Source organism: Pseudoalteromonas sp. SaAl2 (assembly GCF_052947895.1).
This window is the reverse complement of record NZ_CM129605.1, coordinates 2,594,204-2,651,874: the sequence shown is the minus strand read 5'-3', so window position 1 is coordinate 2,651,874 and position 57,671 is coordinate 2,594,204. Positions and strand designations below refer to the sequence as shown.

Sequence of the window (57,671 nt, the reverse complement as noted above, 5' to 3'; positions counted from 1 at the left end):
CCTAAAATACCTTTAGCAGCAGGTGCTATTGCTGTATCTAGCTCACTTTCTTCACTAAACACATAATGTGCAAATAGCTGTTGCCAATGATCTCGTTGAGATTGTGGTAAATCTTTGATTGCCAGCATGCTATGTAGCATGGCATCAAACGGGTTGGCTAAGTAATCAGGGGCTTGTCGCCACCAGTAATTAACTAATACATTAAATTGGCTTTGTGCGCTTACATGGTGCCACCAAAGCGCAGGAATGAATATCCCGTCACCAGGTTGCAACTTTGCTATTAGCGCGTTATTCAGGGCGTTTTTAAAACGTGGAAAACGCTTAAAGTCAGGCGCAGCAAAATCAACTAAGCTGACGGCTTGCCCGGCAGGAGTAAACTCTAAAGGGCCAATATATAAGTTATCGACTTGAGCTGGGGGAAATAAAATAAACTCTCGGCTTCCCGCGGCTACACAGGCAAGGTTGTCAGCGTTATCGTAATGTGCAGATATACGGCTATGATTACCTACCCATAAGCTTTTTAAACACTTATGTGTGGTGACTTCGAGTGGGTTTTGCGTAGTAAATTCAGGCGCACAATAATCACAGGCTGTTGAGCCCATATAATGGGAGTCTGGCTGCTGCTGGTTTTTCGATTGTTTTAGCGTGTTTAACAGCTGTACTAAATTGCTAGCATATTGAGTAAAGTTCAAGCCCGTCATATCGGTATTATAAAAGTAACGTCCTTGCTCACTTGATGGTGCTGAAAATGCGCGTACAGGTGAACTACTAGCAATACTCTGTAGGTACGCAAGGGCTTGCTCATCACTGTGCTTAGCGCTTTTTACAAGCGGCCAGTGTGCGCATACACCTTTGATTACGATAGGGGTTGTTTGCTCAGCTAAAAAAGCAGGCAAGTCCTTAATATCATCTATGTGACATTGCCTGACTTGCTGCGTAATTAGGTCTGCTGCACTTTGCATTACTGCTTGGCCCATTTCTTATTGAGTAAAGCTGGAATTTGCTCAAGCGAGGCAATTGCCATGTAAATGGCTTGAAGGTAGCCAGTTTGCTGAAGGGTCTGTAACTGCTCACTACTAAGTGAGTTTAATACTTGTTGGTTGAGTGTATAAAAACCACCTACGGTGACTTTTTCACCCTCTTTTTGTTGATACTCAATTGAAAATGCCTCGATTAAATTAAACGCTAAAAGCTGTTCAAAGAAGGCCGGCAGCGCTTGGTTCTCAATATGCAGTGTATTAAGTACTTGGGCAATGTGATTTAAATAGTCACTGTTACCGCCGTGCTCCAAAAATATAGCTTCACCTTGGTGCTGATTAACGCGCGGGCTGTCTAAGTCCAAGTGCACGACTAATGACTGCTCAGGCACTCCTTGGTTGTATTGGGTTTGCTGGCCAATAAGAAATGGTTGGCGTTGCATACTTAATGGTAAATAATTAAGAGTTAAGTTATTTTTCTCATCAAGTAATAGGTTCTCACCATTTTCAAAACCAAATAATGCTAGGGCCTCAAACTGCCCTGTGTGTGGGTGTTTACGAAATACAATCGGTTGCTGTGCTTGAACTTTAGTGAATTCGTTGGGGAAAATGGTGCAGCAACTTATTGAGTCACCCCATTTAGCGCCGCGCTCAGTGATCACCTTTAAATCTTTGTGGCTAATATTATCAAGTAAAACGTGATTGGCCATAGGGCCTCCTACATGTTAAATCGGCTGTAAGCCAAATTTTTGAATATGATTAAGTAATTGGCGATTTGTGGGTAACTTTGCCAATCCTTGCTTAGCCTCTTGCTGGCTGTTGGTAAAATGTTCTATCACAGCCGCAGGCATTTTCATTGCTGGAAACTGCGGTAAATGTTTCATGCCATATAAAACGTATTGATAGCTCGCTGAGGAAAACACCTCTTGTGCACGGTCAAAATCATTTAACCACGGGCTTTGGTATTGCCACAGTGTTAGGTTGTCAATCAGCGCTCTGGGCGTTGCATTGGGAGCTCGGTGAGCTTGCCAATACTCACTAGTGCGCTTTGATAATACATAATGTAGTTTTAAAAACTCAATGATTCGCTGCCAGCGGTAATGTGTTTGTTGATCAAAGCGCTGTGCAAGCTGTGGCATGGCGTTTTTATGTGTTGGAAAATTCGCTAATAAGTTATTTAAACTCAGCTCTACCATTACAAGTGCAGAGGCTTCAAGTGGTTCTATAAAGCCTGCTGACATACCTATAGCAAGACAGTTTTTATGCCAAAAATGCTCACGGTAACCTGGGGTAAACTTGAGTTCACGTATCGTTAATTCACTGGTATCTAAATCACTTTGCGTGGTTTTTAAATAGCTTTTTAGTTTATCTTTTGCGCCTTGGGTTGATTCAAATTTGCTCGAATAAACCATGCCAACACCACGGCGAGTTTGAAGACCTATATCCCAAATCCAACCGGTATCTTGGGCCGTAGCTTTAGTATAAGAGACTATCTCTTGTTGATCGTCTGTATAAGGCACCTGTACCGCAACGGCACGGTCATTAAACAAAATATGATCTTGAGTGAGCAGTGGTATTTGGTAATGTTTATCGATTAAACGACCGTGATGGCCTGAACAATCAATAAATAAGTCGCCAGTTATTAGCCCATGATCACGAGTTTGCACGGCACTAATGTAATTATCATCATCATTAATCACGTCATCAACATGGCTGATAATATGATTAACATTGAGTTTATCAATGCAATGCTGTTGCAATAGTTGTGCAAATTTCCCTGCATCTAAATGATAGCCGTAATTAGCTACGGTTTGATAATCACTGTGTAAATGGCTCTTCGGTGCTTTGTTATGATCGCATAGGTAAGTTTGGCTTGACACTGCATGGCTAAAGCTAACTGCATCATGTTGAGCAAACCAATATGGCGCAATATTCAGGTTTTGGTAGGCAACAGGTAAACTAAATGGGTGGTAGTAATGCTCGTTAGCTTGGCCCTCGTTTTCATCATGGCTCCAGCCATCAAAACGTGAGCCTTGTTTAAACGAGGCATCACATTGGCGAATAAACTGTGTTTCGCTGATACCAATAGTCTTTAAGGTTTGGCGCATGGTTGGCCAAGTTCCTTCACCAACACCGAGCGTTGGCACGTCAGGAGACTCAATGAGGGTGACTTTAGCGTTATGAGTTAAGTGGGGTTGAGCTGCAATTAAGCCTGCGCTTAACCAACCTGCGCTGCCGCCACCTATAATAACAATGTGATTTACTGTGGAAGTCGCCATGAATAATTACCAAGATTAAGTTATGAATATCGTAGCAAAAAAAAGCCGCATAAAGCGGCTTTTTGACAACAAAATGCTAGAAAGAGTAACGGAAACCGATGTTATATCGAGCGCCATACTGATTAGCACGGAGTAACTGCTCAGAGTAACGAACCGTAAGTACGCTGTGTTTCGTCGGTTAAATTTAAACCTTCAAAAAATACCGTAAATTGCTCATTAACTGCGTAGTTTACATTCACATCCCACTGGCCGTAGGCTTCAGTGAAAATAGGGGCAGAATGTTGGTCAAAACCAGTTAAAAACTCATCACGCCAGTTATAAGAAAGACGCGCTGATAAGCCATCTAAGTCATAAATTGCAGAAAAGTTAGCTGAATCACTTAAGCCTGGTAACGCAAATTGGTAACCAATAGTGTCGCGATCGGCTTCAACATCACCAAATACAAATGTTGCATTAGCTGCAATACCAAAACCTGAATCACCAAACATATGTTGTGAAGCAAGCTCCCAACCCCATAAGTTTGCTGTTTCAACATTGGTATCACGTGATACATAAAAAGTCGCTAACGGGTCTGTAGAGTCACCTAAAATAGGTGTGCCAGACTCGTTACCTAGGTTTGCATTTATTTGGTCGTGGATTGCTTGATCCGTAGGTTGGATACCTGCTTCTGCTAAATCTGCACGAGCTTGCTCAGCACGCTCACCAATAAAAGCATCTGTAATATCGGCCATAGTTTCTTCAGTGGTTACATTCACTAAGAAGTTTTCAACCTGTTTACGGTAATAACCAGCAGATAAGTAGCTACCTTCACCGTAATAGTATTCTAGTGATAAGTCGATATTATCAGCTGTATATGGTTTTAAAGCAGGGTTACCTACAGCCACTTTACGTTGGCCCACTTTAGGGTTACCTAAGAACGATGTGGTTGAGCGAAGTGCGCTAACTGGAGGACGCGCTAAACTTCTGCTGTAAGAGAAACGTGCAAGTACATCTTCAACCACTTCAACGTTCATATCAAAGCTTGGTAAAAATTCTTTAGTTGTGCCTTCACCTGTTGAGAAAGAGCGCTCATCAGCATAAATATACGACCATTCGTTACCATTAACCCATTCCATATTGATAGCTGGACGTTCAAGGCTGCTAGATGACACATCTGTTTGCTCATAACGTAAACCTGTGGTGATGTTTACTGGCATACCATTGAATTCAGTTTCAAAGTTAGCTTGCATATAAAATGCTAAGGTCTTTTCACTTACACGGTGATCATCATCAATTGGACCTGATTGTACTTGACCATTCACATCAGCAGGCCACGTACATGCACCTAAGCCAGCATCTGGATGATCGCAGTCAATACTTTCTGCAATGGCAACGATTTGGTCAAAATCAGCATCGTAATAGTAGTTTAATAACTTGTCGCTACCACCCCCTGAAAATCCATCCAGAAGGCCTGAGCTATCTACACGAGAGAATAAGCTGTCGTCATACCAATCAGCAGATTTAGTCCACCAACCTGCTGCCAATTGCCCTGAATAGGAAGTCGTAGTACGAAAATCAATTTTAGTATGAGATACACCAAAGTTAATACTTGCTAAAGCGCCACTGTCTTCATTAAACCAAGTACCTTTTAACTGAAACTGGTCAAGGTCATTAGTATTTTCGTCTTTATTTACACCGGCAAATAAGCTACCCATATCACTTGGTAAAATTTCAGCTTGGCCGTTTGTTAAAGTCATATCAATCAGTGGGATTTCACCTTGGCTAAAGTCTGCCATTTTTTCATCGATATTAACGGTCGGGTTATCACACCAATCACATGAGGTGTTACCAATGATCATAAATGCATCTTGGCCAATACCAACACCTGCACTTGTTGCTGATGAACTATGAGCATCAAACTCAATGTTTAGGGTATCCGTTACTTGCCAATCAATATTAAAACCAAGAGATTTGTTTTCGTTTTCAGTTTGGCCTTGGTTTAAGTTGGTAGAGTAGTCGCCACCCACTTCAGTTACTTGTGTATAGGTGCCGTTTTCATTGATGGTAGCAGCATTTACGTTACCGCCATTGTTAAACCATAAGCCAAAGCTACGACCGTCTTTTTTCAAACTCAAGCTTCGAATAGGTGTAATCAACCGTTGCGGTAATGTTATCTGTTGGCGCATATTGCAGAACTAATTGGCCGTTTGTACGTTTACGGCTATTGTCTGAAAATGCATACCCTGCGTTTTGCGGATACCAAGTTGAACCATCAGCACGTTGATTGTTATCAGTTAGGGCAAGGTTTGGTGAAGTAGATAAATCGACATCAGGGATCCAGTTATCAACCGCCATTGATTGCTCACGATTGTCGCGCTCTTGTACAGAGCCTGAAATTAAGATACCAAATTTATCATCATTAAATGTGTTGCTATAAATACCTGAAAGCTCAGGCGTTACATCACTGCCGGTTTCGTTTGAAGTATCCATTACGGCTTTAGCACCGATTGATGCGTGCATCCCCGGATTTGAAAGAGGCTTAGCTGTTGTGATGTTAACTGTTGCGCCAATACCGCCACTAGATGCATCTGCGCGAGCCGTTTTATAAACTTCGACACCGCTTACACTTTCTGTTGCGATATCACCAAAATCAAACGAACGGCCACCAGTTGTAGGCATTTGACGATCATTGAGTGTGACTAAGTTAAACTCAGGACCAAAGCCACGTACAGTAATTTTACTCCCTTCGCCGTTACTACGGTCGATTGATACACCAGTGATCCGTTGCAGCGACTCAGCAAGGTTAGTATCAGGGAATTTACCAATGTCTTCAGATGTAATTGCGTCAACAACACCTGCCGATTGGCGTTTTATGTCCATAGACTTAACTAGACTACCGCGAATGCCTGAAACTTGAATAACTTCCATATCATTTGCAGTTGCGGGCTCTTCTTCGGCGACAGCGTTATGAGATGCCAATGCACTTAAACCCATAGCCATTGATAGGCTAACGGCAAGCTGATTTTTCTTAAAAAATGTGTGGTTCATGCAAATCTCCAGATTTGTTTTATCTTTTATGATCGTTGTCTTGTAAGCGCTTACATGAATGTTAAAAAAAATCGCCGAACCCGACTTTTGTTAATGTAAGCGCTTACAATAAGTTAGTAGAAAGTAAAACTCACGTCAATTAAAATAAGTTTTTAAATTAGGTATTAAAGGTTATCTATCTGTATTTATGAGAGTTATTTATCTGCATAATTTAATTAAATGCTTTGTATTGTAGTAAATACGTGGCAAAAAAATCGATTTAAAGGCAGAGTCATGTTGTTAACTTCTTCTTATGTAAGTTAATAGTAGCAGTGGTTTGAACATTCAAATCCAAAAATAGAAGATAAAATCTAGCCGGTACTTAAGCACATTTGCTATGCTGGAACTTCAATTGAACCATATGTTTTATAGGGTAATGAATCATGCCAGATGAGCAAACTAAAACAAATACACCTCCTTCAAAAATTGTTTGTGTTGGGCGTAATTATGTTGCACATATTGAAGAGTTAGGTAACCAAGTTGCGCAGCAAATGGTGGTGTTTTTAAAGCCCAGTAGCGCCATTAGTGAGGTGCTTTTAAGTCAGCACTGCGCAGAAAAACTGCATTTTGAGACCGAAATATGTTTTAAAGTGCAGGGGGGGCAACTAGCTGAAGTTGCTGTCGGTTTAGATTTAACAAAACGTGATTTACAAGCGCAACTGAAAAGTAACGGCCTCCCTTGGGAGCGTGCAAAAGCATTTGATGGTGCAGCATTATTTAGTGAATTTGTTGCTATAAAGCAAACTGATATCGCAAAACTACAGGTTTCTTTGCAACTAAATAATAAGTTACAACAGCAAGGTAATGTTGATTTTATGCTTTATAAACCTGATGTGATTTTAGCGCAGATAAGTGAATTTATGACCTTAAATGATGGCGATATTATCATGACAGGTACACCCGCAGGAGTTGGCCAAATACATGCTGGGGATACGTTTAACGCCCAGCTCCACTTGGCTGATCAGCTTCTTGTACAACAGAGCTGGGTTGCGCAATAGGCTGTAATATTAGCTGCTGATAATATTCATCAAAGTCTGTAAATGTGTTTTTAAGCCATTTGCGTTGACTCTCTTGGTATTTTTCTGAAGGTAGGATGCTTTGTTTGAGCTTTTCATTAATAATCTTCAGGGCTTTTTCTGCAAAGTTATTAGGTGCTGTAGCAGAGCAGCCAACAGCACCGAGTACAAATGTGTTTTTAGGTGCTTCAATTGGCAGGGCTACAACATTATTTTGCTTAGTAAAACGGTTGTAATAATCAGCCACAAAAGGGTAGTCAATAGAATAGTCGATATAGCCATGGTTTAATCTAGAGATCACAGCATAACTTTCATTTTCACTTCCCCAGCTTAGAGATGCTTTTTCTTTTGCTCGAGTATTTTTGGCAATGGTATTTATCTCATTTGTAAACTGGCGAGCAGCCGTTTGACCAAAAAATAAATTACTATCCGTAAGTAAGTTAATTAACCTAACTGGGAGGCCGTGTTGTTGACTAATAGTCTTAGCGTTGGCTTCTGTTGTAATAATACTAAACGGAGAATAAACAGTTGTTGGAATTGAATATATTGCTCTAAGTGTACTTTTTTCTCTGTAGATCATGCATGGGTGACATGCTGCGTGACCTTCAGTTAGATATTTTGTGATGCGTTGGTTAGGTAATTGTAAGCGAGTGTGCTTAATCTGTGGTAATTCTTTTATTAATTGCTCGGTTAAATAATCGCATAGTCCTCCATTTGGAGATTGCTCGTGCTTAGCTAAGTGAAAAGGAGCCGTGTCACTATATAGCCAGGTAATTTCATCAACATTCTGTGCTGAGCATGCAAAAGAAGCTAAAGAGATAGTAGAGCTGAGTATTATTTTAATAATATTCGGAAACTTAATCATTCGTCTATCGAAATATCCCTGAGAAGACATAGTTAAAGTATAGAGAACTTTCGTATATTTTCTTGTAAAAATAATGCCCTTCTACGAGGGCATTTATTAAGTTAGGTTTAAAAAGGCACTGGAAACTGCTGATACACCTGAGCTATATCATTCAGTGCTTGCTCGCTTAATTGAATATTAAACGCGTCTATATTTTCTTTTAATTGCGCCATATTGGTGGCGCCAATAATTGTTGATGAAACACCATCCACTTGATTACACCATGCTAAAGCGAGTTGCGCTGGCGTGATCCTCAATTGGTTGGCTATTTCCATATATTGGCTAATAGCTTGCATTGATGCGGGTGTATTACGAAATAAGCCATTACGTTGAGTTAAAGTCCAGCGGCTGCCTTCAGGGCGAGCACCGTTTTGGTATTTACCACTTAACATACCCCCAGCAAGAGGTGACCAAGGCAGGTATGCAATCTCCTCATGAATACATTGTTCTATAAGGTATGGCCAGTCTTTACCATGAATAAGGCTAAATTCGTTTTGAATCGACACCATGCGCGGTAAATTATGTTCTTCACTTAATCGTAAGAATTGGCTAATGCCCCAAGGTGTATCGTCAGATAAGCCACAGTGTTTGATTTTTCCGGCTTTAACACAATCGTTTAAGCCCTCAAGAATATCGAGCATGCTGGCGGTATGTTGCTCTGTATCTGCGTCACTAAAACGCACCGTTCCAGGGAAATGCTTACCAAAATGGGGAGTGGTGCGATTGGGCCAATGTAATTGGTATAAATCGATAACATCAGTTTGTAAACGCTTTAGTGAGCTCTCGACTGCATCAATGACTGCTTGGCGAGTTATATCCTCACCGTTTCTTACCCAAGGAAGGCCGTTGCCAGCAATTTTAGTGGCTAGGACGATGTCATCACGCTGATGTTTATTTCGTGATAGCCAATCACCAATAATAGCTTCTGTTTTGCCGTAGGTATCAGCTGTAGGCGGTACTGCGTACATTTCAGCAGTATCAATAAAGTTAACACCGTTTGCTAAGGCATAGGCAATTTGTTCGTCGGCATCAGCTTGCGTATTTTGCAAGCCCCAAGTCATGCTTCCTAAACAGATGCGAGAAACCTCGACACCACTTTTGCCTAACGGGCTATATAACATGGTTATTCCTTTTAATCTTTTGCATAGGTTTTGAGAGCAGCTAAAAGCGGTTCGTTTAAATTCGCTTTTTTACCTGTTTTGAAATTAAACATCACAACTTGTGATGAACCTATCGTTGTTAATGCATTTTGTTGCTGACTAAAAACATTGTAGTGCATCATAAAGCGGTCAGCTTGAATATCACTAATGGTGACCCCTACCAATACAGTGTCAGGAAAGGTGACAGGGCGTTTATAACGAGCGTTGTTTTCACTGATCACCGGACCGATGCCTGTTGTTTGTAAATCTTCGAGTAAATTTATTTGATTAAAAAAGTCAATGCGAGCTGTTTCAAAGTAACGAAAGTACACCACGTTATTTACGTGTTGCAGGGCGTCCATCTCACCCCAAGCGACGTTTATTTTTGTGTGAATAGGGTGTTGTTCTATAAACGATTGCATAATAAAGCTCGGTTAATATAAAGAGTGCTCAGGTTAGCAATATGCAGCTATGAGCTCAAGAAAATTAGAATAATTACAAAATCATGCTATATTTTTAGGTTCCAGTTTACGTAAATGACAGCTTTGGTTTGGTATTTTAATGATTTAAAGGAGCAAATTATGAATCCGGTTGCAGCAAAAATCACCAAATGGCTAGCCCTACTCGCACTGATATGCTTAGCGATTACTTGCTACGCAATGGGAAATGCCTCGGGAGCAATAGCGTTAGTTATTCTTGGTTTTGTTTTTGAAGGGGCATTTTGGCTATTTGGTCACAAATTAGTTAGCCGTAAAAAATCAGAGCGCTCACAATCACAAACATCCTAGCTTGCTAATCACTCAAACATAATTAATAATAGCTGTTCATATATACAGTTGTTTGGTTTGGGAATGAAAAAGTTTATTCATATCGACATGGATTGCTTTTATGCAGCAGTAGAGATGCGTGATAATCCTGCCCTTGCGAATGTGCCGCTCGCGATTGGTGGCAATAGCCGTAGAGGGGTGTTATCTACCGCTAATTATATTGCTAGACAATACGGTGTGCGCTCTGCAATGTCTAACTACCATGCTAAACAACTGTGTCCAGATTTAGTCATTGTACCTGGGCGGATGCAGGTTTATAAAGATATTTCCCAGCAAATTCGCACTATTTTTAAACGTTATACCGATTTGATAGAACCCCTTTCTTTAGATGAAGCCTACCTTGATGTAACCGATAGTACTATTTGCAAAGGCAGTGCTACATTAATGGCTGAGCAGATCAGAGCTGATATTTATAATGCTACCGGACTAACTGCGTCAGCAGGCGTTGCACCGATCAAATTTATTGCCAAAATTGCCAGTGATGAAAACAAACCCAATGGCCAATTCGTGGTGCTACCTGAGCAGGTCGATGACTTTTTGGCGCAATTGCCGCTAGGGAAAATTCCAGGTGTCGGAAAAGTCACCCTCGAAAAGCTTAATTTGAAAGGCTTATACACCGGGGCCGATGTGTGCACTAAAGGCGTTAATTGGATGCAGCAGCATGTAGGTAATTTTGGTGTGTCGCTTTATCAAAAATGTGCTGGTCTGCATATTGGTCAAGTATCAACAGAGCGAGTACGCAAGTCTCTCAGTGTTGAACATACTTATGAGTATAATAAAACCAGCTTACAAGCATGCTTAGAGCAACTTCCTTTGTTACTCGAAGAGTTAACCCGCCGATTAAAAAAACAACGGTTAGAGCATTGTATTAATAAGCTCAGTGTGAAAGTTAAATTTGCTAATTTTGTGGTGACATCTGCAGATCAGTCCTATCATCAAATTGACACAGCAATTTTTACTGAGCTGTTGAGCAAAGCTTATCAGCGTGGCAACCAACAACCTGTCAGGCTTTTAGGTATAGGCATTGGTGTAAAAAATGAGCCACACCAGCATCTTCAGTTAAGTATATTAGACTAAATATTTAGAGTGATATTTAAACAAATCTTGCTAGTGTAGAAATTAAACCACACACAATTAACTATAAGAGAGAATACTATGCAATCAGTTGTAATTGTACTGCTGGGTATGGTGGGGATGCTTTTTTGGCTGGTTTGTTTATTCTAAATTTATCGCTGAAAAGATTTTCAAAATGGATGACAGCTTTGTCACACCAGCTCATGAACTTGAAGATGGTGTAGACTTTGTTCCCACTAATAAAGTAGTGCTTTGGGGGCATCACTTTACTTCTGTAGCTGGTGCCGCCCCCATTGTTGGCCCGGCAATCGCTGTTTATTGGGGGTGGGTGCCCGCAGTATTATGGGTTGTATTTGGTACTATTTTCTTTGCCGGCGTGCATGATATGGGGGCTTTATGGGCCAGCGCTCGTAACAAAGGTAAATCAATGGGCGCATTGTCTGAAACAGTGATAGGCAAACGTACCCGAGCTTTGTTTATGATCGTTGTTTTCCTCGTATTGTTAATGGTTAATGCTGTATTTGGAGTGGTCATTGCAAAGTCGTTTATTAACAGCCCTAATGCGGTCTTTCCGGCTTGGGCTGCTATTGTTGTTGCTTTGGTGATTGGGCAGTTACTACGTAAAAAAGTGTCGCTTATTCCGCTGTGTTTTATTGGTGTTGGGATTTTATACTACACCATTTATTTAGGTAGCAGTATGCCAATTAGTTTACCCGATGAGCTATTTGGTTTAAGTGCAAATGCTAACTGGATCATTATTTTATTTGTATATGCAGCGATAGCTTCATTGTTGCCTGTTTGGATGCTATTGCAACCCCGTGACTTTATTAACGGCATGCAATTGTTGGTAGGGTTAGTGCTGTTATATGGTGCCGTGTTTGTCTCTATGCCCGACATCACAGCTCCGGCATTTAATACCCAAACTGCCATCGATACACCGAGTATTATTCCATTATTATTTGTGACTATCGCCTGCGGCGCGGTGTCTGGTTTTCATGGTATTGTTTCCTCGGGGACTAGCTCAAAACAGCTTAATAAAGAAACCGATGGTCGATTTGTTGGCTACTTAGGAGCTGTAGGTGAAGGCATGCTTGCACTTATCACTTTAGTTGCCGTCAGTGGTGTAGCATTAGCTATGTCCCCAGAAGAATGGCATGAAATATATAGCCATCTAGGAGCTGGCAGTGTCGCTGCCTTTGTAAGTGGTGGGGCTAACTTAATTGAAAGCGGTTGGGGCATTTCAAATGAAATAGCTTCTACTTTGCTTGCTGTAATGGTGGTGTTATTTGCTGGAACCACCATGGATTCAGGCGTGCGTCTGCAGCGTTATATCATCCAAGAGTGGGGTGATATTTATAACATTAAGGTCATCAAAAATGGCATTGTTGCCACCCTAATTGCAGTGCTAAGTTGCTTATTGTTAGCCTTTGGAGCGGGCGGAGCAAGTGGCAGTGGAGGCATGATTATTTGGCCACTGTTTGGCTCAACGAATCAGATTCTTGCCAGTTTAACCTTACTTGTTATCTCAGTGATGCTGATAAAGGCCAATCGCCCCGCTAAGTACACTTTGATCCCTATGAGCTTTGTGTTGGTTATGGCATTTTTTGCTGGCGTGATTAAGTTAGGTGAGTATTACCAACAAGGGAATTGGTTGCTTGTCATTTTAGATGTCGTGGTACTCGTTATTAGTGTCTTGGTGATGCTTGAAGCTTGGTCAGTAATTGCTAAGCATAAACGTGAAAATAGTACGACAGAGGCGCAATAGTGCGCAATTTAAACTGTAATGCCAAGTTGCCAGCGAGGTTTTAGCTAATCTCACTTTGCTGGCAATAGGTAGTCAAATAAATGATAATAAGGTCCTGAGCTTTTTGACAACAGGACCTTTTTTTATGGCATATCCACAAGCCGTTGCGGCTCCGCAACTAGATAACGCAAAACATGATGCGCTTATTATTATTGCTGATGACTTTTCTGAGTTAGACGACCCTAATTTGAGTAAGGCGATTAAAGCTCAAATGGCTGTTGATGCCCGTATCGGTAAGCAGGTGACATTACTTGTAGTCGACTCTAAACGCGTAATTTTAGCACCTACTGGTCCTTTAAATCGTGATTATGATGATGTACGTCGTTATTTTGATGCTGCCAAGTTGGCGATCAATGAGGCAAAAGCAGCGGGTAGTACACAACCTGCAATTTACTTACCGCAAGCTAGCCAAGATAGTCGCTATCAATACGCTTTAGAAGTGGCTTATTTAGGTGCTTGCCAAGCACTGTGGCAGCCGCTTGAGGCGCGTGAGTTTCATGGTCAAGGCATTGAGCCAATTACTCAAATTAGCTTAATAGGGGCCAACGAGCAAACAGTAAAGGCTGTAGATGCAATGGCCGCAGGTCAGTATGCAGCCCGTGATTTATGCGGCACTGAACCTGAACGCATGGCGCCGCCGCGCTTTGCAGATTACTGCGTTGAGTTATTTAAAGACTCTCGTGTAAATGTTGAAGTGATTGCGGATATTGCAACCATAGATAAAGAGTACCCAATGATGAGCACTGTGGCGCGCGCGTCGTATGCAGTTGAGCGTCATCATCCTCGTGTTGTTAAACTAGAATACGTGCCTGAAGGTGAAGTAAAGCGTACTTTAATGTTTGTTGGTAAAGGCTTGGTGTACGACACCGGCGGCGCTGATTTAAAAGTTGGTGGCTTTATGGCGGGCATGAGCCGTGATAAAGGCGGTGCAGCATCGGTTGCAGGCTTTATGAAATCAGTGGCAGACTTTCAACCCAAAGGCGTTAAAGTTATTGCTTATTTAGCGGTGGTTCGTAACTCAATTGGGTCTGATTGCTTTGTTCCTGATGAAATTATCACCAGTCGTGAAGGCGTGCGTGTTCGCATCGGTAATACTGACGCTGAAGGTCGTCTAGCGATGGGTGATTTACTCAGTGAAATGAAAGACCTTGCTAAAAACGAGGTGAATCCTGAGCTTTTCACTGTGGCAACTTTAACCGGTCACGCAGCGAGAGCTATGGGTCCATACAGTGCTTATGTTGAAAATGGCCCAGCACGTGCGGCAAATGTATCACGTAAACTGGCTGATTGTGGCGATCTATGGGCAGATGGTGCAGAAGTATCGCGTAGTCGTCGTGAAGACTATGACTTTATTAAACCGCGTACATTGGCCGATGATGTGCTTTCAAGTAATAACGCAGCATCAGCTGTTACAGCTCGTGGTCATCAGTTCCCAATGGCATTTTTAGCCGTTGTTGGTGGTCTTGATAAGCATGGCTCTGAATCCGCACAACCTTTACCGTATGTACATATGGATATTGCCGGCAGTGGCGTTGAAGGCGGCGATTGGCAACATGGTAAGCCAACAGCAGCAGGTTTAAGTAGTCTATTTGCTCGTTACTGCTTGTAGCCTAAATGCTAAATAAAAAGCCCTGTTAATTAAATTGACGGGGTTTTTTATGATTTGAGGCGTGATTAATCTAATTTAAAACGATTCACTACGTCGGTTGGTTCTTGGCTGCTGTGTTTTAAGTTATCGCTCGCATTAGCAAGTTGTGCAGTATTTGACAGTGATTGTTCTGTTGATTGCGATAATTCATTAATACGTAAATTTACCTCATCTGCCGCGCTAGACTGTTGTTCTGTGGCACGGGCTATTTGGCCGTTCATATCGGTAATAATAGTTACTAATCGTTCTATTTCAGTTAATGAGCTATTTGCAGCACCTGCTTGTTCAACAGTACTACTAGAAAGTTGCTGACTTGCAGTAACGGCATCAACAGCCGCTTGTGCGCCTTTTTGTAGTTTTGCGATCATCGTTTGAATTTCATCAGTACTTTTACCGGTACGACTTGCAAGGGTGCGAACTTCATCCGCGACAACTGCAAAGCCTCGACCTTGCTCACCCGCTCGTGCAGCTTCAATTGCCGCATTTAAAGCAAGTAGGTTTGTTTGCTCTGCAATTCCGCGGATCACATCAAGTACTGATCCTATGTTGTTACTTTCTTGGGCCAGATCAGCCGTTACTTGGCTTACGGTTTCAATATTTTTAGAGAGTGTTTCAATTGCCTTAATTGTTTGGGCCACAATATTTTTACCCTCAGATGCGTTGCTAGCCGCGTCTACAGCTGCATGCTCAGCGGCCTCAGCGTTACGGCTGACGTCATGTATCTGATGAGTCATTTGCTCCATGGCTGCGGCAACTTGGGTTGAACTATCGTTTTGCAGCTCAATAAACGAATGATTGGTTTTGCTAGCATCATCAACATTATGAGCATACTGGTTTACGTCATGCGCGTTTTGTGCAACGTGCTTAAGTGATTCACGCATTTTTTGGGTATATAAATTAAAATAGCGAGAAAGTCGGGATACTTCATCATTACCATCTTCATCTAAGGCTTGGGTTAAGTCGCCTTCGCCTTGCGAAATGTCTTTCATCATGTTGGCAGCAAGTTGGGTGGGTAATAAAATGCTGCGAGCAATTAAATAACTTAGACCAATTAATATTGCAATGATAATTGCTGAGTTGAGAACAACCAAATTACGAAGGTGAGCAAATGCTTCATCTATGGTGTCTATGTAAACACCTGAACCTATAATCCACTGCCATTGTGAAAATCCTTTTACATAAGCTATTTTATCGACAGGTTCATCTTTACCAGGCTTTGGCCATTTATAAGGGATCATGCCCTCACCTTGCCTTTTGACGATGTTAACCATATCGACAAACAGTAAAGTGCCGTCAGGATCTTTATTATTACTTAACGATTTACCATTGAGTTCAGGCTTAAAAGGGTGCATCACCATTGCAGGTTGGAAATCGTTTATCCAAAAATAGTTATTGTTGTCGTACCGCAGTGCAGCAATAGTGCTAAGTGCTTGTTGCTTCGCTTGCTGCTCGGTTAACTCACCATTTTGCTGTAATTCATAAAAGTGGGTAATAATGCTATGGGCTGATTCAACTAGGTTTTTAGTTTTTGCATGTTGCTCATCTTTTAGCGAACTATATTGCTGAGTGAGTGAAGTGATGCTTAAAAAGAGTAAGCCTATTACAACAACACAAACTAGTAGGGCTAAGCGCTGAAAGATTGTGAAGCGACGAAGGTACGACATCAGGTATTCCTCAATCTGTGTTGACGTTCTGAATATCTATTAAGCGTAGTAAAAAAGGATAATATATTCTAGGAACTTGGTAACATAAATAATGAAAATTAATGATGCGGCAAACTCTTTAAACTAGCCAAAAAAAAGGCTGATTATTTAATCAGCCTTTAATTTAAAAGTTATTTTAATTCAGTGATTTATTTAACATCAAAATGACGGTTAAAGAAGTTAGTTATGGTTTGATGTAAATGAGTCTGTACTTGTTTACCACGTAAACTGTGCTTAGAGCCTGGGTAAGTCATCATTTCGAACTGTTTTTCATTATCTTGCAGCTGCTTAAATAACTTTGTCGCATGAGTAAATAATACGTTGTCATCAGCCATACCATGATAAATCATTAATGGGCCTTTTAAACCGTCGGCATAAGGGAATACTGCACTGTCGGTATAACCTTTAGCGTTAGTATCTGGGTGTGATAAATAGCGTTCAGTATAGTGGGTGTCATATAATGCCCAATCAGTGACAGGTGCACCTGATACACCCGCTTGAAAGTAATCACCGGCTTTAAACATGGTCATTAGTGCCATGTAGCCACCGTAACTGTGACCGTAAATGCCAATACGTTGTGGATCAACATAATCAAGCGTACGTAAAAACTCTACGCCTTTGATTTGGTCAGCCACTTCTACTACACCTAGGTTTTTGTAAATGGCATCTTCAAACTTTTTACCTCGGTTGTAAGAACCGCGGTTATCAAGTTGAAATACCACATAACCTTGTTGTGCCATGTATTGAAAATATAAGTTTTTACTACGCCAGCTGTTAGTAACACGTTGTGCGTGGGGGCCACCGTATACGTTAACAAGAACAGGGTGTTTTTTACCATTATTCACTGTGGCAGGCTTGAATAAACGGTAATGCATTATTTGACCATCATCGGCCGTTAATGTGCCGTACTCAGGTTCAGGAAGATCAGCTAAAAAAGGTGTTAGGGGGTGGTTGTTATCAAGCTTATTTTGCTCAAGCCATGTAATAAACTCACCATTTACTTTACGTAATGCAGCTGAGTTTGGCTGATTAACTGACGAGCTGTTATCAATAAAGGTTTTGCTGTCTTTAGCCATCACCACGTTATGATAAGCACCTTGCTCGGTGATACGTTTTATATCACCTTTTTTGAATAGTGGTGTGCTGTATAAGTGGCTTTCAAGTGGCGTATCTTTACGCCCAGCAAAGTATACAATGCCTTTTTTCTCATCAATACCTTTTAGGCTATCAACAACCCAGTCACCATCTGTTATCTGACGAATTAATTTACCGTTAGTGCGGTATAAGTAAAGGTGTTTGAAACCATTTCGCTCTGACGCCCAAACAAAGTGTTTTTTGTCTTTTAAGAACTGTAAGTCAAAATGTAGGTTAATCCAGCTCTCGCTCGTTTCAGTTAGCGCGATTTTTTGTTCTTTACTTTGGCTGTTATAAAAGCGTAGCTCTAATTTTTGCTGTGAGCGGTTTTGCCATTGATAAGATAAAGTTTTATCATCTTCTAACCATTTAGCTCGGGCAATATAGATGTCTTCATCTTTGCCTAAATCAACCCAATCAGTTTGCTGGTTATCGATTTTTACCACACCGAGTTGAATTTTAACATTATTGGTGCCAGTAAACGGGTAGCGTTGGTTAAATAGCTTTACTTCGTCGGCGTAAATCTCGTTTCGAATAGCTTCTTTTACAGGGCTTTCGTCAATACGGGTGAAGGCAATTTTAGACTCATCGCCTGCCCACCAGTAGCCGGTCATACGGCCCATTTCTTCTTGCGCGACAAATTCAGCCATGCCGTTTTTAATTACGCCACCGCCATCTTTACTCAGTTGAATTTCTTTACCTGACTTAAGGTTAAGCGCATATAAGTTTTGTTCACGAATAAATGAGACAAAATTACCTTTTGGCGAAAAGCGGGCATCGGTTTCAAATGCGTCGGTATTGGTTAATTTACGGCTTTTTGCTGACGCTAAATCGTAATAATACAGGTCACCATTGAGCGGAAAAAGTAAGGCTTTGCCATCTTTTGACCACTTGTATTCTAAAATGCCTTTACCGAAAATACGTTGGCGTTCACGGCGCGCTTTTTCTTCGTCTGAGAGGTTTTCAGGGCCAGAAAATAACTGTGCAGAATCCACTAAGATACGGTTTTTATTATCTTTTAAATTGTATTCCCATAAATCGTAACGGTTATAATCATCGCTTTTACCTTGCAGGTAAGTAACACGGCTACCATCGGGTGAAAACTTAAGTTGTACAGGCGCTTTACCAGCTAAGCTAGGATCGTCAAATATACGTTCTAGTGATAGCTGCTTTGCTTGTACTGTAATAGCGCTAGCCGCTAAGGGTAGGGCCCATGAAAGGTGTTTGATTTTTTTTAACACGTATTTACCTTCGCTCGAATAAAAACTGCCATGATGGTAAAGCCAAGCGTGGGCAACTGCAACTAAATGCTTTAAAGTTGAGGTATAGCAGTTAAATAGAAGAGGATTAAAATGACAGCTGAATTTGTATTAGCCCCAGAGCTTACCCAAGACTGTATAGAGATTACTGATTGGCCACTGTGTAAAGTGCTGCTAATGAATGACAGCCAATATCCGTGGTTTATTTTAGTTCCTCGCCAAGCGGGCTTAAAAGAAAGTATTGATTTAAATGAAGCTGATCAACTTATTTTAATGCAAGAGTCGGCTAAGTTGAGCCGTTTGATACAAGATATTTTCTCCCCAGACAAGCTCAATGTTGCAGCGTTGGGGAATATGGTGCCACAGCTACATATTCATCATATTGCCCGGTATAAAACGGATGCTGCGTGGCCTGCACCTGTATGGGGTAAAAATCCAGCCAAGCCATACTCAAGCGAGCAGTTAGCGCAATTGAAGGCTGTTTTTAATCATTCTTAACGACGTACCTTTGAGAGTTATATGAAACGTATAAAGCAATTTTGCACAAGTTTACTTTTATTATCCTTATCTAATGCCGCTTATGCTGTAGCTAAAGAGCAGGCAAGTGTTGGCTCGTCAGTGCCAGCTAATTTTCAAGCAATTGACAATATTGGTGTCGCTAATTTAACACCCCATGCAGGGCACGTATATTCAGCAGCGCAGCCAAGCATTGAACAGTTTAAGGCATTAGCGCATGAAGGCATTAAGCATGTAATTAACCTGCGTGGGCAAAGTGAACAAGATTGGGATGAAAAAGCACTGGTTAACAGCTTAAATATGAATTATGTCGCGCTACCTATTACAGGTGTCAAAGACATCAATGTGGAGAATGCGCGGTTATTAACGCAGTTTTTGGCGCAGAAAAAAGGGGAGGCTGTGTTAGTTCATTGTGCTAGTAGTAATCGAGTCGGTGCGTTAATGGCTATTGCAGCTTATGAAAGCGGCCAAGATGTAGAGGCTTCCATTCGTGAAGGTAAAAGCTGGGGATTAAAAAGCCTTGAGCCAGTAGTACGTAATGTTATTAGTAAATCAACATTAAAAAAATGAGCGGAGTTGAATTCGCTCATTCTTTATGTATAAAAGAGTTACAGCGCAGGCTGTAACTCTTTTAAATTTATTAAAGCCCTAAAACATTTTTACCTTGCTTAAAGGTAACATCGACTGGAATATTTGCTTGGCTTAGTTTTTCTAAGTCTTTAGCAAGCTCGGCTTTAATATCACCATGAGTAGCAATTAGTTGATCTACTTTTTGGTAATCACCATCCCCTTGTAAGGTCAAAATAAGGTTAGATAGCTTAGCCATTGCCTGACCCATTTTTTCCATGTTTACACGGTAAAGGCCTTGCTCATTTTTTGAGAATGCGCCTTCTTGGGCAAAAAAGTTAAAACGGATCATATTTGCTTTACCATGGGCACTTGATGCGCCAAAGCGAACCGAACGGAAGATTCCGGCCATAAACGTGGTGTAGTAATCTTCAAGTGTGCCTTGTGTAATTTCACCTTTTTTAAGCAATTGCTCAACCATATATAAGCCAAGAATATCGGCTTTACCTTCTTCAAGTGCGCTTGCATGTTCTTGTAAAGACTGGCGAACAGTTCCTTTGTCAGTGATGGTGTTTTTGATGCCTAAACCGTGAGCCACTTCGTGGAACATGGTATTAGCAAAAAAAGCATCGAAAGTGATATGTTTACGTTGCTCAGGCACAATAAGTTGCTCAGCGATTGGTACTAGAATTTTATCAAATTTAGCACGCATGGCATTTTTAAGTTGTAAACGGCGAGTGCCTTTTTCAAGCTGGACTTGTTCGTCATTCGGTAGGTTAATAGCAATGGTTTTGCTGCCTGCGTTAGAGTGGCCTGCGTAGTAAACCACGTCATAGGCGTTTAAGTCGGCGTCAGAGCCAGGTACTTCTTGTTTGTATTTTGCATCAACAGGTAGGCCTTTTTGTAATTCAGGTAAAAAGGCAGCAAATTTAGCTAAGCGCTCACTCCAGGCTAAGTCTTTAACAAGTACATAAGATTCAAATGCCGCACGTGAGCCAAATAATTGATCTTCATATGTCTCTATAGGGCCAATAACCACATCAATCGGGTTATTTTTCATATCCATCCAAGCGAAGTCTGACGCTTGATATTCATCACTTAGTAGTGCATCAGCGCGCATAGATAAGTAATTAGCAAACTCTTTATCGTCGGCTAGTTTACTCGCTTCACGTAGTAGGTTTGCTGCTTTTTCTAGTGCTTGTGCGTATTCTACAGAATATGAAACAGTATAAAGTTTGCCGTTTTCATCACGTTTAACAACAGAATAAAGGCCATTTTTGTCTTCAACATCTGAGCTGTTTAATTCTTCTTTTGTAATATCAGCAGGGTAGAACTGCGCGCCAGGCGCTTTTTCATCATACCCAGATAAAAAAGCTTGGTCGCCATTTAAACGATCCCAAGGTCCATAGTTAATGTCTGCAAACTTTTGCACTTGTGGGTCATTAATTTTTGCTAAAAAGCTGGCTTTGTCTTCACCAAATGCTTGACGCCAAAAAAGCTCATCCATAATTTTTGATGCATCGATTAGCTTTGCAATCATGGCTTTTTGATTTTCGCTTAAGTGAGAAAGATCAGTCGTTAAACTAAAATCAGTGTAAATAGCTAAGCGATCGGTATTGGCATTAATTAGCTGAGGAGAATCGGTTGTGGCAGGAGCTTTTTCTGCAACTGCGGCATCTGTTTTAGGTGTAACGGCTTGTTCTGAACATGCACTAAGAAAAGCTGCACCGCAAAAAACCAGTGCTTGGCTAATTTTGTTAAGAGTCATTTTGTTGCCTGTTTAAAGTGAAGTTATAAATCAGCAGCTAAATAAATAGGCTGCTTGCTCGCTTGTGTTATGCATTAAAGCAAAACTTTCGCGCAAATAGCAAGTTTGCTGCGCTTTAACTAATAAAGATTGGGTAGTATTGTATGATGAAAAAATAAAACACAGATAATTTGTGTAATTTTCTTAACTTTAGCGGTAAGTTAGACAATACTAACAATTAAACTTATAAAAACATCAGTGCTTAGCAAGCATCATGTTGCTGCAGGCTAATTCAAAAGGATGGCACATTTATGTCAACAGAAAACGCGCTATTAACCATTTTGGTTGACCGTATAAATAACGACACTTTAGTGTTACCAACGCTGCCAGAAGTTGCAGTTCGTGTTCGTCAAGCCGCAGACGACCCTGACGTTAATTTAGCGCAAATGGCTGATGTGATCTCTCATGATCCAGCATTAGCAGCGCGCATGATAAAAGTTGCCAATAGTGCGTTTATGGGACGCTCAGTAAAGGTAACAAATTTGAATCAAGCGGTGACACGAATCGGCCTAAGACAAATTAAAAATATTGCCACAGCGATGGCGATGGAACAGCTGTTTGTGTCAAACAACGAACTTATTAAAGGCTATATGGATAAAGCCTGGCAGAAAACACTTAAAGTGGCGTGCCATTCAATTTCATTGATGGAGTTCTTTTTAAAAGAGAACAAGCAGACATCGCTGAATCGCGATACCATTACCCTGGCATCATTAGTTTATAATATTGGTGTGTTACCTATTTTAACTGAGGCTGAGCGCCACCCTGAAGTGTTTGCAAACCCGAGTTTTTTAGCTCATGCGATTCAAAAGCTCAGTGGCAAAGTCGGTGGAGCGATTATGCGTGCATGGGATTTCACTGACGAATTTGTCGAAGTGGCTGAAAGTTGGGCTAACCCTAACTATCGCCCTGAGCATATCTGTTATGTTGATTTCATTCGTATCGGGGCAATTATGGAAGGAATTTTACAAGTGTCAGATAAATCTGCGGCATTACAGATGTATATCGATAAAGGTGTGATTCCATCATTAGAGATATTTGCAACAGATGAATACAACGACATGTTAGATGATGTGAAATCGGTTTTTAGTTAAAGCTTGATCGCAGGTTGAGTAAAAAGCGCCAAAACGTGGCGCTTTTTTGCTTTTTAACGGTTAAGCTAAATCGTCTGCATCACCTAAGCCAGATGTTAGCTCTTCTAACATTTGCTTAATCTCTTCTGAAGCGAGAATAAAGTCAGCGTCGAGCTTAATTATCATGTCTTCTTTTGGAATATCTGCATTTTCCTCTTTAAGCGTATCTGAATAACTTAAGCGCTTTATTGAGCCGTCATTTTGTAGCATAAATTTAAGACGTTCTTGCCAATCTAAAGCAAGTTTAGTGACTCGCTTGCCACTTTCAAGGTGTGATTTAACTTCATCACAAGCTAAATCATGGCCTTTAAGCTTAACTTGAGCACCGCTGTCATCAGCTTCTTCAAGTTCTGCATCTGAGCCAATTGCAAATCCTTCTGGGGTGCTAAAGTTAGTGAGCCAGTCAGTTAAAAACACGTCTAAATCATAGTTGGCAAACGCAGGAACAACCGGCAAAGTACCCAGTGATTTACGTAATAGTGCTAATAGTTCTTCAGCTTTATTGAAACTGCCACTGTTAACAACAACCCAGCCATTTTCTTGGTCGATAAATGCAAATTGTAAGCTCGACTTTTTAAAAGCTTGTGGTAACAAGGTGTGAAGAATGTTCTCTTTTAGCTCGTCTTTTTCTTTTTTCTTAACAGGGCGATTTTCTTCTGCTTCTATTTGCTCTATTTTCTCTGCAACCATTTCGTTTACAACAGCCGCAGGAAGTACTTTTTCTTCGCGCTTTGCACACACTAAAATGCTTTTTTGTGAAAAGTGAGATAATGACTCGCCATGTTTACCAAAAGCTTTGGTCCAGCCAAAGGTGCTTAAGTCTTGGCTACCACAAGGACGAAATACATCTTGTTCTAGCGCGTTATCGAAGTCTTCTTGGGTGTATGAAACATCTTGCTTAAAGCGATAACAAATTAGGTTACTAAACCACATAGGGGAATTGATCCATTTGGTAAATTTGCTCAATCATAGCAATAAAAACCGCATGCTGAAATGGCTGATTTTGTTAACGCGAGAGCCAACCTTTAGTGAATGCTTAGTAATTGAACTAAGCATTCATCTAAGTTAAAACGGTATTAGTTATTAAAGATAGAAAGCGGCTTTGGCATGTCTTTAGGAAAGCTAATATGGTAGTGCAAACCATTGCCTGGCGAGCTTGACGCTTCAATCTCACCGCTTAAGGTTTGTTTTACTAAGTTAAAGGTGATGTGAGTGCCTAAACCACTGCCACCTTGATCGCGTTTAGTAGTAAAAAATGGGTCAAATAACTTTTCGAGTTGTTGCTCGCTAACGCCATTCCCATTATCTTTGAAATCTATAATGACTTGGCTGTCGTCATCTTTAATCAGAATATCAATAACTCCGTTATTTACACCGTCAAAGCCGTGAATGAGTGAATTCATAATCAAATTAGTAAATATTTGGCTGATCGCACCAGCCGGTAGATTTAATGTGAGATCTTCAGGGCAATCTAAATTAATATGATGGCTGGTATTTTTAATTTTTGGATGTAATGAACGAATAACTTCGCCAAGATACTCTTTAAAGTTAATGGTTCTTACAGCTTCGCTGGCTTGGTCCACCGCAATTTGCTTAAAGCTAGCAACCAGCTCTGACGCTCTATCTAAATTACTGGTCAGTAAGCTGGTGCTTTGTTTTGCATCATTGATAAATTCTTCCAATGCTTTGGGTGATAACGTTTTCTCTTTATAGGCCGTTTCAATTTGCATTAAGCGCTCTTGTAAAAATGAGGTAGCTGTTACACCTATGCCTACAGGAGTATTAATATCGTGGGTAATACCCGCAACCAGACCGCCTAAAGCGGCCATTTTCTCAGAGCCGACTAGGCGCTCTTGTGCTAGATTTAGCTCATCTACGTAACGTTGCATTTCTTTTTGTTTGGTAAGCAGCTCTTGCTCGGTATGACGGCGTAAGTCTACTTCTTCAGTCAGTGTAAGTTTTTGTTTTTCAAGCTCATACTTTTGCTGTTGTAAGTCCATCATAGCTTGGCTAAGGTTTGAGGTTTTACGTGCCACCTCTTGTTCTAATTGCAGGTTGTGTTGATCGAGTTTCTCATTGGAGATGATTAACTCTTTCTGCGTATGCTCAAGCTCTTGTCGATATTGCACAACTTTATCAATTAACTTATTAAAAGACTGCTCCATTACTTTTAATTCGTTATGTTCAGTCGTTTCTATATTTATATGTTGGCCTTCTAGATCGTTAAGTTCTAAGTCTTCAATTTGCTCTGTCAGCTGCTCTAGGGGGTCAGTTAATAACTTTCTAAATGCAATTAAAAACAAAATTATTAAAAAGGTAGTTTTGATCATCGCATTACCAATTAAAAAGTAAATTGAGATCATAATGCGGCTAAAAATCACTTCTCGGCTAGAAAAAAGAGTTACGTCACCGACTTGGGTTGCGCGCCCAGAAAACTCAAAAATGAGTGGGAAAGTATAACCAAATAGACCTGATGGTGTGTCTTCAATAATGGCTTCTTCTTGCACCAGCTGTTGGCTGTATAGTTCGCGAATATCTAAAGAACGACCCAGTTGAGAGATTATTTCTCCGCTATCATCACGTACTATAATGCCTTCAATCATCGGAATAGCAAGTAAGCCTTCGGCTGTGGTGATTGTCTGCTTAGTGTTTAATTCCCATATGGCACGGGTTAAGCTTCGACTAAAGGTTTTTTGTAGTGTTGTAAGCTCGTCACGAATATAATCTTTTGTGTTTACGTATTCTGCAATAACTTGGCCACAAGTGACTACAAATGTAAGTAAAAGTAGACTGATAATACGCTGGTCAATAGCTTTTTAGAGAGGCTTTTTTGTAGCATGGATTGTCCATAGCTCCTTGGTGGCAATTACATTAAGTTATGCTTGCTACTAAAGTTAGCTAATAAACGTCTAAAAATAAATAAAAGAATCATTTTTCGTTAACAAACATAGTAAATATTCTTTTTTAGCAAAAACTTAAGCTTATCTAGCTTGATTATTTGTGTTATAAAATCACAGTCGTTTAGTAAATAAAAATGAGTAGAAAACTCGCTCATTAACTTTTTTATTCTTAATCAAGTTGTTAATGGTATGAATTTTTCAATATTAGTATGTGATGACTCAACTGTAGCACGTAAGCAAGTTGTTCGCTGTTTAAATGAATGTATTGAAGCAGATATTATGCAAGCAAAGAACGGCAAAGAAGCTTTAATGTTGCTACAAGAGCATTGTTTTGACTTGGTTTGTCTTGATTTAACTATGCCTGAGGTCGATGGTGTACAGGTGTTAGAAGCAATCAAGATGCAAAAAATAGAGTGCTTTGTATTAGTAATTTCTGCTGATATTCAAACACAAATGAAGCAGCGTGTGGCAAAGTTAGGGGCAATTGACTTCATTAACAAGCCAATAGATAAGTCGAAATTAAACGAAATTCTGCATAAATTTGGCATTCATTAGATTGCTATATAACCAGTTAGCATAATTTATCTTTTAATTTAGGGTTGACATAACAGCCTCTTTTCAGGCAGTCTAAAGGCTATGAAAACAAATAATCAAGTACTGACCATTATTATTACAACCACCATTCTTACTGGATAGTGGCATAGGTCGGTGCAACAAATTTAAAGGCCTGTGTTCACTAAGAACACAGGCCTTTTTTCGTTTTATGGGATGAGGAAACATAAAAATGCGAGTATTAAAATTTGGTGGGTCATCACTTGCCGACTTTGCGTGTTTACAACAGGTAGCTCAGTTAGTTAAAGCACAACTAAAAGATGAAATGTTATTGGTATTGTCAGCGCCAGGCGGTATGACGGACTCTCTTGTTGCGCTGGCGAGCACCGCAGAACAAGGGCTTGATTACAGCGACCAATGGCAAGCTTTAACACAGCGTTGTGAAAGTTTAAAAAGCGCGGTAGAAGCCGATTTTGGCCAAGTCGAAAACTGGCCTGATTTAAGCGAATTAGCGAACAAGCTTGCTGGTGTAAAACTTATAAAATGCTGCCCTGATCAAGTGCGTGCTTATGTTATTAGTTTTGGTGAGCGTGTCAGCGTGTCATTAATGCAGTGTTTGCTAAGTTCACATAATGCACGTTACTTAGAAGCGACGGCATGTATTGCATCTACGGGTGGTCATATTGATGCTGAAGCTGATTTAGCTACTAGCAAAGTACGTTTTCAAGCTGCATTAAAAGAAAGCCCTGCGAGTATTTACATCATGCCAGGTTTTACGGCAAGTAATGATCAAGGTGAGCTTACAACACTTGGCCGTAATGGCTCAGATTATTCAGCAGCGATAGCAGCAGCATGCCTTGAAGCCGATGTGTGCCAAATCTGGACCGATGTTGATGGCGTTTATAATGCTGATCCTCGCTATATTAAAAAAGCCACTAAAGTTGATTATCTTTCTTATAAAGAAGCGATGGAGCTGTCTTATTTTGGTGCTAAAGTACTTCATCCGAAAACAATTTTACCGTGCGCTAAAGCGGGCGTGCCATGTGAAATTAAAAATACTCATAATCCAGATGCACAAGGTTCATTGATTGGTAACGATTATTCGTCAGATGAACCTGTAAAAGCGCTGTCTAGCTTACAAGAACTTGCCATGTTAACGGTTTCGGGCCCAGGCATGAAAGGTAAAGTAGGTATGGCATCAAAGGTATTTAATGCTCTTGCCCATGATAACGTGTCTATTGTATTAATCACGCAATCTTCGTGTGAATTTAGCATCAGTTTCTGCGTCCATGAATCAGATTTAGCCCTTGCACTTGAAGCCTTAAAAACGGCTTTTGAACTAGAGTCGCAAGCGGGCTTAATTGAGCCAGTACAAGTACAGCGTAATTTAGCGATTGTGACACTTGTTGGTGACAACATGCGCGCGCACAAAGGTTTAGCTGCTAAGTTTTTTGCTTCTTTAGCACAAGCACAAGTAAACATTGTTGCCATTGCGCAAGACTCAACGGAAAGTGCTATCTCAGCGGTTATCGACGGTGAATTGTGTAATGATGCCGTAAAAGTGTGCCACGAAAATTTCTTTACTCATATCCCATCAATTGATGTATTTTTACTGGGTTGTGGCTTAGTCGGCCAAGAACTAATTCAACAACTTGAGCGCCAACAAGCATGGCTTGAAAAACGCAACATTAAGCTTAATTTGTATGGCGTTGCTAATTCTCGTCAACTTCATTTAGATAGTGAAGGGGTGCAATTTGCTGATTGGCAGCAAAAGCTCGCGGCATCAGAACAGGCCTTTGATTTAAAGCTGGTTGAGCAATTTGTAAAGCAAAATCATTTAATCAACCCAGTGTTGGTAGACTGTACATCGTCAGATGCATTAGCTGCGCAGTATGTCGACTTTTTAAATGCTGGCTTCCACGTAGTTGCTGCTAATAAAAAAGCAACCACCAGTTCATATACGTATTACCAAGACTTAATCAGCGCAACACAAAAAAATAACCGTAAGTTTTTATATGAAACAAACGTAGGTGCGGGTCTTCCGGTTATTGATAACTTGCAGTCGCTATTTGGTGCGGGTGATGAGCTACTTGAATTTAGCGGTATTTTATCTGGTTCGTTGTCGTATATGTTTGGTGCGTTAGAAGATGGTTTATCACTATCAGCAGCAACAGTAAAAGCTAAAGAAAATGGATTTACTGAGCCAGACCCACGTGATGACTTATCAGGCACTGATGTTGCGCGTAAGCTATTAATCATTGCCCGAGAAGCAGGGTTAAAACTAGAGCTAAGCGATATTGAAGTTGAATCTGTACTACCTGAAGGATTTGCGCAAGGTGATAGTGTTGATGACTTTATGGCTAAACTGCCGAGTTTAGATGCCGCCTTTAATGATCGTATTCAAAGTGCAGCAAGCGAAGGCAAAGTGTTACGTTACGTTGGTACTATTAAACAAGGTCACTGCAAAGTAGGTATTGAGGCTGTTGATTCAAACCACGCACTGAGTGTGATTCGTGACGGTGAAAACGCATTAGCAATTTTGAGTGAATACTATCAACCACGCCCATTTGTAATTCGTGGATATGGGGCGGGCTCTGCCGTAACAGCCGCAGGTGTATTCGCAGATATCTTAAAAACATTATCTCGATAGGAGAGGGTTATGATTGAAGTATACGCGCCAGCTTCTATAGGTAACTTTGCGGTAGGGTTTGATGCCTTAGGTGCTGCGCTTGAGCCGATTGACGGCACTTTATTAGGTGATGTAGTCGCGGTTAGTTCAGCACCGGCTGATGAGTTTATTTGCTCTGGTGACTATGCTCATAAGCTCCCCAGTGATGCCAGTGAAAATTTAGCATATCAATGTTTGGTGCATTTTCGTGAACATGTTGCACCTAATATGCCTACTGTTAAGCTTGAACTTAAAAAGAACTTACCAATAGGCTCTGGGTTAGGATCAAGTGCTTGCTCAGTGGTTGCCACATTTGCAGCGCTTGATAAATTTGCTGATAGCCAGCTTAGTCAAGTTCAGCTAATTGAATTAATGGCTGACTTTGAGGCTATTGTTAGCGGGGGTCGTCACTATGACAACATTACCCCATGTTACTTAGGTGGTTTGCAGCTAACTGGCGATTTGATCCCTGACAAATCATTGGCGTTACCTGTGGACGATAGCTGGTATTACGTGGCGGCTTTTCCAGGTTTTTCACTCAATACGGCTAAGGCACGTTCGGTGTTACCTACGCAGTTAAGCATGCACGCGAGTGTAGAATTTGCCCAGCGCTTATCGGCGTTTAGCACGCTACTACTCACACACCGTTTTGATGATGCTTTATCAATTATGAGTGATGAAATAGCTGAGCCACACCGTGCGCCGCTGATCACTGGGTTTAGCGAAGCGAAAGCTGCGCTACCTGAACTAGGCGCTGAAATTGTGAGTATTTCAGGAGCAGGACCTACGTTATTTACTGTGTGTAAAACGCTTGAAGCGGCAAAGCAGTGCGAGCAATGGTTACAAAGCAATTATATAAATGAACAAGGCTTTTGCCATATCTGCAAGCTGGATAACGTCGGCACGCGTCAGTTATAAGAATTTAAGGAACTAAGAATGCAATTACATAATTTAAAAGATGATTCTCAAAAAGTATCATTTGTTGAAGCGGTTAAAACAGGCCTTGGCCGTAATCAAGGGGTGTTTTTTCCTGAATCACTAGCACCCATGGCAGATATTGATGCCTTACTTGATATGGATTTTGTCAGCCGTAGTTCGGCGATTTTATCGCACCTGATTGGCGATGAACTCCCTGCAGATACCGTTGCGCAAATGGTACAAAATGCCTTTAACTTCCCGGTTAAATTAGTGGAAGTAGAAGAAAATATATATTGCTTAGAGCTGTTTCATGGGCCAACTCTTGCGTTTAAAGACTTTGGTGGGCGTTTTATGGCAGAGTGTTTAGCGCAGTTCAGCCAAGGTGAAAAAACCACTATTTTAACCGCGACCTCAGGTGATACTGGCGCTGCTGTGGCACATGCTTTTTATAATAAGCCCAATATCGACGTCGTCATTTTATACCCTAAAGGCAAAATTTCACTGGCTCAACAAAAGCTATTCACTACCCTTGGCAACAACATTCATTGCTATGCAGTAGAGGGTAGTTTTGATGATTGCCAAAGCATGGTAAAAAATGCCTTTTTAGATGATGAAGTAAAAACCCGTCTAGGTTTGAACTCAGCCAACTCAATTAATATTAGCCGTTTAGTTGCACAAGTATGCTATTACTTTGAGGCCATCGCACAGCTACCAAAAGAAAAACGTGCTACTGCACATATCTCAGTACCAAGTGGTAACTTTGGTAACGTATGTGCTGCGATGATCGGTGCTGTAATTGGCTTACCGGTAGCAAAACTAAGTGCCACAACCAACCAAAATGATACTGTGCCGCGTTTTATTGCCGATAAAAACTGGGCACCTAATGCAACAATCGAGTCACTGTCAAACGCAATGGACGTAAGTAAGCCTAATAACTGGCCTCGCGTGCAAACCATGCTTGATAACAACTGGTTCAGCTATGATAATTTTTATTCAACCAGTGTTGATGAAAACGACACCCAAGCAGTAATGAAAGTAATTCAAAAAACAGGCTATGTTGCTGAGCCACATACAGCTATTGCCTATCAAGGTTTAAAAGCAGATTTAACCCCTGGCAGTGCCGGAATCTTTTTAGCAACCGCACACCCTGCTAAATTTAAAGAAAGTGTTGAAGATATTTTAGCTATTGAACTTGATATGCCAAAACCGCTTGCAGACGCACTTGCTAAGCCATGTTTAGCACAAGATATTGATAACGACTATGATGCACTTAGAGAGATCATCTTAGCTAAGCTAGGTTAATTAAACTTTTTTAAGCTACAGAAAAAACGGCATCGACTGCAAAGTGATGCCGTTTTTTGTGGGCTCAAAATTAACCGCTCGCGTGAGCCTTAACTCAATCGCAGGCTGATAAACTCAGCGAGTTTGGATACCGCATGTTCGGGATGTTCTACACGGTTTATTAAACTAATACCAATGCGGCCAAGCTCGGGTAAATGTTTAGTGTGTAACTGACAATTTAACTCATGTGGCACGGTACTTTTGGCAAGTACGGTAATGCCTAAGCCTTCTTTGAGCGCTGCAGTGAGGCCGGTTAAATCGGCATTGCTATAACTTATACGATATTTTATTCCGGCCATCTGTAGCGCCTCTATAGCACGGCGGCGGTAAATACAACCTTCTGGCGCAGTAACTAAAGTAACCACTTCATTTTGCGCTAATGATAAATCACCCACCCAAACGAGTTGGTCTTGCATAAATACCGGGAACTTCTCAGAGTTTAAATCTTCATTTAATGCCAATACTAAATCAAATTGATCTTCTCGTGACACTGAAAGTAAGTGTTTACTTAAACGTGATTTAACCTCTAGCGATACATCGGGGTATAGCGCTATAAAATCACCAATGATAGAAGGCAATATGCGTGCCGCAAATTCACTGGGAATACCTAACCTTACTTTGCCGGTGACATTCTCTTTGGTAAACAACTGTAAGATACTATCGTTTTGCAACAGCATGTGTTTTGCCATCGGCAATAATAATTCACCATACTGATTAAGTACTTGGCGCTGGCCCTGTTTTTTAAATAGCTTATGGCCGAGCATGTCTTCGAGGCGCTTAATTTGTAAGCTCACAGCAGGTTGAGAAAGGCCTAATAATTCGCCCGCTTTGGCGAATCCACCTACTTCGACCACGGTAATTAAGGTGCGTAATCCATCTGTTGAAATATTCTTCATATAAAAAAATTCAATTTATCAGGTTAAATACATAATTATTATTTATCAATTGATAAGAAATTACAATTTGTTGTTGCACGCCACCCGCAATATACTTTTGTGACTATAGATTGATAGGTGTCAACGATGACTTTTACTCCAATAATGTTTGCTCGTCACAGCCAGCTAGATGCGCCGCAAAGCAATATGCTGCAGGCCGATAATAATAGTGTGGTCATTGATTTTAGCGGCACTGAAGCAATCCCATTTTTAACGGCTATTTTAGGGTTAGATTTAAATAAACTAACCGCCAGTGGCTTAGGCCTAAAAGGCACGTTAGACGGCGACTTAAATAGCACCTATAGTTTTGCTTTGTATTACTTTAGCGAGACCGCATTTAGATTTGTTTTACATAACGATGCCAGCGTCCAACTACAGTCACTTATTTGTGAGCAACAACTACGTTACGATATTGAATTTGTTGTACGCAGCGATTTATCGGTATTAACTTTATGTGGTGAGCAGGCTTTCGATACTTTGATTGATGCTTTTAAGCTTACCCCTGGTTTGCGCTTATCAAACGCAGCGAGCTGCTACGGTGCACAAAGCGGTGAGGTATTTATTACCGCCATTGATAAACAATCTCAGCAGTATTTTCAGCTGGTGGCTAAAACCCCAGCGCTTGCAAAATGCCAAGCAACATTACAGCAACGCGGGTTTGATTTAACTCTGCCTGAGGTTGCTTAAATAGTTTTTAAAACACGGTATTAAAACCGTGTTTGTAGTAACAAATCGCAATTTGGGTGTCAGTGTAGTACAACTTATGTATAATCGCCGCCCATGTTATTCCCCCTCATTAAATTGAGGCCACGCCCAATATTGGGTTAATTATAAAGTGAAGGAATATTATGACTTCTAAAACAGTTTTACATGCAAAGCACCTTGAAGCTAACGCTAAAATGGTTGATTTTCACGGCTGGGAAATGCCAATCAACTATGGTTCGCAAATCGAAGAGCACAACGCAGTGCGCACCGATGCTGGCATGTTTGACGTATCGCACATGACGATTGTGGATGTTAAAGGCGAGCAAGCACAAGCATTCTTACGCAAATTAGTTGCTAACGACGTGGCTAAATTAACTGTTCCAGGCAAAGCCTTATACACAGGTATGCTTAACGAACAGGGCGGCGTAATCGACGACCTTATCATCTACTTCTTCTCTGAAACTGATTATCGTTTGGTGGTTAACTCAGCAACTCGCGAAAAAGATTTAGCGCATATGGCTAAAGTATCTGCCGATTTTGCCGTTGCAGTGACAGAGCGCCCAGAGTTTGCAATGATTGCAGTACAAGGCCCTAACGCTAAAGCAAAAACAGCGACACTTTTAACAGCTGAGCAGCAAGCTGCTGTTGAAGGTATGAAGCCATTCTTTGGTGTGCAAGTTGGTGATTTATTTATTGCGACAACAGGCTATACTGGCGAAGACGGTTACGAAATAGTAGTCCCGAACGATCAAGCCGCTGATCTTTGGCAACAACTGTTAGATGCAGGTGTTAAACCAGCAGGTCTTGGCGCACGTGACACACTACGTTTAGAAGCTGGTATGAACCTTTACGGCCTAGATATGGACGAAAGCGTATCACCACTTGCAGCTAACATGGCGTGGACCATTGCGTGGGAACCTGAAGATCGTGACTTTATCGGTCGTGATGTATTAGTTAAGCAACGCGCAGAAAAAAGCACAGACAAACTAGTTGGCCTAGTGCTTGAAGAAAAAGGCGTATTGCGTAGCGGTTCTAAAGTAATCGTTGAAGGTGGCGAAGGGGTTATTACCTCTGGTACTTTCTCACCTACTCTTGGCTTTAGTGTTGCCCTTGCACGTGTACCACGTTCAACAGGCGAGACAGCCCAAGTAGAAATGCGTAAAAAATTAGTTAACGTAAAAGTAGTTAAACCAAGCTTTGTACGTAACGGTAAGTCTGTACTTTAAAGTATTAATTAAAATTTGGTGTTATCACCCAATATAGAACCAAAGGAACAAACACATGAGCAATATCCCTAGCGAGTTAAAGTATGCCTCTTCACACGAGTGGGTTCGCAACGAAGGTGACGGTACTTTTACTGTAGGTATCTCTGAGCATGCACAAGAACTTCTTGGCGACATGGTATTTGTTGAATTACCAGAAGTTGGCGACGAAGTAGACGCTGGTGAAGATTGTGCTGTTGCAGAGTCAGTTAAAGCAGCATCAGATATCTATGCACCAATCAGCGGTGAAATCGTTGCAATCAATGAAGAGCTTGAAGATGCACCTGAAACTGTAAACAACGACGCTTATGGCGACGGTTGGTTATTCCGCATTAAAGCATCTGATGAGTCTGAGCTTGAAAATCTGCTTGACGCTGAAGGCTATGCAAACACCATCGACGAAGACTAATTATTAGTTTTATTCGATATTAAAAGCCCCACAGACGGGGCTTTTATGATTTTACCGCTTACCTTTCCATACATTGTAAGTTACTAAATCAAAAGCTTTTAAGTTATTGCTGGTCACCCATTAGCGATAACCATTTATTTTTTGGATCATAGGAATCTGGACAAATGTCAAACGCCAAATCTCTTGAACAATTAGAGCAAACGCAAGATTTTATTCGCCGCCATATTGGGCCAAGCCCAGCACAAGTAAGCGATATGCTAAGTGCTCTTGGAGTATCGAGTGTTGAAGAGCTGATCGGTCAAACTGTACCTGCAAGCATCCGCTTAGAGCAAGGCCTAACAGTGGGCGAAAGCCGCACTGAAGTTGAAACACTAAGCTACTTAAAATCAGTAGCAAGCAAAAATAAAGTGTTCAAGTCTTATATTGGTCAAGGCTACCACCCAACTCACGTACCACACGTAATTTTACGTAACGTACTTGAGAACCCAGGCTGGTACACAGCGTACACTCCATACCAACCAGAGATTGCTCAAGGGCGTTTAGAGTCATTATTAAACTTCCAAACTATGACCCTAGACCTTACCGGTCTTGATTTAGCAAGTGCATCATTACTTGATGAAGCAACCGCTGCTGCTGAGGCAATGGGCCTTGCAAAGCGTGTATCTAAAGCTAAAAAAGCGAATATCTTCTTTATTGCTGATGACGTACACACACAAACAATCGACGTAGTGAAAACACGTGCCGATCAGTTTGGTTTTGAAGTGGTCGTTGGTCCTGCGGCAGATGCCGTAAATCACGAAATTTTTGGTGCGTTATTCCAATACCCGTCAACATCGGGTGAAGTGGTAGACATCACAGATTTAATCGCTGGCGTACAAAGCAAAAAAGCAATTGCCTGTGTTGCTGCCGACATCATGAGCTTATTATTATTAAAAGCACCTGGTAAACTAGGCGCAGACGTAGTACTTGGTTCTGCACAACGCTTTGGCGTACCAATGGGTTACGGCGGTCCTCACGCGGCATTCTTTGCCACGCGTGACTCGTATAAGCGCTCATTACCAGGTCGTATTATTGGTGTATCTAAAGACCGTTTAGGTAACGACGCACTACGTATGGCAATGCAAACGCGCGAGCAACACATTCGCCGCGACAAAGCCAACTCAAACATTTGTACAGCGCAAGTATTACTTGCCAACATGGCAGCGTTTTACGCGGTGTACCATGGTCCACAAGGCTTAAAAACAATCGCACAGCGTATTCATCGCTTTGCTGATATTTTAGCCGCTGGCCTACAAGCTAAAGGCGTAAACCTGAAGCACAACACATGGTTTGATACCCTAACGGTTGTTAGCGATAACAAAGACGACGTAGTAGCTCGTGCAGTTGCAAACGGCGTTAACTTTGCAACTAACCATGATGGCGAGTACTCAATTGCAGTATCAGAAACCACAACCCGTGCAGATGTAGCTGAACTATTCGACATCATCCTAGGTGAAGGCCATGGTTTAAGTGTTGATGCAATTGCAGCAGACATTGAAGCAAACGGTAGTGAGTCAATTCCGGCAAGCCTAGTACGTGATGATGAAGTGTTAACGCACCCGAACTTCAACTCGTATCACAGCGAAACTGAGATGCTTCGTTATATCAAGCGCCTTGAAAACAAAGATTTAGCGCTTAACCACTCAATGATCTCGTTAGGTTCATGTACTATGAAACTAAACGCGACTGCTGAGATGATCCCAATCACTTGGCCTGAGTTTGCTAACCTTCACCCATTCTGCCCGTTAGACCAAGCAGAAGGTTACCAAATCATGATCAACGAACTACATGATTGGTTAGTTAATATTACTGGTTACGATGCCGTATCACTACAGCCTAACTCGGGTGCACAAGGTGAATACGCCGGCTTAATCGCAATTCGTAAATACCATGAGTCACGTGGCGATGCACACCGTAATGTATGTTTGATCCCAAGTTCAGCGCACGGTACAAACCCTGCATCTGCACAAATGGCGAGCATGAAAATCGTGGTTGTTGATTGTGACAAAAACGGTAACGTTGATATGGCTGATCTTAAAGCGAAAGCTGAAGAAGTATCAGAAAACCTATCATGTATCATGATCACATACCCGTCTACGCACGGCGTATACGAAGAAACAATCCGTGAAATTTGTGACATCATTCATCAACACGGCGGCCAAGTATATATGGACGGCGCTAATATGAACGCCCAAGTAGGTGTTACCAGCCCAGGTTCTATCGGCTCAGACGTATCGCACTTAAACCTACATAAAACGTTCTGTATTCCACACGGTGGCGGTGGCCCAGGTGTTGGCCCAATCGGTGTTAAATCACACCTTGCGCCATTTATGCCTAACCACAGCGTAATTAACGTACCTGGCACTAACGAAGGCAACGGCGCGGTATCAGCAGCACCATACGGTTCAGCAGCTATTTTACCTATTTCATGGGCTTACATCACCATGATGGGTAGCGAAGGCCTTAAACAAGCCACTGAAATGGCGATTGTGAATGCTAACTACTTAACTCACGAGTTAAGCCAGCACTTCCCAATTTTATACCGTGGTCGTAACAACCGTGTTGCTCACGAATGTATTGTTGACTTACGCCCATTAAAAGAAGCGTCAGGCATCACTGAAATGGACGTGGCTAAGCGCTTACAAGATTACGGCTTCCATTCACCAACTATGTCGTTCCCAGTAGCTGGCACTTTGATGATTGAGCCAACTGAGTCTGAGTCTAAAGTTGAGATCGACCGTTTCATCGAAGCGATGGTATCAATCAAAGGCGAAATCGATAAAGTTATCTCTGGCGAATGGTCTATCGAAAACAACCCGCTAGTGTTTGCACCGCATACACAAGCTGACGTACTAGGTAATGAGTGGGATCGTGCATACGACCGTTTCTACGCAGCATTCCCAGTACCGAGCGTAGCAAAAGACAAGTTCTGGCCTACAGTAACACGTATCGATGACGTATACGGCGACCGTAACTTAGTGTGCTCATGCCCAGCGGTAGAGACATATAGAGATTAATTTTTGAAATTGATCAGAGTTATTATAGTTTGGGAATGATAATTATAGATTGGGAAAGTTATTAAAGATTGGGAATTCTTTTCCCAAACTATAACTCTTGAAAAGGTGAGCCTAAGTGGCTCACCTTTTTTATATGGGGTAACATTTGTTTAATGTAATGTGTTAGTTTAACGTTAAATAATTCGCTCAATTATAAGAGTAATAACCGTTAGTTTTCATACAAGGAATAGTAATGTCTCAAATCAGGCATATTGAAATAAAAAATTTTAGAGTAATTAAACATTTGGCTTGGGCACCAAACCCCGGATTAAATTGTTTGATTGGGGCTGGCGATTCTGGAAAATCGACTATTCTAGAAGCTATAGATTTAGCTTTGGGCGCTAGACGCTCTTACTCATTTTCAGATGCTGATTTTAATGGACTAAATACAGATTATCCTATTGAAATATTTGTCACCCTAGGACAACTAGCTCCTGATTTACTGAATTACGAAAAATATGGGAATTTTCTACGCGCATTCGATTTTCAAAAAAAAAATACTATATGACGAGCCAGCTAACGATCATGAAACTGTTATAACAATCAGGTTGGTGGTTGACAAAGATCTGAATCCTGACTGGCTATTGTATTCTGACAGAGCATTTGCAGAAGATATTGAAAGAAGACTACCTTGGAAGCATAGAGAGTCAGTATCTCCAGCCCGCCTTGGAACAATATCGTCTCATCATTTAGGTTGGAGTAATAGATCTGTGCTGAATAAGCTTTCAGAAGATAGCATTGACGTTTCAGATACCTTGACTCGACTTGGTAGAGTAACTCGTAAATCCTTTCGTGAGCAGGAAATAGAAGGCATTGACGAAATACTTACTAAAGTTAAGACAATTGCAAATAAGTTGGGGTTTCTGTTGAGCAATTAGAAGCTCAACTGGATGTAGGGAGTATTTCTTTCTCAAATGGTGCAATCAGTTTACATGCAGACAACACACCACTGAAACAACTTGGAACAGGTTCTTCTAGATTATTGATTAGTGGTCTTCAGAAAGAGTCTAGTAACTCCAATATATTGATTGTTGACGAAGCAGAATATGGTCTTGAACCATTTAGAATCACAAGGCTATTGAATGAGTTAGGCTCAAAGGAAACTGAGCCTCGGCAGCAAGTTTTCATTACTACTCATTCACCTTATGTTCTAAGGGAGTTACAAGCTCAGCAGTTATTTGTTGTCAGAAAGCTGCAAGCTCCATTACCTCCACCAAATCCACAGTTTTCACATCTCATGCACGGCTTAACTAACAGCTACGAAGACCAGTCAACGCTAAGAGTTTGTGCTGAAGCTTTCTTTAGTAAGACAGTTATTGTATGCGAAGGGAAAACTGAGATCGGGCTGGTAAAAGGCATTGACTTATTTAGCCAATCTTTGGGTAACGATAGTATTCAAGCACAAGGCGTTTTTTGTACTGATGGTGGTGGTGATTCAATGTTTACTAGAGCTTTAGTATTCAAAAAATTAGGGTATCACACCGTAATACTAAAGGACTCGGACAAGGACGCTGAGCATCAGCAACATATTCAAACATGCACAAGTAATGGCATAGGAATTTTTGCTTGGGGTAATAACTTTGCAACTGAAAATGCTTTGTTCTCTTATTGTCCAGCGCAATGTATTCCTCTTTTGTTGAATTATGCTGTTGCGCTGAAAGGTGAGCAATCTATAAATCAACACATTTCTGATATATCTCAAAATAGTTATAACTTGCAGACTGCATTAGTTACTGACCCCCCTGATTTAAGATTAATTTTAGGAAATGCAGCAAAGAAAAAAGGCTGGTTTAAAGATATAGAGCCAGCAGAATATATATCTAGAAATATTATTGGTCCATACTATAACAACTTTTTAGCCCAATTTACCGTACCAATAAACCAGCTCTTTCAAAATGTTCGTAACTCGCAAGGTTAGTATATGATAGAAACTGTACTCAATAGCGGTAATGGAGCTGTAATAGCGCCAGCAGGGTGTGGCAAGACTCATCTTTTAACTGAGATTTTAGGACAACCTCAACCTACACCATATCTGGTTCTTACTCACACCACCGCTGGCGTAGCTGCTTTGAAAAAACGTCTAGCCAAGCTGAAAATCCCTACTAAAAATTGTGTGGTTACTACAATAGATGGTTGGTGTATGAAGTTTGCTAATTCATTCAATAATTCCTGCCCAGTTCAATCTAGTGTCGATGAGCCGGGAAAGTTCTATCCTGAGTTAAGAAAGTCAGTTTTAAGTTATTTAACCGCTGGAGCGATCAATGAAATTCTTAATTTTACATACTCAAGGCTATTAGTTGACGAGTACCAAGATTGTGATTTTGATCAACACAATATTATTTGTACTTTGTCCAACATATTGCCAACAACAATATTTGGCGATCCAATGCAAAGGATATTCAACTTTAGAGGCATGAAACTTCCCGTTTGGGAAACGGAGGTTCTAGTCAGCTTTCCAGTTATCTGTGAGTTAAATACACCTTGGCGGTGGGGAAATTCTGGTACTAACGGCTTGGGAAGTTGGTTATTGGAGAGTCGTGCTCAGTTGGCAAGAGGCAACAAAATAGATCTAACCACCTGTCCAGATTACATATATTGGAAGCCGCTAACAGGTAACGATAGAGAGGATCACCAGCAGCAGGTCGATTCACAGTACGAAATTAGGAAAAACAATAATGACTCTCTTTTGATTATTGGAAATCCATATCGGGCTGAATCTCGCCATAGCTTCGCAAGCTCAGTAAATGGTGTTGATGTTGTTGAAACTGTTGACTTGAAGGATGTAGTCTACTTGGCAAATGTTTTGGATAATTTCAATGGACAAGCTTGTCTAGAGCAGTTTTTGACAGTTATAACAACAATGATGTCTGGTACTGAGAAAGCTAAATTAAAACAAAGAGCAGAATCAATCGCTAAGGGTCGAAATAGGACTCCAGCCACTGCGATCGAATTAGCGTATATCAAAATGCGCGATTCGTTCAGTCCTGAAGCAGCTATTTCATTAGTACTTGCATTAGAGGAATCAGAAAATACCAGAGTCTTTCGAACATCAGCTTTCCGTGCTATCAAAGAAGCATTGCAACTAAAAGCTTCTAACCCGGTTTATACTTTTCTTCAATCAGCTGAAGTAATTCGAGAATCAAGAAGACATAATGGAGAAAACAGGGTTCCTTATAGGGCTATAGGAAGTACGTTGCTACTAAAGGGCTTAGAAGCCGATCATGTTTTAATTCAAAATGCTGATGATATGAATAGTCAAAACTTATATGTGGCTCTGTCTAGAGGTGTAAAATCAATAACTGTATTTTCAACTAGTCCGATAGTGGGCTAATACTATTCTTACTAAAGCTCTATTTTATATCAAAGAGCACCAATTACAATGAAGGTTGCAAGTTTTGGCTTTAGTGTTTTTTTGAAGATAACGAAATCTCTAGAAATAATTAAAATTATAAAAGTTACAGAAACTTATAAAATGGATTGTATGGTTCATTATGTTGTAAAATTGAATCAGAAAAATCTCAAAGTAATAGTAAAAACTCTTTAGGGCTTCTTTATTAATGAGAATCGATGAACTAAAAGTTACTAATTTTAAATTATTTGAGGAAGAAGAGTTCTCTTTTGATAGTAGTTTTAATTTAATAATTGGTGAAAATGGAAGCGGTAAAACCTCTTTACTTCGTGCTGTGGCAACTGCGCTGGGGGTGGGCACATTCTTATATTAAAGATGCAAAAAATAGAAGACCAATAGAAGAATCTGAAATACGTGAAATTCAGATTGATAATAGCTTCGATAAATCCAAAGTAACATCTGTAACGGCAAAAGGTACTGCAACGATTATTGATAGATATAACAATAAAAAAAGTTGTATTGCTAGATGGACTAGGAGCAAATCTGAAGGATATGAGGAAACTCTAACTGAAGGTAGTATTCAATATTCAGGCTACTCTCAATGGTACAATTTAAAATTTAGTACTCTAGGTGCTGATATCCTTAAATTTATTGAGTCTGGCGAGAAATTTGACTTACCTTTATTAGCTTTTTATGAATGCAACAGACTGTGGCTCCCTCACAACGAATTGAATACGGTGTCATCAGCAAAGGCAAAGTACTCTCGTTTTGACCCTTTTGTAGATTGTTTTCATACAGGTGCGGATCACGAAGCAGTTGGAGAATGGATTCTTAAGCATGAATTAGCATCACTTCAACAGAAGAAAGAAACAGCGGTTTTAGCATCAATTAAGGCCGCAGCAAAAGCTTCTATAGAAGGTTGTTCTGGGTTGAACTTTGACTTTGAAAAAAGTCGCATAATGATCGAATTTGAAGATGGTAATATCATCCCCTTTGAACATCTGAGCGATGGGCAAAGAACAATGCTTGGCTTATTTTGTGACTTAGCAAGAAGAGCTGCTATTTTAAATCCGCATTTCTCAGGAGAGGCGAATGAAAAAACTAAAGGCGTAGTTTTGATTGATGAGCTGGATCTGCATTTACATCCTAAATGGCAACGGGGTATTATAGAAAACCTTAGGAAAACGTTCCCAAGAATTCAGTTCATATGTACAACACATTCTCCTTTTTTGATTCAATCACTTCGTGATGGGAAGCTTCTTCAATTAGGGCGAGAATCTGAAAGTCAATTTTATGATGAAAGCCTTGAGGATATTGTCGAAGACATCCAAGGTGTGAAACTTCCTCAAAAAAGTAAACGTTATCAAGAAATGATGCTAGCAGCAGAAAAATATTATTTAGCTCTAAATGATGCCGAGAACCAAGATAATATTAATGAATTAAAGAATAGGTTGGATGAGTTAATGGTTCCGTTTAGCGATGATCCAGCATTTGTTGCTCAGCTAAAGTTTGAGCGAGAGGTGATTTTTAATAAGAAGAAAGGTACTTAAATGAGGCCTGTAAGAAAGGGACGCGATAGAGGTACTTTTAATCCATACAATGGTGCGCAACAGTACCTAATAGAACACTTGGGTGAGTTTTGTTCTTATTGTGAAAGGTTAGTCACTTGTGGAATACACGTTGAACACAAGTTGCCAAAAGATAAGGTTCCCTCACTGACATATGAGTGGAGCAATTTCCTACTAGCTTGCGTTAATTGTAATTCATCAAAAGGAAGTGTTTATATAAATTTATCTGATTACCTTTGGCCCGACTCTGATAATACATTTCGAGCTTTTAACTATGGGAGTGAAGGTAAAGTCACCCCTAATACTGGTTTTACTTGTGCTTTACAAAAAAAATAGAAAACACATGGAAATTACTTGGGTTAAACAAACACCCAGATCCCACAGTAGAAGGATTCGTTAAACCTTCAGATAAGGACAGACGTTGGTTACATAGAAAGCAAGAGTGGGAAGCAGCGAAAATAAATAGAGATAAATTACTTCATAATGACAGTTGTGATATCAGAGATATCTTAGTCGAACGAGCTACGGCAAAAGGAATGTTTTCGATTTGGTTTACCGTATTTAGTGATGATATTGATATGAAAAGACGCCTAATATTAGCTTTTAGAAATACTGATAATACAAGTTTTGATGCGACTTATACCCCTATTGTTAGGCCGAATGGTCAAATATAGTTAATTCACAAACTTTATGTGAGTACGACAATTGTAAGTGAGATCTAAGGGATAAACTATTAATCAAGCTAAATTTTAATTAAAATAGAATTACTTAGACTAAATTAAAGGAAAATTATGGATAATCTTTCTTTAGAGCTTAAGCAAGGGGTTTTAAGGCTCTATTCAAAAGGAAATAGGGTGGAGGACGTTTTTCAGCTTTTTTCAAAACACCGGATGAAGTTAAGTAAAGCTGAGAAAGAAGTGTTTCGAGAGAAGTATGCAAAAAAATCAAGCAAAGAAGATTTAAGTGACTTTATAGGCTCATTAAATTTTGATGACGCGAAAAGCAACTATGAAATAAGTAAGAAAACAAGTAAGAGAAAGTTAGCTAGCAGAAAGCTCGAAAAGAAAAGCTACGGCCCTAAGTTTAATGTAGAGCGGTATCTTCTAGCTAAGGAGAGCTCTGATTCATATCTGAGTAGTTCACTCGAAATAGACCGTGATGCTTCGCTCATAACGTCCCAAACATATTCTTATGAGTTAGATGAGCTTCAGCAAAAAGAGCCTGACTTAAATAGCCCAAGTGATGAGGTACCACTTCATTTATATGTTTATGATCCAGAAGATGTAAATGAACTTAGTCTTGATGAAATCTCAGAGGTTTGGCTGCATAGGTATGAGCTATGTGGAACAAAAGAAGCTGCGGCAGAGGTGCTTGCTCTTAAGGATGTAAATGATGGAAATGTTGATAGCTATCAAGGCTGGGAAAGTTATTTAAATCATGACTATATTACTGAATTTGAAAATAAAGTAAAAAGTGATGCTTTCGTTCGGGCTGATCACTGTGCAAGTCAAGAAGCGATTAAAGTTGATAATCCATTTGATAGAAAAAAACATAGCCGATCACAACTCATTAAGTTGCCTTTAAAGCAGATTATAAAATTATGGGAAGAACGAGATTATTCTTTTAATTCAGTTGCAGCCGCTTGTGAAGCTTTAGCAATTATCCGTTATGCCAATAAAATTGATAACCAAAAGAAGCACTGGAAAGCTTTTCTAGAACACCCTCATATTCTCGGTTTAGATTTTGACGAGATAGATGATGAACTTTATGAACATGAAAGTTTAAACAAACCTGTTCAAAAAGAGCTGTTGGATTTAAATGCGTTATCTGAAGATAACAGAAGTAGAGTTACCAGAATTCAAGTAACTAGGGTTGGTCAACAAGGCTTTAGGGCACTTATTCTGGATAATTTCTATTTGAAATGTGCGATATCAGGTAGTGAAGAGCAAGCCTTGCTTGAAGCAGCACACATAATGCCCTACAAAGGGGCGCAATCTAACGTGTTACAGAATGGTTTATGTCTTAGAGTAGATATCCATCGGCTATTTGACAGGTTTTTAATGTCAATTGAGCCGCAAACCCTAGAAATAGTTGTTTCTGATAAAGTCAGAGACGCCTACTACAAAAGTTTTGCAGGATTAAAACTGGGGTGTAGTAAAATAGGTGTTTCTAAATCATTATTAAAGAAGCACTTTTATCAATTTATGAAGCATAATAAAAATAGCTGAATCCCTTTTCAGCTACAACTCTCTTAATCATTTATATTGTCGGGCTTATCGTGATTTGGGTTGTTGCGTGCATATTCGACACCATCTCGTTTATACACGAGTGTCGGGATGTTGACCTTGCTTTACTTCTCTTACAAGTTGAGCTCGTGATACTTCGCCTCTGCCAATAACTGCGTAGCTATTATTTCCACCATTTTTACCGCCGCCATTTCCATTAAATTACTGCCTTTTGCCATAATTAAATCCTCAAAATCTGTTTTTAAGTTTTTGTGGGCGCAAAAAATAAACTTGCTTCTCTGTTTTTTAAGCCTAGATTAAACCCAATTTAATGTGTAGGTATACAGTGCTTTTTTCAATTATGAGCAGTTTTTGGGGTGTGTATTTTTTACATAATTTATTGCTAATTTAATTTAAAAAACAGTCTTTTGTTTTTTTAAGCTGCTGTTTTTAATGTTTTATTTTCTACAGTTTATCTTTTTAGTGCTTAAATTGGTATTTGTCTTTTTAGCTCTTGTTTTACAATTAAAACCAAAAAAAGATATTTTAAAACATGCGCTTACATTTTATTGAAGTGTAAATTCAACTTGTCTAACTTTTCATTTTGTTCTATTACTAAAAATAGATAAGACTTAAAGTGAGACAGTAAAATGAAAACGTTATGCGTTTCTGAAGCGACAAATAGAAAAATTAGAGAGTTTAACGAAGCTAAAAAGCGCGGCGTTCATATCCCATACGTTAAAAGTACTTTTATGTCAGCGGGCACGCGCTCTATATTCTTTTGTCCAATTCAAAAACGTGTAATCACTTTCATGAGTCAAGGGGAAAAACATCTTTACATTACAAAACTGTTTGAGCCAAATGTAGTTGAAATTAAAGAGCAATATCCGCTTGACTATGTGCTTACTCAAGAGATTGCTGACGAGATAGATGTTATCCATCCACGGAAACATTTAACTGGCGAATTGACAGTTGTTACTACTGACTTGTTAATCACATATCGAGATGAGTATGGCTCAGAGTATCGTGTTGCTTATGCATTTAAATATAGTATCGGTGGTCGAAATCAAACACGCACGAACCAAAAACTAGAGATTGCAGAAACGTATTGGAAACGATTTGGTGTGCGTAGTGAGCAAGTCTTACGAGATGACGTGTCAAAAAGTAAGGCATATAACTTATTAAATTGCATAGATAAATACGATAATAGTATATGCGTAAATGAAATAAATGAGTTTGTAACCACTCTTCTAGATGATGTTATTAAACATCCGAGCCACACCCTGCGAGAGTCATTGAGTGCAACGTCTGCATCACTGCATATAGAGCCATCTTATAGTATGACACTTTTTGCGAACGCAATATTTAGAAATGCGTTACCAATCGATTTGATGCAAGAAATTAAATTGCACAAACCTATTAAACTTGCTTTTCAGTCAGAGGAGGAAGAGATAAATGTTTGCTGTAAATGATAAATTACAACTAACTCCCATCGGAGTTGAAAAGTTTAAAGCAAAATTTGATGCAGATGATGAGTTTTTTTGTCTCAAGAGTGATTAACGAGAGTAAAGATTACGCTCAATACTTTGTGATAACAAATTTAACGCAAATGAAAAGCAAAGTTGAGCCGCAAAAACCGCTTGCGCTAACGATTACTCATGCACGCACGCTCTTTAAGCACTCGCTTGATGACGACGGTTGTAGTTTATTTCATATGCATGATGAGCGCTCACGTGTAAGTGATGAGAAGTTAAGTGTAGAGTGTCCGAAATGGTTGAAAAAGCGTGAAGCGAGTTGGTCTGTGATAGAACAATTTCAATCAGATGAGAAAATCTTAAAATACTTGCAGGGGATGCTCGGATATCAAATTGCAGAGCGCGCAGCTGATTTAAACGTTAATGAAAAAGTTATTCGACGGGCATTGAATCGTTATGTTTCGAATGGATGTCGTAAGAATGCGCTTTTACCAATTGCGTACGGAAATGTGGGTAATGGTAAGCGAGTTTATAAAACAAAACCCGGGCCAAAGAACACTCTTCTTCCTGTTTTGAGGACGAGAATGATCGAACCAAGCGACATTGTAAAAGTTCAACGACTTGCAGTTCGAAACTGTGTAGATAAAAAGGACGGGAAATTTTGTTTAAAGCGTTTGCATATTCTGTTTTTGAAAGAGCATTGTTCTACAGAAGTAGTCGTTGAAAGAGGTGGAGAAACACACTTTGAGCTTGCTGTTGATGAATCAAAAAAAATTAATTATCAGCAATTTAAACGTTTATTTAATAAAGCGTTTGACCCGCAACAGCAGCAAGTTTTAAAAGTAGGTAAGTCTGCTTATGAAAATAATCGCAAAGATATGGTAGGCAGCGCTTTTGAAGGCGCTACTCGTGCAGGCCAACTTTGTGAGTCAGACTCAACTGAGTTGCCTCTTTATGTTGCTTACCCATTGAATAAAGAAAAAATAGAAGCTGCGGGCAAGCCGACTTTGTGTATCGTAGTGTGTGTAAGAACACAGATGGTAATGGGTTACTCGCTTGGTTTTAGTTCGCCAAAATGGATAAGTGTTGCAGAGGCATTAGTAAACTGTGTCCAAAATAAGAAAGAGTATGCAAAGCAATACAATGTACATATCGATGATGATGATTGGTCATGTCAACATCTCCCCTTGTCAATTCGCCTTGATAATGGTGGTGAGAATGCTACTAAACAGTTTAATATGGTATTAAAAGGAGAGCTAGGTATTGCTATTGCCGATTATTGCCCACCAGCCAATGGAGCCGGGAAAGGCACTGTAGAGCACATATTGCATATTATTCAAGGCTTTCTTTCCAACATTACAGGGTCAGTAGAGAAAGAACGTGACGCTGGTATTCAGCATGCGTCTCAACGAGCTGTTCTCTTAATTGAAGATGTTCATCGACTCATCATACAAGCAATTTGTATCCATAACACGATGAACTCTCGTGAGCGCTTATTGACAACTGAAATGGCTATGAACGAAGTCATACAAACGCCGTCCGCAATGTGGTCCTACTTAATGAGTGATGAGCTGTTAGGCCGTCCAAGGATGTCACAAAAGCGGCTCCCAGAGCTTGTCTATCTGCTAATGCCAAAACTTAAGGCCACAGTTCATCGAAACGAAATTAGTCTCAAAGGTTTAGGGTACTTCAGCGATTGGGCTGAGAGAAAAGGATGGTTTGCAAAAGCAACAAGCGCTCGTTTTAAAATTGATGTGATAAGCCTCGGCGGCACAGTAGACACTATTTACTTCAAAGATGAGGAAGGCGAACTTCAGCCTCTCTCACTCAAAAAAGAGTATGAGATGTATGAAGGCATGACTGAATTGCAAGCAAAGTATCAACTTAATCAAATAAAAGGAAATCGGAAAGAATTAGAGCATAAGAAAGAAAATGCGCTGGTCAATTTTGAACATGAAGTTGAACAAGCTGTAGAGTATCGCTTGAATAATGACTTTAAAGACGCGCCTCCAAATACGCAAAAAACGATACAAGGTGGTATTACAGAGCGTAAAGCAATCATGATTGAAGATGAACAACGAATGAAAGCTGAAAAGCTAGCTAATATAATGCAAGTCAGTTCACTCAGAAAGGGGGCTAATGAGCAATCTGATAGCGACGATGATTATGATTGTGAGGATATATACTGATGGAAGTAACACTAATTAAAGCGAATTATCAAGCTCAGTCTCTATGGAAGTATCGGGGCAATCCATTAATTGAAACGCTGCCTATTGCTCTTAGCGAAGATGAGTTTACAGAGTTAATGTATGTATTTAAACATTTACCTCAGGATTTAAATACTTTATCGAAGATTGATGCGAATGATTGTATTGATGATTTGAAATTAGTTTATATCCCTACACTGGAAGCATATCAAATCTATGAATGCGTCTATACACAAATACGCAAATGTTACGTAAAGCGAAACCCGCTAGACGCGGACAATCGACGCTTAGCGAACAGTGTTAGCACTCGCTTAAAGACGAAAGATAAATTTAATGTGCTACAACCAAGCGAGTATGTAGCGACCGCCCCAAGCATCTTAGTCAGCGGAAAGGCGGGGATTGGCAAGACAGTGTTAATTCGTCGTATTTTAAGTACATTTCCACAAGTCATAAAACATACTGAGTATCGTGGTCAGATCTTTGAAATAAAACAGGTAGTGTGGATGTCATTTGATATGCAAGCATCTCGCAGTCGTAAAGCGCTTGCTCATAATTTTTTTAATGAGTTAGAACGCGTGTTAGAGCGGGATGTTAAAGGGGATTTTGTAAAGTCACGAGATTCTATCGATCAACTTTTTCATGCAATGCAAACGGCAGCTGTTGTATATAACATTGGTTTAATACACATAGATGAAGCGCAGTTTGTGTTAAACCCCTCAACAAATTTCAAAGATGCTCCTACGCTACCAGAAATTGAAGCATTGTTTAACAAGATTGGTGTACCAGTTATTATTTCGACAACAGATGACGCGTTATTAACGTTTAACAGTACTGAAAATGAAGTACTTACAAAGGCTACTAAGTTGCAAACAGTACGCAGATTAAACTCTGTTGCACATATTAAAATCAAACAGTGGCATATCAAATCACCGAAATTTGAAGAGCTATTTTCTGCTTATTTTCAGTCCTCGTTATTTGAAAATAGTGAAGTAAACAGCGTTGAATTTAAAACACAGCTACTTGTATTTTGTGCTGGAGTGACTGATGCAATATCAGTGCTTTCAATCGCATTCATACGTAACTACCACTCGCTCTTAAAAAAAGGAAATAAGCCTGACTGTTTAAAGCTACTTAAGCAAGTGTACAGTGCTAGGATGGAAACGTGGCATGCGCCCCTTACTAAGCTTCGAAAAGACTACGATGTGGTGGGCTCTAAAAAGAAAGTAAATAATATCCATGACCCAGAAGCAACTGTCTCTGAGTTTTACACTGAGGCCGAGGCATACACTCCAAAACCAGCCCGAAAACGCACTAGTGAACATCATTTAAAAGCTGCTTCAAGTGTAGAGCGAATTAACGAAGGCGATGAAATGATAGATGCAAATTCAATTGTCGCAAGTTATGAGAAGGAGTGAGGGGGTTATGCATCAAATACCGACTCCGCTTCCTAATGAGCATGCAGCTAGTGTTCTTTATCGTTGGTTTCAAATGACTCGCTTTGAGACGCTTGAGTCATTTATCGAAATTAATGGGTGTCATTCTAAATTAGAGTCGCCACGCCGGATGTGGTGTTCACTATACTCTGAGCATTGCAAATGCACTTTCATCAAAATACTCATTAGCGAGTTTTATAAGTAAATTCACTAATATTGATGACTACAGTCTGTTTTTAGATGAATCAATTTTTGCAGACTCAAGTATTGAAGATATATTGATAAAGCTATCTACGTTCAAGTTTAATAATGCGCTAAATGTCTATCAAGATAAACATTGGCGTTATTGCCCGGCTTGCGCACAGGAAGATGAACAAAAGTATGGAACGACTTATCTGCATGTTTCACATCAATGCTTTTACAAACGTGTGTGCAGTAAACATAATGCGTTACTAGAAAGAATTGATGCTTGCCATTTTTCTTTACCACCTACCAACAGTGAGCCTAATCTTGCTTCACAAAGGGATATCGAAAAAGATGCTGCCTTATTGCACTGGGTTACTGAATTAACAAATATCCCCCCAGAAGAACGTAAACTCCGAGCGTTGAATTTACTTCGTCAAAAAGTGTGTGTTTATACTTATGATAGAAAAACCCGTATCAGGTACGGCGAGTGCAGTACATGCAAAATGTACTTGCAAAGCGCTTTAACAGCTCAGTTTATACTCATTACTTTGGGTGGGGTAAGTTGATATCAGGACACTATCCATTAAATTCAGTGGTAGGTTTGATGGGCTTTTTAGAGCCTTATATGCACTTTCATCCCATGTTCTATTTAATGCTCATAGATTTGTTTCTAACGTTAGACGAGCTCGACTTGTCTTTAGAATTCATACTAAACACTTCAAATACAAAGCGTGAGATCCCACCTATTGTAATGCCGCTAGATATATGTGATTTAGTAAAAGAGAGCGCCGCGTAGTCAAAGAGCTAAACAAGGACGAGTTATGCGAATGATACAAATATCACCTCGAATTTATGCTGGTGAGACAATATATAGCATAGCAGCACGTATAGTGCTAAATGACGTATCAACGTCTTTCTCACAATCGATGATAAATAAATTTGAAAATAAAAATATTCAGCTTAATTCGGTTTTTCCATCCTATTTAAACCAATTATCATCGTTAACATCATGCACGGTTGATTGCCTTATTGATAATCACACACTGTTTCAATATTACTCTGCTTTCTCACCTGAGAAAGTGAAAAAACAAGCCTATGATTTATTAACGGCCGGAGATGGTAGTGCAGCTTACAAAGTACTTGGACTGCTGGCAAACCGCCTTATGGATGAAGGCATACACAGGTATTGCCCTGTTTGCGCTTCAGAGCAAGAGTTATCATGGGGTGAGTCATTTTGGTTGTTAGAGCATCAATTGCCACTTTCTATGGTTTGTTTAAAGCATGAATGCATGCTTGTTTCAAAACCTAAAGCGCGTAAGCAGCTTGTATTCCCTGAGATTGGCAGTTCAGTCACTGACTGTACAAACCCACTGCTACTTAAGATTGCGGAAATAAATCACTTTGTCCTAAATGACTATTCATTTGATCGCGCTAAGCTTGGGCAAACATATGCAGTGAGGCTTATTAATAAAGGCTTGGCAACAACGAAATCTGTTCGGCATATACAGTGGCGTAATAAAATGAAAGCGTACTTTGCTCCACTTATGCATGATGAGCGAGTCCGCAAGTTATTACACTCTTCGGCTGAGCAGGGCTTTCCTGCAAACATTTTCTATAACGATGATTCAAGCCACCATCCAATTAAACATATATTAATTATTAGCTTTTTATTCGAGCACTTTGGTGATTTTATTGTGGCTTACGGAAAAGGAGAAAGCATTAATGTACATGCAGTTAAACACCCCAAGCCACAAGCGAATATTGACGAAGAGCGCCATAAGAAAACATTAACATTATTGAAGTCAGGTATGCCCTTAAGGGATATTATTTGTAAAGCGAATGTCAGTGCAGCAACTGTTCGTAATCTTGCTAGAGTGCATGGTATAGCGCTAAAAGAACATACCCGAAAAGTTAGCAGCACAATGCACAGGTCTATCTTAATACAGTTAATCGTAGGGAAACCGACAGAAGTAATAGCGCGTGATTTTAATTTATCAGTAGGTGATATCGAGCAAGTGCTAGTTGGGCAAACGGCGATAAAAATACTGCGTCAACGCATCAGGTTTTATACCCGCAGAAGAGCCGCGCGACATGCTGTTATCTCTGCACTATACACGCTTGTTAAACCATCTATTTCTAAGCTTAGAAAGGCAGTAGATAAAGAGTATATGTGGCTTTATAAGCACGATAGAGAATGGTTAAACGATTTTAAGAATACATACTTTAACAAAAAGTAAGAGTGAATATGGATAAGCATACAAATAATATACTGTAACAAAAGCCGCGATGCCATCATGCGTATCTCATATATTACCTGTATCAATAAGGAGCGTAACTAGGTATTCAACTATAGTATTCAGGGTGAACACTGAATAAATAAACCAAACCAGAGTTCAATGCTCAGTATGCTTTAGAGTTTATGCTTGACAGTAGTGTATGGCAGTTCAAAAAATTAGAGAGTTTGTTGGTGGGCCATTCAATTTTTCTTGATTAATTCTGTCAAGTGTTAAAGTCAACTCGGTAGTGCCTTTTTTGTACTAATTCTTTAAGTACCGAACTCAAGTGTAAATACCAATAACACGCTAGCATTTTTATAATTACCTGATATTGTTATAAAGGGTTTTAATTCAAATTATACATAAGGGAAAAATAATTATGATGCAGTCATTTAATGGACATACTTTTACTGAAGCTTTAGCTAAAACTAAAAAATGGGACTTTGAATTAGCAATACAGAAATTAATAGATTCGAACCCCGAACAATGGAGTTTAGAACGTGCAGAGAAGGCTATTCTTGACTATCAGCGCTACATGGCAGTGACTAAAGCGCTTGGAGGTATACAGCTTGTTCCAAATGCGGATATTGATGAAATCTGGCATATGCATATTTTAGACACTCGTGCATATATGCAAGATTGTAACGCTTTATTCGGTGAGTTCCTCCATCATTACCCATACTTCGGTATGTTAAGCGAAGAGAACCAACAGCAATGGGTAGATGTTCAGGCACAATCAGAAGAGCTTTGGCATAATTTATTTAATGAGTCTTTATATAGTAAAGATAGTGTTGCACAAAAATGCCCACAGGTCTGTCCTTGTCATGTTGACCAGCTTAGTATTGGAGGATCTACCTCAGCGCTTTTAAAAAGCGCTTAGTAATGATGAGTGAAAAAGGTTCTAGTAGGCGTGATAATATTGCGCGCCTACCATCGTCTTCAAAAACCTTCTTTAGGCCACATTCGATTACTAAAATAGATGTTCAATCCATACAAGATAAAGGGTATCAAGTTATCCGAGGTTTTGGGATTGATGTTATTGAATTTGAGAAAGTAATTAATCGTATCTCCAATGAGCAGTTATATTGCTCGCCACGTGTAGGCGGCATTTGTCATCAATACTCCGTCGAAGTCAATAGTGATAACTTTTCGCAGCAAATGCGTACAGGAGGTTTCCATACAGATTTTATGTTTCAAGATAAGCCTCCTGAATATATTGGATTATTGTGTTTAGAAACGGATCCCAAGCACCCCATTTATGGGCGAAACCAAATCGTATCAATGTCAGGTTTGTTAGAGCGATTAAGCTCTGGATTTGGTTTATCCGTTGAGGATATTTTGCAGCGAAATTTGCCCTACCACTTCGCAAATGGACAACATTTTTCAGTACCTTTGCTTCATAGATCTAATGGACAGCTACAATTCAAGTTCCACCAACATTTAGTAACTGATGGTATGTACGGCGATAAGTTCAAAGAAAAAGAAATAGAAACTTATATGACACAGCTTCATGCTGCGATGATAGATGTAGCTGAGGATATTTGTTTGGATGCGGGAGATCTATTGGTGCTTTCAAATCATCATGCGCTGCATCGGCGAGGTGAGTGCAGTGTCAGTTTTAATGCTGATAATAAAACTTGGAGATCTAGGAAGATGGCGAGTATACGGTTTAACTTATGAAATATGTATTGAACGCACTGTGTCGTCTTGAATCCAAAAAGCATGATCATTTTGGTGATATTTACTTTATTCAAAAATCAACACATCGTGATGATGTCATTATAATAGATGCGCCCTCAGCAAAAATTTTAGAAAAAATAAGTAATAGCAAGCAACTTAGTGCAGAAGAAGAGGCTCAGAACTTTAAGCGCATAGAACGATTAGTTTCAGAAAATATTTTGGTGCCTTTAGAAGCTCCTAGGGTAAGAAAGACTGAACCAATTGCTAGAAGTATTAACCTTTGGCTACAGGTTACTGATAGCTGCAACTTAGCTTGTGATTATTGTTATATCCCTTCTTTATATAGCGATAAAACTTTACGCAGCGACATATTTTCTTTGCTATTTCAGCACTTCAAAGAAACTAAGGGTTTAGAGACTGTGCACTTGAAACTTGCTGGAGGGGAGCCACTAATGGTTTTTTCTGCATGGAAAGAGGGAGTTCAATGGTTAAGAACGCAGCTTAAAAGCATTGGTATAAATTTAGATTTGCGTATTATTACAAACCTTACGAGATTAACAAATGAAATGGTCGCTTTTTTTAAAAAGCATAATGTAATCATTTCTGTGTCCGTAGATGGCTTGGGTGAAACTCACGATCAACATCGAAAACATAAAAATGGGGCTGGCTCTTTTAAAACAGTGATGACTAATATCAACCGATTGCGTGAGCGAGGAGTTTTTCCTAGTGTCATGATTACTGTCGCTGGGGATAACTATCTCGGAGTACCTGCTTTAGTTGAGTATCTTATAGAAAAAGATATGACTTTTCGTATATCTGATGCTAAAGGTGATTACCTGACCGCAGAGCAGTTTGAGCAGACGATGGATTTAGTGAATACCTTACTGGATAAATCGATAGAAGATGGCTATCCAGTAAGTCGTCGTGTCATATTTTCTGATTTACGTACTCATGAAGCAGCAAGCACACCTTGTTCAATGGGGAGCCATGCAGCTGCTATTTATATTGATGGCTCAGTATATTTTTGCCATACCGAATTTGAGAAAGGTCAGCCATTAGGGCACCTTAGTGGCGAGCAAAATTTATTAAGTATAATCCGTGCAGGCAAGCATAAACACTTCGGTCTAAGCGATGATTGTCAATCCTGTAAGTATCGTTTTGTGTGCGCAGGAGGGTGTCCGCTTTACCGAGTGAATGGTAAGAGCCCAATGTGTCGCGTTTATAAAAAAGTAATTTCTCAAGTTTTTGATATTTATGATAGAGAGGATGGTAATCAACATGGATGAAGCCTTATCCTTTACTGATATTACTCAAAACAATTTAAAGCATTTAGATTTTAATATGATGCCAAATGAGATAGTTGTCATTTGTGGTGTTAGTGGTTCAGGTAAGTCAACCTTAGTGCATCAAGTAATTGCAGCTGAAGCGTTAAGGCAGCAAAAAATACGCAATAAGAGCGATAAAATTTTACACTATGCAGTAAGACCTAAGTTTAGAAGCTGCTCTTCACTACCCGAACCAACAATTATTAGCCAGCGTAGTGCTCATGTTGCTGAAAACATACGTTTTGGTACCCGTTCTCGGATTAACGATCTTTTAGTTAAGTACTTTGTAGAAGCTGGGCAGGTTATTCATAATCAGCACCTAATAGTAAAACCAACTCTTCCGGAAATATTTGTTCACCAGCAACGGTTTTATAGCAACTCATGTTTATTTTTACGTGTATTAAATTTTGAATCTTTAAGTACAAACCTGAGACAACAACTACTTCAAAGCCAAGTCAGTTCATTGTTATTGCGTGCTGAAGGAAAGTTGACATTAAAGTCGGTACCTCTAAGTAAGCTCCCAAAACAAATTGAAAAGTACGAGGGATTTATTGCGATAGAGCGCACGGAAGAAGCAGAAAAGCTAAAGAAGCTTAATTCAGTGCCTGTACTTATGTTGGACTCACGGTGCGTAGAAGAGACTTCAATTGATGAATATGATCATGATGAAATCGAATTTGATCAACATGGGTTCAACCCCGAATACTGTCGAATTTTTAGATTACCTAGCCAAAAATTATTTTCTCGCTCGACTCAATCTTCTACTGCTGGATATTGTCGAAAGTGTAATGGTTCAGGGGAACGAATCAGTTACAATTTGGACAGTGTGATTATTCCCGATGTGCCTCTAACTAAAGAGTTTCTTGATGTAGAGAAAACCAAAGCAGGACGTTATCAAGGATTTAAGTTTTTGCCTTCAGGGTTAACGGCTGTGTTAAGAAAAGCAGGAGTAGATGTAAAATTAAGCTTTCACGAATTACCCAAAGAGCAACGAGATCTTGTGTTGCAAACGTTACGTGATAAATTGGCATCTAATAGCAAAGATAAATTTGCACAAACATTTTTAAAAAACGAACCTTGCTTAGCTTGTCACGGTAATGGTTTTGGTTGGCAAGCCAGAGAAGCTAAAGTCAATGGACGTTCTTTGCCTGACTATTTAGCAATGAATGGTAAACAACTTCAGCATGCCATTGACGATATAAAAGTCACTCACCCGATTATAAGCCAGCTAAAGAACTTATTGAAATATTTACATGCACTAGCTATTGATCATATCGACTTTGAGCGCCCTCTAACCACATTAAGTTCAGGCGAACTACAACGGTTGAAGTTACTCCCTGCACTGTTAGATGATGTTTCCGAGCGTTTGTATATCCTAGATGAGCCATCCTCGAATTTACAATTTAAAGACAATCTTGCGATTATCGAGCTATTAAAAACTATCAAAATGAAAGGTAATCGCATATTACTGGTAGAGCATAACCCTCTATACCAAGCCTATGCGGACCGAGTGTTGTGTATAGGTCCTAAAGCAGGGGTAGATGGGGGGAGCTATTGTCCAGCACTTACGGTTGACCAACAGCTTCAAGGGCTTTCTATTTCTAATAATATTGCGCCGCTAGTAGAAAAAGAGCTGCTAACCTTAACGCTGCAACCTATTAGGCATATGCAGCTAAATCGATTCAGCATACCTAAAAATACAATTAATACAATTATAGGAGCTAGTGGTTCTGGGAAGTCTACCCTTTGCCGAGAGATGCTTTACCCTGCGCTTATTCAGGAAAACTTTTCTGTAGAATTATTAGATAGTCGTCCATTTATTGGTGCATCCAGCTCAATTGTAGCCAGTTACCTTGGTATTCTTGATACATTGCGAGAGTTCTTTTCTGTACAAAGCTCGGGAAAATACTCACCTAATGATTTTAGTTTCAATGCAGGTGGTGCTTGCGAACACTGCTCCGGTAAAGGATTTGTTGAAGTAAGTGACGGCCGCGGAGCTAATAAGGATAAAATAAAACAGACTTGCCCTGTGTGCTTTGGTTCAAGGTTTCGTGCTGAAGTTGCATTATTCTGCGCTGAAATTGATCAAAAATCGGTCTCCCTTCCTCAAGTATTGAGTTCTAACTTTCATTGGATAGCAGCACAAAAAGATCTTTCTAAATTACACACTACTATAACAACCCTAGAAGCACTTTCATTAGGGCATTTACATCTAGGCAGGGAAACACAAACCCTTAGTGGTGGTGAGCTTCAGCGATTGAAGTTAGCTAAGTTTTTACTCGCTAATTGGTTGAATAACAAGCAAAAAAAGA

Annotated in this window: 47 protein-coding genes and 2 pseudogenes (2 of these 49 running past the window's edge); 35 read left to right on the top strand and 14 right to left on the bottom strand. The window is 40.0% G+C overall.

Going from position 1 to position 57,671, the window contains the following annotated elements; all coding sequences use genetic code 11:
* From ACU8V8_RS12555 to ACU8V8_RS12535, 5 genes are all read right to left on the bottom strand, one after another.
* Positions 1-962, bottom strand: partial view of a cupin-like domain-containing protein gene (locus ACU8V8_RS12555; RefSeq protein ID WP_446887730.1) — the 5' portion only. Its footprint begins 64 nt before the window's first position; only the first 962 of its 1,026 coding nucleotides appear in the window; it begins with the start codon at positions 960-962; the stop codon falls past the left edge of the window.
* Positions 962-1,687, bottom strand: coding sequence for a SapC family protein (locus ACU8V8_RS12550; protein ID WP_446887729.1), 726 nt, complete (start codon positions 1,685-1,687; stop codon positions 962-964). The genes ACU8V8_RS12555 and ACU8V8_RS12550 overlap by 1 nt, the downstream gene beginning before the upstream one ends.
* A gap of 15 nt (positions 1,688-1,702) precedes the next feature.
* Entirely contained in the window at positions 1,703-3,256 is a 1,554-nt protein-coding gene (locus tag ACU8V8_RS12545; RefSeq protein WP_446887728.1) for a tryptophan halogenase family protein, read from the bottom strand.
* A 140-nt stretch (positions 3,257-3,396) separates the two neighbouring features.
* Positions 3,397-5,421: a TonB-dependent receptor gene (locus ACU8V8_RS12540; RefSeq protein ID WP_446887727.1), complete on the bottom strand. Its 2,025-nt coding sequence runs from the start codon at positions 5,419-5,421 to the stop codon at positions 3,397-3,399.
* Positions 5,345-6,283: a TonB-dependent receptor plug domain-containing protein gene (locus ACU8V8_RS12535; RefSeq protein WP_446887726.1), complete on the bottom strand. Its 939-nt coding sequence runs from the start codon at positions 6,281-6,283 to the stop codon at positions 5,345-5,347. Before ACU8V8_RS12535 ends, ACU8V8_RS12540 begins: the two co-directional genes overlap by 77 nt.
* A gap of 422 nt (positions 6,284-6,705) precedes the next feature.
* Between ACU8V8_RS12535 and ACU8V8_RS12530 the strand changes: the two genes are divergently transcribed.
* Positions 6,706-7,320: a fumarylacetoacetate hydrolase family protein gene (locus ACU8V8_RS12530; protein WP_446887725.1), complete on the top strand. Its 615-nt coding sequence runs from the start codon at positions 6,706-6,708 to the stop codon at positions 7,318-7,320.
* On the opposite strand, the gene ACU8V8_RS12525 is transcribed toward ACU8V8_RS12530, so the two are convergent.
* From ACU8V8_RS12525 to ACU8V8_RS12515, 3 genes are all read right to left on the bottom strand, one after another.
* Positions 7,259-8,203, bottom strand: a complete 945-nt coding sequence (locus ACU8V8_RS12525) for an ABC transporter substrate-binding protein (protein WP_446887724.1) — start codon at positions 8,201-8,203, stop codon at positions 7,259-7,261. The two genes, ACU8V8_RS12530 and ACU8V8_RS12525, sit on opposite strands and share 62 nt — an antisense overlap.
* 107 nt (positions 8,204-8,310) lie before the next feature.
* The gene (locus ACU8V8_RS12520; protein ID WP_446887723.1) at positions 8,311-9,363 is read right to left on the bottom strand and encodes an aldo/keto reductase; all 1,053 of its coding nucleotides are present in this window, start codon (positions 9,361-9,363) and stop codon (positions 8,311-8,313) included.
* Positions 9,364-9,374: 11 nt separating this feature from the next.
* Positions 9,375-9,803: an acyl-CoA thioesterase gene (locus tag ACU8V8_RS12515; RefSeq protein WP_446887722.1), complete on the bottom strand. Its 429-nt coding sequence runs from the start codon at positions 9,801-9,803 to the stop codon at positions 9,375-9,377.
* Between the two features lie 159 nt (positions 9,804-9,962).
* On the opposite strand from ACU8V8_RS12515, the gene ACU8V8_RS12510 reads away from it, so the two are divergent.
* From ACU8V8_RS12510 to ACU8V8_RS12495, 4 genes and pseudogenes are all read left to right on the top strand, one after another.
* Positions 9,963-10,169, top strand: a complete 207-nt coding sequence (locus ACU8V8_RS12510) for a hypothetical protein (RefSeq protein ID WP_256828273.1) — start codon at positions 9,963-9,965, stop codon at positions 10,167-10,169.
* Between the two features lie 63 nt (positions 10,170-10,232).
* Positions 10,233-11,285 carry a DNA polymerase IV gene (gene dinB, locus ACU8V8_RS12505; protein ID WP_446887721.1) on the top strand — a complete coding sequence of 351 codons (1,053 nt, stop codon included), beginning with the start codon at positions 10,233-10,235 and terminating at the stop codon, positions 11,283-11,285.
* Positions 11,286-11,363: 78 nt separating this feature from the next.
* A pseudogene (locus tag ACU8V8_RS12500) lies at positions 11,364-13,047 on the top strand (carbon starvation CstA family protein).
* Positions 13,048-13,171: 124 nt separating this feature from the next.
* Positions 13,172-14,695 (top strand): M17 family metallopeptidase, encoded by a 1,524-nt coding sequence (locus tag ACU8V8_RS12495; RefSeq protein ID WP_446887720.1) that lies wholly within the window; start codon positions 13,172-13,174, stop codon positions 14,693-14,695.
* Between the two features lie 65 nt (positions 14,696-14,760).
* Here ACU8V8_RS12495 and ACU8V8_RS12490 read toward each other — a convergent pair whose 3' ends face one another.
* The gene (locus tag ACU8V8_RS12490) at positions 14,761-16,398 is read right to left on the bottom strand and encodes a methyl-accepting chemotaxis protein (protein ID WP_446887719.1); all 1,638 of its coding nucleotides are present in this window, start codon (positions 16,396-16,398) and stop codon (positions 14,761-14,763) included.
* Between the two features lie 188 nt (positions 16,399-16,586).
* Complete coding sequence (locus tag ACU8V8_RS12485; protein ID WP_446887718.1) at positions 16,587-18,812, bottom strand: DPP IV N-terminal domain-containing protein; 2,226 nt, start codon at positions 18,810-18,812, stop codon at positions 16,587-16,589.
* Positions 18,813-18,923: 111 nt separating this feature from the next.
* On the opposite strand from ACU8V8_RS12485, the gene ACU8V8_RS12480 reads away from it, so the two are divergent.
* Positions 18,924-19,328, top strand: coding sequence for an HIT domain-containing protein (locus ACU8V8_RS12480; RefSeq protein WP_446887717.1), 405 nt, complete (start codon positions 18,924-18,926; stop codon positions 19,326-19,328).
* A gap of 21 nt (positions 19,329-19,349) precedes the next feature.
* Positions 19,350-19,916: a phosphatase domain-containing putative toxin gene (locus ACU8V8_RS12475; RefSeq protein WP_446887716.1), complete on the top strand. Its 567-nt coding sequence runs from the start codon at positions 19,350-19,352 to the stop codon at positions 19,914-19,916.
* A 70-nt stretch (positions 19,917-19,986) separates the two neighbouring features.
* On the opposite strand, the gene ACU8V8_RS12470 is transcribed toward ACU8V8_RS12475, so the two are convergent.
* Positions 19,987-21,681: a dipeptidyl-peptidase 3 family protein gene (locus ACU8V8_RS12470; RefSeq protein WP_446887715.1), complete on the bottom strand. Its 1,695-nt coding sequence runs from the start codon at positions 21,679-21,681 to the stop codon at positions 19,987-19,989.
* 290 nt (positions 21,682-21,971) lie between these two features.
* Here ACU8V8_RS12470 and ACU8V8_RS12465 point away from each other — a divergent pair, with 290 nt between their 5' ends.
* The gene (locus tag ACU8V8_RS12465) at positions 21,972-22,811 is read left to right on the top strand and encodes an HDOD domain-containing protein (protein WP_087532394.1); all 840 of its coding nucleotides are present in this window, start codon (positions 21,972-21,974) and stop codon (positions 22,809-22,811) included.
* Positions 22,812-22,871: 60 nt separating this feature from the next.
* On the opposite strand, the gene rdgC is transcribed toward ACU8V8_RS12465, so the two are convergent.
* Both rdgC and ACU8V8_RS12455 read right to left on the bottom strand, forming a co-directional pair.
* On the bottom strand, positions 22,872-23,783 hold the full coding sequence (gene rdgC / locus ACU8V8_RS12460) for a recombination-associated protein RdgC (RefSeq protein ID WP_087532393.1): 912 nt from the start codon (positions 23,781-23,783) through the stop codon (positions 22,872-22,874).
* A 143-nt stretch (positions 23,784-23,926) separates the two neighbouring features.
* Positions 23,927-25,689: pseudogene (locus tag ACU8V8_RS12455) on the bottom strand (ATP-binding protein).
* A 250-nt stretch (positions 25,690-25,939) separates the two neighbouring features.
* Here ACU8V8_RS12455 and ACU8V8_RS12450 point away from each other — a divergent pair.
* The 4 genes from ACU8V8_RS12450 to thrC all read left to right on the top strand — a co-directional run bounded on the left by ACU8V8_RS12450 (position 25,940) and on the right by thrC (position 31,190).
* Entirely contained in the window at positions 25,940-26,305 is a 366-nt protein-coding gene (locus ACU8V8_RS12450) for a response regulator (protein WP_087532391.1), read from the top strand.
* Positions 26,306-26,534: 229 nt separating this feature from the next.
* Complete coding sequence (gene thrA / locus ACU8V8_RS12445; protein ID WP_446887714.1) at positions 26,535-28,952, top strand: bifunctional aspartate kinase/homoserine dehydrogenase I; 2,418 nt, start codon at positions 26,535-26,537, stop codon at positions 28,950-28,952.
* Positions 28,953-28,961: 9 nt separating this feature from the next.
* Positions 28,962-29,888 carry a homoserine kinase gene (thrB, locus tag ACU8V8_RS12440; protein WP_446887713.1) on the top strand — a complete coding sequence of 309 codons (927 nt, stop codon included), beginning with the start codon at positions 28,962-28,964 and terminating at the stop codon, positions 29,886-29,888.
* 18 nt (positions 29,889-29,906) lie between these two features.
* On the top strand, positions 29,907-31,190 hold the full coding sequence (gene thrC, locus ACU8V8_RS12435) for a threonine synthase (RefSeq protein ID WP_446887712.1): 1,284 nt from the start codon (positions 29,907-29,909) through the stop codon (positions 31,188-31,190).
* Positions 31,191-31,279: 89 nt separating this feature from the next.
* On the opposite strand, the gene ACU8V8_RS12430 is transcribed toward thrC, so the two are convergent.
* Entirely contained in the window at positions 31,280-32,125 is an 846-nt protein-coding gene (locus ACU8V8_RS12430; RefSeq protein ID WP_446887711.1) for a LysR family transcriptional regulator, read from the bottom strand.
* Positions 32,126-32,251: 126 nt separating this feature from the next.
* Between ACU8V8_RS12430 and ACU8V8_RS12425 the strand changes: the two genes are divergently transcribed.
* The 23 genes from ACU8V8_RS12425 to ACU8V8_RS12315 form a co-directional block, all read left to right on the top strand.
* Entirely contained in the window at positions 32,252-32,851 is a 600-nt protein-coding gene (locus tag ACU8V8_RS12425; protein WP_446887710.1) for a hypothetical protein, read from the top strand.
* A gap of 161 nt (positions 32,852-33,012) precedes the next feature.
* Positions 33,013-34,095: a glycine cleavage system aminomethyltransferase GcvT gene (gene gcvT, locus ACU8V8_RS12420; protein ID WP_446887709.1), complete on the top strand. Its 1,083-nt coding sequence runs from the start codon at positions 33,013-33,015 to the stop codon at positions 34,093-34,095.
* Between the two features lie 55 nt (positions 34,096-34,150).
* Positions 34,151-34,540, top strand: coding sequence for a glycine cleavage system protein GcvH (gene gcvH, locus ACU8V8_RS12415; RefSeq protein WP_446887708.1), 390 nt, complete (start codon positions 34,151-34,153; stop codon positions 34,538-34,540).
* A gap of 164 nt (positions 34,541-34,704) precedes the next feature.
* A complete protein-coding gene (gene gcvP, locus ACU8V8_RS12410) occupies positions 34,705-37,596 on the top strand; it encodes an aminomethyl-transferring glycine dehydrogenase (RefSeq protein WP_446887707.1) in 2,892 nt (963 codons plus the stop codon).
* Between the two features lie 232 nt (positions 37,597-37,828).
* Positions 37,829-38,143: an ATP-dependent nuclease gene (locus ACU8V8_RS12405; RefSeq protein ID WP_446887706.1), complete on the top strand. Its 315-nt coding sequence runs from the start codon at positions 37,829-37,831 to the stop codon at positions 38,141-38,143.
* Between the two features lie 43 nt (positions 38,144-38,186).
* On the top strand, positions 38,187-38,513 hold the full coding sequence (locus ACU8V8_RS12400) for a hypothetical protein (protein ID WP_446887705.1): 327 nt from the start codon (positions 38,187-38,189) through the stop codon (positions 38,511-38,513).
* 8 nt (positions 38,514-38,521) lie between these two features.
* On the top strand, positions 38,522-39,553 hold the full coding sequence (locus tag ACU8V8_RS12395) for an ATP-dependent nuclease (RefSeq protein ID WP_446889639.1): 1,032 nt from the start codon (positions 38,522-38,524) through the stop codon (positions 39,551-39,553).
* Between the two features lie 3 nt (positions 39,554-39,556).
* A complete protein-coding gene (locus ACU8V8_RS12390) occupies positions 39,557-40,966 on the top strand; it encodes a UvrD-helicase domain-containing protein (protein ID WP_446887704.1) in 1,410 nt (469 codons plus the stop codon).
* 226 nt (positions 40,967-41,192) lie between these two features.
* Positions 41,193-41,357, top strand: coding sequence for an AAA family ATPase (locus ACU8V8_RS12385; RefSeq protein WP_446887703.1), 165 nt, complete (start codon positions 41,193-41,195; stop codon positions 41,355-41,357).
* Positions 41,287-42,534: an AAA family ATPase gene (locus tag ACU8V8_RS12380; protein WP_446887702.1), complete on the top strand. Its 1,248-nt coding sequence runs from the start codon at positions 41,287-41,289 to the stop codon at positions 42,532-42,534. The genes ACU8V8_RS12385 and ACU8V8_RS12380 overlap by 71 nt, the downstream gene beginning before the upstream one ends.
* Positions 42,535-42,888, top strand: coding sequence for an HNH endonuclease (locus tag ACU8V8_RS12375; protein WP_446887701.1), 354 nt, complete (start codon positions 42,535-42,537; stop codon positions 42,886-42,888).
* Entirely contained in the window at positions 42,867-43,226 is a 360-nt protein-coding gene (locus ACU8V8_RS12370; protein ID WP_446887700.1) for a hypothetical protein, read from the top strand. Before ACU8V8_RS12375 ends, ACU8V8_RS12370 begins: the two co-directional genes overlap by 22 nt.
* 117 nt (positions 43,227-43,343) lie before the next feature.
* Complete coding sequence (locus ACU8V8_RS12365) at positions 43,344-44,780, top strand: HNH endonuclease (protein ID WP_446887699.1); 1,437 nt, start codon at positions 43,344-43,346, stop codon at positions 44,778-44,780.
* Between the two features lie 647 nt (positions 44,781-45,427).
* A complete protein-coding gene (locus tag ACU8V8_RS12360) occupies positions 45,428-46,249 on the top strand; it encodes a TnsA endonuclease N-terminal domain-containing protein (protein WP_446887698.1) in 822 nt (273 codons plus the stop codon).
* 50 nt (positions 46,250-46,299) lie between these two features.
* A complete protein-coding gene (locus ACU8V8_RS12355; protein WP_446887697.1) occupies positions 46,300-48,441 on the top strand; it encodes a hypothetical protein in 2,142 nt (713 codons plus the stop codon).
* Positions 48,441-49,874 carry an ATP-binding protein gene (locus tag ACU8V8_RS12350; protein WP_446887696.1) on the top strand — a complete coding sequence of 478 codons (1,434 nt, stop codon included), beginning with the start codon at positions 48,441-48,443 and terminating at the stop codon, positions 49,872-49,874. The genes ACU8V8_RS12355 and ACU8V8_RS12350 overlap by 1 nt, the downstream gene beginning before the upstream one ends.
* Before the next feature lie 296 nt (positions 49,875-50,170).
* Positions 50,171-50,644 carry a TniQ family protein gene (locus ACU8V8_RS12345; protein WP_446887695.1) on the top strand — a complete coding sequence of 158 codons (474 nt, stop codon included), beginning with the start codon at positions 50,171-50,173 and terminating at the stop codon, positions 50,642-50,644.
* Positions 50,566-50,874 (top strand): hypothetical protein, encoded by a 309-nt coding sequence (locus tag ACU8V8_RS12340; protein WP_446889672.1) that lies wholly within the window; start codon positions 50,566-50,568, stop codon positions 50,872-50,874. Before ACU8V8_RS12345 ends, ACU8V8_RS12340 begins: the two co-directional genes overlap by 79 nt.
* Positions 50,875-50,899: 25 nt before the next feature.
* Complete coding sequence (locus ACU8V8_RS12335; protein ID WP_446887694.1) at positions 50,900-52,315, top strand: TnsD family Tn7-like transposition protein; 1,416 nt, start codon at positions 50,900-50,902, stop codon at positions 52,313-52,315.
* Positions 52,316-52,733: 418 nt separating this feature from the next.
* On the top strand, positions 52,734-53,234 hold the full coding sequence (locus ACU8V8_RS12330) for a glycine-rich domain-containing protein (RefSeq protein ID WP_446887693.1): 501 nt from the start codon (positions 52,734-52,736) through the stop codon (positions 53,232-53,234).
* A gap of 2 nt (positions 53,235-53,236) precedes the next feature.
* Positions 53,237-54,034: a TauD/TfdA family dioxygenase gene (locus ACU8V8_RS12325; protein ID WP_446887692.1), complete on the top strand. Its 798-nt coding sequence runs from the start codon at positions 53,237-53,239 to the stop codon at positions 54,032-54,034.
* Positions 54,031-55,320, top strand: a complete 1,290-nt coding sequence (locus ACU8V8_RS12320; RefSeq protein WP_446887691.1) for a radical SAM protein — start codon at positions 54,031-54,033, stop codon at positions 55,318-55,320. The genes ACU8V8_RS12325 and ACU8V8_RS12320 overlap by 4 nt, the downstream gene beginning before the upstream one ends.
* A protein-coding gene (locus ACU8V8_RS12315; RefSeq protein ID WP_446887690.1) for an ATP-binding cassette domain-containing protein crosses the window boundary here: on the top strand, positions 55,313-57,671 show its 5' portion. Its footprint extends 494 nt past the window's final position; only the first 2,359 of its 2,853 coding nucleotides appear in the window; it begins with the start codon at positions 55,313-55,315; the stop codon falls past the right edge of the window. Before ACU8V8_RS12320 ends, ACU8V8_RS12315 begins: the two co-directional genes overlap by 8 nt.

What these genes read in the sequence shown, in the direction of transcription:
- ACU8V8_RS12355 (WP_446887697.1), top strand. Translation starts at nt 46,300, where the DNA reads ATGCAGATGATGAGTTTTTTTGTCTCAAGAGTGATTAACGAGAGTAAA.
- ACU8V8_RS12430 (WP_446887711.1), bottom strand. Translation starts at nt 32,125, where the DNA reads ATGAAGAATATTTCAACAGATGGATTACGCACCTTAATTACCGTGGTC.
- ACU8V8_RS12350 (WP_446887696.1), top strand. Translation starts at nt 48,441, where the DNA reads ATGGAAGTAACACTAATTAAAGCGAATTATCAAGCTCAGTCTCTATGG.
- ACU8V8_RS12465 (WP_087532394.1), top strand. Translation starts at nt 21,972, where the DNA reads ATGTCAACAGAAAACGCGCTATTAACCATTTTGGTTGACCGTATAAAT.
- ACU8V8_RS12475 (WP_446887716.1), top strand. Translation starts at nt 19,350, where the DNA reads ATGAAACGTATAAAGCAATTTTGCACAAGTTTACTTTTATTATCCTTA.
- ACU8V8_RS12390 (WP_446887704.1), top strand. Translation starts at nt 39,557, where the DNA reads ATGATAGAAACTGTACTCAATAGCGGTAATGGAGCTGTAATAGCGCCA.
- ACU8V8_RS12380 (WP_446887702.1), top strand. Translation starts at nt 41,287, where the DNA reads ATGGAAGCGGTAAAACCTCTTTACTTCGTGCTGTGGCAACTGCGCTGG.
- ACU8V8_RS12520 (WP_446887723.1), bottom strand. Translation starts at nt 9,363, where the DNA reads ATGTTATATAGCCCGTTAGGCAAAAGTGGTGTCGAGGTTTCTCGCATC.
- ACU8V8_RS12470 (WP_446887715.1), bottom strand. Translation starts at nt 21,681, where the DNA reads ATGACTCTTAACAAAATTAGCCAAGCACTGGTTTTTTGCGGTGCAGCT.
- gcvT (WP_446887709.1), top strand. Translation starts at nt 33,013, where the DNA reads ATGACTTCTAAAACAGTTTTACATGCAAAGCACCTTGAAGCTAACGCT.
- ACU8V8_RS12325 (WP_446887692.1), top strand. Translation starts at nt 53,237, where the DNA reads ATGATGAGTGAAAAAGGTTCTAGTAGGCGTGATAATATTGCGCGCCTA.
- thrC (WP_446887712.1), top strand. Translation starts at nt 29,907, where the DNA reads ATGCAATTACATAATTTAAAAGATGATTCTCAAAAAGTATCATTTGTT.
- ACU8V8_RS12535 (WP_446887726.1), bottom strand. Translation starts at nt 6,283, where the DNA reads ATGAACCACACATTTTTTAAGAAAAATCAGCTTGCCGTTAGCCTATCA.
- dinB (WP_446887721.1), top strand. Translation starts at nt 10,233, where the DNA reads ATGAAAAAGTTTATTCATATCGACATGGATTGCTTTTATGCAGCAGTA.
- ACU8V8_RS12330 (WP_446887693.1), top strand. Translation starts at nt 52,734, where the DNA reads ATGATGCAGTCATTTAATGGACATACTTTTACTGAAGCTTTAGCTAAA.
- ACU8V8_RS12450 (WP_087532391.1), top strand. Translation starts at nt 25,940, where the DNA reads ATGAATTTTTCAATATTAGTATGTGATGACTCAACTGTAGCACGTAAG.
- ACU8V8_RS12385 (WP_446887703.1), top strand. Translation starts at nt 41,193, where the DNA reads ATGAGAATCGATGAACTAAAAGTTACTAATTTTAAATTATTTGAGGAA.
- ACU8V8_RS12335 (WP_446887694.1), top strand. Translation starts at nt 50,900, where the DNA reads ATGCGAATGATACAAATATCACCTCGAATTTATGCTGGTGAGACAATA.
- ACU8V8_RS12490 (WP_446887719.1), bottom strand. Translation starts at nt 16,398, where the DNA reads ATGTCGTACCTTCGTCGCTTCACAATCTTTCAGCGCTTAGCCCTACTA.
- ACU8V8_RS12320 (WP_446887691.1), top strand. Translation starts at nt 54,031, where the DNA reads ATGAAATATGTATTGAACGCACTGTGTCGTCTTGAATCCAAAAAGCAT.
- ACU8V8_RS12540 (WP_446887727.1), bottom strand. Translation starts at nt 5,421, where the DNA reads ATGCGCCAACAGATAACATTACCGCAACGGTTGATTACACCTATTCGA.
- ACU8V8_RS12365 (WP_446887699.1), top strand. Translation starts at nt 43,344, where the DNA reads ATGGATAATCTTTCTTTAGAGCTTAAGCAAGGGGTTTTAAGGCTCTAT.
- ACU8V8_RS12480 (WP_446887717.1), top strand. Translation starts at nt 18,924, where the DNA reads ATGACAGCTGAATTTGTATTAGCCCCAGAGCTTACCCAAGACTGTATA.
- ACU8V8_RS12515 (WP_446887722.1), bottom strand. Translation starts at nt 9,803, where the DNA reads ATGCAATCGTTTATAGAACAACACCCTATTCACACAAAAATAAACGTC.
- gcvH (WP_446887708.1), top strand. Translation starts at nt 34,151, where the DNA reads ATGAGCAATATCCCTAGCGAGTTAAAGTATGCCTCTTCACACGAGTGG.
- rdgC (WP_087532393.1), bottom strand. Translation starts at nt 23,783, where the DNA reads ATGTGGTTTAGTAACCTAATTTGTTATCGCTTTAAGCAAGATGTTTCA.
- ACU8V8_RS12375 (WP_446887701.1), top strand. Translation starts at nt 42,535, where the DNA reads ATGAGGCCTGTAAGAAAGGGACGCGATAGAGGTACTTTTAATCCATAC.
- ACU8V8_RS12550 (WP_446887729.1), bottom strand. Translation starts at nt 1,687, where the DNA reads ATGGCCAATCACGTTTTACTTGATAATATTAGCCACAAAGATTTAAAG.
- gcvP (WP_446887707.1), top strand. Translation starts at nt 34,705, where the DNA reads ATGTCAAACGCCAAATCTCTTGAACAATTAGAGCAAACGCAAGATTTT.
- ACU8V8_RS12360 (WP_446887698.1), top strand. Translation starts at nt 45,428, where the DNA reads ATGAAAACGTTATGCGTTTCTGAAGCGACAAATAGAAAAATTAGAGAG.
- ACU8V8_RS12425 (WP_446887710.1), top strand. Translation starts at nt 32,252, where the DNA reads ATGACTTTTACTCCAATAATGTTTGCTCGTCACAGCCAGCTAGATGCG.
- ACU8V8_RS12530 (WP_446887725.1), top strand. Translation starts at nt 6,706, where the DNA reads ATGCCAGATGAGCAAACTAAAACAAATACACCTCCTTCAAAAATTGTT.
- thrB (WP_446887713.1), top strand. Translation starts at nt 28,962, where the DNA reads ATGATTGAAGTATACGCGCCAGCTTCTATAGGTAACTTTGCGGTAGGG.
- ACU8V8_RS12495 (WP_446887720.1), top strand. Translation starts at nt 13,172, where the DNA reads ATGGCATATCCACAAGCCGTTGCGGCTCCGCAACTAGATAACGCAAAA.
- ACU8V8_RS12510 (WP_256828273.1), top strand. Translation starts at nt 9,963, where the DNA reads ATGAATCCGGTTGCAGCAAAAATCACCAAATGGCTAGCCCTACTCGCA.
- thrA (WP_446887714.1), top strand. Translation starts at nt 26,535, where the DNA reads ATGCGAGTATTAAAATTTGGTGGGTCATCACTTGCCGACTTTGCGTGT.
- ACU8V8_RS12545 (WP_446887728.1), bottom strand. Translation starts at nt 3,256, where the DNA reads ATGGCGACTTCCACAGTAAATCACATTGTTATTATAGGTGGCGGCAGC.
- ACU8V8_RS12525 (WP_446887724.1), bottom strand. Translation starts at nt 8,203, where the DNA reads ATGATTAAGTTTCCGAATATTATTAAAATAATACTCAGCTCTACTATC.
- ACU8V8_RS12405 (WP_446887706.1), top strand. Translation starts at nt 37,829, where the DNA reads ATGTCTCAAATCAGGCATATTGAAATAAAAAATTTTAGAGTAATTAAA.